Genomic DNA, 57,671 nt, shown 5'->3' with positions numbered 1-57,671 from the left:
AACCAATGACGTTGGCATAAATCATCGCTTCTTTGATAACACCAGACGCAGTGCTGCCATCAATAGACAGTGCGCCAACCAGTACTGTAGGCATATTGTTCATGATCGATGACAGGAACGCGGTCAGGAATCCCGTGCCAAACGTAGCAGCCCAAAGACCGTTGTCTGCCAGGAAACTCAATACGCCAGAAAGGTATTCTGTTAACCCAGCGTTACGCAGCCCATAAACAACCAGATACATTCCCAGTGAGAAAATAACGATCTGCCACGGCGCACCGCGCAACACTTTGCCGGTGTTAATGGCATGACCTCTTTTAGCCACTGCAAACAGGATTACCGCTCCCACTGCTGCAATAGCACTCACCGGAATACCCATCGGCTCAAGCACAAAAAAACCGATCAGCAGCAGGAGTAATACAATCCAGCCGGTTCTGAATGTCGCCTGGTCTTTGATAGCGAGTGCGGGTTCTTTCAGTCGGGCCAGATCATAGGTTGGTGGGATATCTTTGCGAAAGAACAGATGTAGCATCACCAACGTAGCAATAATGGCGGCAATATCCACAGGTACCATCACCGAGGCATATTCCGTGAACCCCAGATGAAAGAAGTCAGCCGAAACGATATTGACCAGATTCGATACAATCAGCGGCAAGCTGGCAGTATCGGCAATAAAACCAGCGGCCATCACAAATGCTAGTGTGGCGCGTTTACTGAACCCGAGCGCCAGCAGCATGGCGATAACTATGGGGGTAAGAATCAGCGCGGCACCATCATTAGCAAACAAAGCCGCCACGGCAGCACCCAGCAGAACAATGTAGGTGAACAGCAAGCGCCCTCGCCCATTGCCCCAACGGGAAACATGCAATGCCGCCCATTCAAAAAAGCCGGACTCATCCAACAACAGGCTAATGATAATGACCGCAATAAAGGTTGCGGTGGCGTTCCAAACAATATTCCATACCACGGGAATATCGGCAATGTGCACGACGCCAGAAACCAGTGCCAATATGGCACCCAGCGTGGCGCTCCAGCCAATCCCTAACCCCTTCGGCTGCCAGATAACCAACACAATGGTCAGGATAAAAATTGCTCCGGCCAGTAACATAAAACCTCCTGACAAAGCAGCAACGCCGCCCTGTATAATTAAAAACTAACTGACGAGTTGCCCGAGTGTGTCGATGCCGGGGGGCTATGCCGCCAAAACCGAACCAGTGCTATTCCAAACCAGCAGCTCGATATCTGAATACCTGTACAACAACACATAGCCGGCATCCTACCGTTAAGATCTTCACTCCCACAACTTACATTCGAAAAATCATATATGTTAAGGCAAATTTTTTAGATGCAAACAGCCTTACCGCTACCAGAACAGTTGGCTGATATCAGTTTACGGGCAATGGCCTGAACGTCATCCTGTTGGCTTAACCAGGCCTGCTCGATAACCTGAGCCGCCCATGAAGGAATATGCGGGGATAAGCGGTAGTGAACCCATTTCCCCTGCTTACGGTCCAGCAAAAGCCCACTTTCCCGTAGCATTGCCAGATGACGCGAGATCTTAGGCTGTGACTCATCCAACGCGGTGCAGAGATCACACACGCACAGCTCCCCCATCTCCTTGAGCAGCAACACAATGCCCAGACGAGTTTCATCGGACAGATTTTTGAAGAGTTGCAGGGAAGTTAATGTCATTATGTTCTCCGTAATCACGACTTAGTAGCTTACACAGCTTACTGGTGGATTGTAATATATCTGAAAAAACATATTTAATGACAATCGGAGTTTCAAATCCAGATACTGGCATTATCCCTTGAATATTCTAGAAATATTATCCCGTACTATTAACTATATGCTCAGATTAATAATTAGTTTTCTCTCACATATTTTCAAGAAAGTGTTCGCATAAGCCCCTCGACCCTTGCCAAACTAGCCAGATAAACCAGCAAATGGAGAGGGAATTCTCATGGGTGTGCCTCAAACTAAATCAGAACTTATTTTAGCAATTGACCAAAACTACAATAAATTATCGGGTTACCTCGAATTAATTCCGCCAGAGTTAGCATCAGATAAATCAATGGAAGGGCATGCAAAAGACACTGTTATGAGTGTTTGCAATCTTGTCGCCTACTTACTCGGCTGGAATAAATTAGTTATTAAATGGATAAGCTTTGATGAAGAGGGAAAACCGATTGATTTCCCGGAAACAGGTTATAAGTGGAACCAGCTTGGTCTGCTAGCCCAAAAGTTTTATCGTGACTATAGCGATTTGGATTTACGCTCGCTACGAAACCAATTACAGGGCGCAAAAAACGAAATCGTGGAATCTATCAATAAGAGATCTGACGATGACCTGTATGGGAGCGCATGGTATGGCAAATGGACAATGGGGAGAATGATTTCCTTCAATACATCTTCACCCTACTCCAATGCCTGCAGCAGGTTAAGAAAATGGGCAAAGGAAAATAACCTGAAGCTATAAGTAAAGCTGTCGGAAATTTTTGGACGTGAAAAAGTGGCGCTCCTAAATCCGCTAGCGCCCCTCTCAGGCATAACGTTCAAAAAACTGCGAAGACGACAATCCTTACAGAGGCGACTGGCAATTACCATATCACCCCTTAGTGTTCCTTATGCTCTACAGAGAATCAGCTCTTTTCACTGAGTCTTGCGAGCCTGGATTGCATTGTTCTTTTGTTCCTGGGAGATAAAAATTGCCTTTCCCATCGGGATCCGTTCCTCCCGGACATCCTGCGCGACCCGGTGAATTATCTGAACTACCTCCATCCGAACCGTTCCCGCCGTCAGCACCAGATTTACCAGCTTGGCCCATATACCCACCATTTCCGCCATCCCCGCCTTTACCTCCAGCGCTACCATTTGCGGCACTGACAGAAAAAGCAAACAGCGCGAAAATACAGACAAAAAAGTATTTACCCATATATGCATCTCCTTTATTGAATATATGCAGCCGCCAGGGAACATAACAACCAACCGATCAAATAGTATTTAAACAATTATCAATTTCACTATATTTTTAATACCTCAATTATACCCCCAGATATTTTTATTCGGATTAGCTTAACTGAAAGATAATGTTTTATCCGGCATCAGAAAACTGTTCCTCTGATGCATTGACTATCAAAAATCTGGAATAAACCCCTCTTTCCGCAAAGCATGTATGACACCACGCATCAGGTCTGATTTCGAAAAAGCGGCGGTATAAATTCGCGAGCCCACTTCAATCGGTTGTAAAAGGCCACGATCAACTAACTTACCAATCTGATAGGTAATTTGAGCCGACTTCAACCCCAGTAAAACCTCTTTTAAATCATTGGCTTTTGCCGTCCCCTGGCTAGTGGTTCGCTTAAGAATTTTAGATTCCGTCTCATTAATTATCCCCCGCACCTTGCAATACTCGAGCGCTGGATAAAGAATTTTTGAGTTTAAAAAGTGAAGATTAGAGAGCTTATCGACTTTCTTTAGCTCCGTCGATATACCAGTAAGAACATATAGGCACCATTTCTCTAGCCCCTCAACAGCCCCCGTATCCGCTTCGGCCAGCATCGAGTAATAGCGCTCACGGTCATTACAAAAAACCGCCTTTGGGTTTAGTACCCGCCCACTGGTATTCACATTAAAACCGTACTTTATCAGCAAAGAATAAGTCAGCAGGCGCACTGTTCTGCCATTGCCATTACCAAATGGATGAATCCAACCAAAACGGTGATGCGCGAGAGCCACTTTCATCAGATCATATTTTGGCGCGTCTGCGCGATTCATAAGCCCGACCAATTCCTGCATATAAGCCGGAACATGGATGAATTCAGGCGGCAAATGAGTTGATTGAGCAATACTCACTCCGTGACTACGATAAGCACCCGGCGTTTTATCCCCTTCCCGTTCAAGCCCGTTTACCGTCATGGCATGCAGTTCTCGGACAAAATACTCCGTGATATCTTCACCAGCATGCAGATGCTCATCAATAAAGTTCATGGCATGTTCGATGTTGCCAATCTCTTTCAATTGATCCGTGGAGTCCTCAGCCCCTTCAACTTTACTTTCAACGTAATCGGCTAACGTTGTATGGTTACCTTCGATTCTTGCTGAACCCAAGCTTTCCAGCATATGAAAAATACTTTTTAGCTGGGCAAATAACAGAGGATACACGGCGGTTTCAAGGCGCAGGTGTCTCAGTAACTCAAGCTCGGTCAACGTATCAACCAATGGTTAGATTATCTCAAATATTTAAATATCATTATCTTAAAAATAAATTAAAAAATACTTTATAGACATTAAGTTAACATATTATTGTTTGTATATTATCTCAAAAGTAACTTTATGATTATCTCAAAAAACCGTAGCGATACATCCTGCTGAATATCATAGCAATACCCGACTATAAGTAGATTTCAAATGACAAACATATATAGGAATAACTAGATTAGCCTGAGAAGTGCGAATTTACTGGGTTTGATGGACTTCAGGAGATACTGCGAGACGTTAAGTTGGAGCGGGTGAAGGGAATCGAACCCTCGTATAGAGCTTGGGAAGCTCTCGTTCTACCATTGAACTACACCCGCTTCGGTATGCGGTTTGCATTATAACCGGTTCTTTGACGTGGGCAAGCGAAGATATAGTCTAAGCGCCGGTATTTTAAGCGATTAGATTAAACCAAGTATAACTATCGCTGTTTTGTTTGATAAAAAGGGCGCCGAAGCGCCCTAATAGATTTACCGTTAACCGGCGTAACTTATTTTACCGGGCGCATCGCTGGGAACAAGATAACATCGCGGATAGTGTGGCTGTTGGTAAACAACATCACCATACGGTCGATACCGATACCCAGACCCGCGGTCGGCGGCAAGCCATGCTCCAGTGCAGTAACATAGTCTTCGTCGTAGAACATCGCTTCATCATCACCAGCTTCTTTGGCGCTAACCTGATCAGCAAAGCGCTGTGCCTGATCTTCAGCATCATTCAGCTCGGAGAAACCATTACCAATTTCACGGCCACCGATGAAGAATTCGAAGCGGTCAGTGATAAACGGATTATCATCATTACGACGAGCCAACGGTGAAACTTCTGCTGGGTATTCAGTGATGAAGGTTGGTTGAATCAGATGACTCTCTGCGGTCTCTTCGAAAATTTCGCATTGAACGCGGCCTAAGCCCCAGCTTTTCTCAACTTTAATCCCCAATGACTCGGCGATAGCTACTGCTTTATCCATATCGTCCAAGTCAGCCACATTGGTTTCTGGGCGATATTTGCAAATAGCTTCTTTCATGGTCAATTTGGCAAAAGGCTTACCAAAATCGAAGGTCTGGTCACCATACTGCACCACACTGCTACCCAGCACGGTTTCAGTCAGTGTCCGGAATAACTCTTCGGTCAACACAATCAGATCTTTGTAATCCGCATAAGCCATATAGAGTTCCATCATGGTGAACTCTGGGTTATGACGCGGCGAAACGCCTTCATTACGGAAGTTACGGTTGATTTCGAACACTCGTTCAAAACCACCGACTACCAGGCGCTTCAGATACAACTCTGGGGCGATACGCAAGTACATATCGATATCCAGCGCATTGTGATGAGTCACGAATGGGCGCGCTGAAGCACCACCAGGAATCACTTGCATCATAGGAGTTTCGACTTCCATGAAGCCTTTTTCCACCATGAAGCGGCGAATACCTGACATCACTTGCGAACGAACTTTGAATGTATTGCGTGATTCGTCGTTAGCGATTAGATCCAGATAACGTTGACGATAGCGGGTTTCCTGATCAGCCAGGCCGTGGAATTTATCCGGCAACGGACGCAATGCTTTAGTCAGCAAACGCAGTTCGCTACAGTGGATAGACAGCTCGCCAGTTTTGGTTTTAAACAGCTTACCGCGCGCGCCCAGGATATCGCCGAGATCCCACTTTTTAAATTCTTCGTTATAAACGCCTTCCGGCAGGTCATCGCGGGAAACGTATAGCTGGATACGGCCACCGACATCTTGCAGCGTCACAAATGATGCTTTCCCCATAATACGGCGAGTCATCATACGGCCAGCAACGGTCACTTCGATATCCAGCGCTTCTAATTCTTCATTTGTTTTTTCGCCGTACTCGGCATGTAGCTGGTCTGAGAGGTGCTCACGACGGAAATCATTAGGGAAAGCAATCCCTTTTTCCCGCAGTGCTGCCAGTTTTTCCCGACGAGCTTGTAACTCACTATTGAGTTCTTGCGCTTGCTCAGCGACTTGTGGTTTTTGCTCTGACATCTCAGTTCCTTATAGCCCGGCTTTCAAACTTGCTTCAATGAATTTGTCCAGATCACCATCCAGTACCGCTTGCGTATTGCGTGTTTCTACACCGGTACGCAAATCTTTGATACGGGAGTCATCCAGTACATAAGAACGGATCTGGCTACCCCAGCCGATATCGGACTTGTTATCTTCCAGCATCTGTTTATCAGCATTTTTCTTTTGCATCTCAAACTCATACAGCTTTGCTTTCAGCTGTTTCATGGCTTGATCTTTGTTCTTATGCTGAGAACGGTCATTCTGGCATTGAGTCACGATATTGGTTGGAATATGGGTAATACGTACCGCAGATTCTGTTTTGTTGACGTGCTGACCACCCGCACCAGATGCGCGGTAAACGTCAATACGCAAGTCCGCCGGGTTGATTTCGATATCAATATCGTCGTCAACTTCTGGATAGACAAAGGCAGAACTGAATGAAGTATGACGGCGACCACCAGAGTCAAACGGGCTTTTACGTACCAGGCGATGTACGCCAGTTTCAGTACGTAACCAACCAAACGCATAATCGCCGATGATCTTAATAGTGGCTGATTTTAAGCCTGCAACATCACCATCAGACTCTTCGATGATTTCAGTTTTGAAACCTTTGGCTTCAGCCCAACGCAGGTACATGCGCAGCAGCATGCTGGCCCAGTCCTGAGCTTCTGTACCACCGGAACCAGCTTGCAGATCCAGATAACAGTTGGCGCTATCATATTCACCAGAGAACATTCTGCGGAATTCGAGTTGACCTAGCTTGCCATCAAGGATATCTAACTCAGCAACCGCTTCGTTAAATGTCTCTTCGTCGTCAGCTTCAATAGCCAGCTCCAGCAAGCCAGTCACGTCATCCATACCTTGATCCAGTTGATCAATGGTGGAGACAATCTCTTCCAGCGAGGAACGTTCTTTCCCTAGAGCCTGAGCGCGCTCAGGTTCATTCCAGACGTCGGGCTGTTCCAGCTCAGCGTTTACTTCTTCTAGTCGTTCTTTCTTGGCATCATAGTCAAAGATACCCCCTGAGAACGGCTGTCCGATCAGACAGGTCCTGAATTCGGTTTTTTACCGGGTTTATTTCAAACATGGTTTAAAGTCTTACGTTAAGTCGTAGATGACGGAATGTCATTATACCCGTCATACTCCAAGCTGCATGTGTGTTGGCTGTCTTCGTTCACCCGAATCATTGACTGCCTATTGACCTTAAAATAAATAGACTCGTCGGGATTTACTCAATTGCCGCCTTCCTGCAACTTGAATTATTTAGGGCACAGAATTGGTAATTCTAACGGATCTATACGACGGTTTATAGCTTGTTGACTATATTTGTAGCTATCCCCTTCCTATTTGCTGCTGCAGCTGTGTTAGCGGCTCTCACTCACCCGAATCACTGACTAATGTCAGCTCATCGGGATTCATTTGTTAGCTGCCTTGCTGCAACACCAACTACTTTGGGTATAGAATAATATCGTGGTTTACTAATACGGCCACAGGTGTTGAATCAGCAACTGGACACTGCGGTTACCGCGATACTCATTAATATCAAGTTTATAAGCCAGCTTAACTTCACGCACACTGCTATCCGGCCATAAAGTCGTATCAATATTAAACGCGATACCATCCAATAAAGGCCCGCCATTCAAAGGCTCAATCATAAGTTTCAGGTGGCGTTCACCCACCAGCCGTTGTTGCAAGATACGGAATTTCCCGTCAAATGTGGGTTCAGGGAAGGATTGCCCCCACGGGCCGCCATCTCGCAGCAACTCTGCTGTTTCCAGTGATAATTCGTTGCCATTCAGTTCACCGTCTGACCAGATAACGCCCTCCAACTGCGAGGCGTCCATCCATTCACCGACTAAATCTGCAAAGCGCTGACGGAATTGATCGAATTTATCCTGTTCCAGCGATAACCCCGCCGCCATAGCATGACCGCCAAATTTCAGCATTAACCCTGGGTTTAAGGTATCCAGGCGCTCAAGAGCATCGCGCATATGCAGGCCTGCCACACTACGCCCCGAGCCTTTCAGTAAACCATCACCCGCTGGGGCAAAAGCAATAACCGGCCGATGAAAACGCTCTTTAATGCGTGAGGCCAGAATCCCGACCACCCCTTGGTGCCACTCTGGGTGAAACATCGCGATACCGTAAGGTAATTCAGTACTGGTGCGCTCTAACTGGTCACATAGTTGCAAGGCTTCAACCTGCATACCCTGCTCTATCTCACGGCGCGTTTGATTAAGCGCATCAAGATCGATTGCCAGTGCTCTGGCCTGAGCAATATCGTCACTGAGCAACAACGCCACCCCGATGGACATATCATCCAGACGCCCGGCGGCATTAAGCCGTGGGCCAAGGGAGAAACCCAGATCGTTGGCTGCCAATTGGCGCGCATCGCGATTGGCGACCTCCAGTAATGCACGAATACCTGGTCGGCATTTCCCGGCCCGAATACGGCTTAGCCCCTGATGCACCAAAATGCGGTTATTGGCATCCAATGGCACCACATCGGCAACCGTTCCCAGCGCCACCAAATCCAGTAACTCAGCCAGGTTAGGTATCGCTAAAGCTCGTTGTTCAAACCAGCCACTGTCTCTAAGACGTGCACGTAATGCCAACATCAGATAAAAGGTGACGCCCACTCCGGCCAAGGATTTGGAAAGGAAATTACATCCTGCCAAATTGGGATTGATGATAGCTTCTGCTGCTGGCAAGGTTTCACCCGGCAGGTGATGGTCGGTAACCAACACCTGGATACCCAGAGCATGAGCCAAATCCACTCCCGCATGAGAGGAAATACCGTTATCGACAGTAACGATCAGTTCTGCACCACGGGCAGCAACTTGCTCGACAACTTCGGGACTCAGCCCATAGCCATCTTCAAAACGATTTGGCACCAGATAATCAATATTACTGCCACCCATGCTACGCAGAGCGAGCACTGCCAACGCGGTACTGGTTGCGCCATCAGCATCAAAATCACCGACAATCACAATACGACGCCTGTCAGCCAATGCTTGTTGCAACAGAGTAACACCGGCTTCAATACCATCGAGTTGCTGCCAGGCAAGCAGGCCTTTTACACCGCGCTCCAGCTCCTCGGCACTTTTTACGCCACGGCTGGCATAAAGGCGGCGCAGCAATGGGTGTAACTGGGCGGGCAAATGGCTATCATCCACCGCCTCACGACGGCGAAGTTGAGTTTTCAATGTCACGGATGATTAACCCGCCGCTTTTGAGGAAGCCTGGTGCTTATTCAGCATCTGTAACATTTCTTTTGGCTCCAGATAACCTGGAACGATAGTGCCATTTTGCAACACGATGGCTGGAGTGCCCTGAATACCAAACTGCACACCTAACTTATAGTGCTCAGAAATATCGGTTTTACAGGTTGCAGGTGATATATCGACACCTTTCATCGCATCATCGAATGCTTTGTTGCGATCAGCCATACACCAGATTGAGCGCATGTCTTTTTCTGCCTGAGAGCTCAACCCCTGACGTGGGAAAGCCAGATAACGCACGGTAATTCCCAGCGCGTTATAATCACTCATTTGTTCGTGCAATTTATGACAATAGCCGCAGGTGATATCAGTAAACACAGTAACAACGTGTTTTTCTTGCGGTGCCTTATACACAATCATTTCTTTGCTCAATGCTTCCAACTTTTTCACCAGCATCTGGTTGGTCACATTCACCGGTTGGCTACCGCTCACATCGTACAACGGCCCTTGCAACAAGTGTTTACCATCGGCGGAAATATAAAGCACACCGCTGTCAGTCATCACGGTACTCAAGCCGGGGATAGGTGATGGTTGGATGTCAGCTTTCTGAATATCCAACTTTTTCAGTGTCTGTTGGATAGCGGCATCATCAGCATGAGCCAGCCCCGTGAATGCAGCGATAACCATCGGCAGCAGTAATAAACTTTTTTTCATTTATAAATCCTATCTTTTTCCACTCGGCATGGTTTTCATAAAAAACAATTATGCGCGCGGATGATGCTGTTGATGTAGCAACTTCAAACGCTCAGTCGCTACATGGGTATAAATCTGGGTCGTCGACAGATCACTGTGGCCCAGTAACATTTGTACCACACGCAGGTCCGCACCGTGATTTAACAGATGCGTGGCAAAAGCATGCCGCAATACGTGGGGCGAAAGCCGTTCACTATCAATACCGGCAAGGATCGCATAGTGTTTGATTCGATGCCAGAAAGTCTGTCTCGTCATTTGCTGGCTGCGGTTGCTCGGGAATAACACATCCAGCGACTGGCCGTTGATGAGCCACGGGCGGCCATGCTCCATGTAATTCTCAATCCAGTACACCGCCTCTTCACCCAATGGCACCAGGCGCTCTTTATTTCCTTTACCGATAACTCGCACTACTCCTTGGCGCAAACTCACATCGCTGATGGTCAACCCAACCAGCTCCGACACCCGCAGACCAGTGGCATAGAGGACTTCCAGCATCGCTTTGTCGCGCAATTCTAGCGGGATATCGACATTGGGGGAGTTAAGTAATGCGTCAACCTGCGCCTCGCTTAAATCTTTTGGTAAGCGCTGCGGTAATTTGGGTGATGACAGCAGCGCTGTCGGGTCATCTTCGCGTAATTTTTCGCGGTATAAATATTGGAACAATCGGCGCATCGCACTGAGCAGCCGGGCTGAACTGGTGGCTTTATAACCGCCCTCAATGCGCTCGGCAAGGAAAGACTGCAAGTCCTGCGAACCGGCGCGCAATAAATCACTGCCGTGATGCTCTAACCATCCGCTCAGCGCATGTAAATCCAAACGATATGATGCCAGTGTATTCTCTGCCAGATTCCGCTCCAGCCACAGGGCATCAAGAAACTGTTCAATCAGCGGGTTATTTTGCTGTTGCATGACTGTTTCTCTCTTTGATTGGATGGGCAGCCATTATGCCTGATGACAGGACAAATCTGGTACACTCGATGCTATTCCTTATTAGTAATGCTATGGCTATACATCATGAAGATTGGTCTCTTTTACGGCTCCAGCACCTGCTATACCGAAATGGTGGCAGAAAAAATACGCGACATCCTCGGCGAAGATCTGGTTGATTTACATAACTTAAAAGATGTCAGCCCTCGCCTGATGGAAGAATATTCCATTCTGATTCTGGGAATCCCTACCTGGGATTTCGGCGAATTACAGGAAGATTGGGAAGCCGTTTGGCCACAATTAACACAGCTTAATCTCAAGGGAAAGATTGTCGCTATGTATGGTATGGGCGATCAATTCGGTTATAGCGAATGGTTCCTTGATGCTCTTGGCATGCTGCATGACCATATTGCGCCGCTGGGGGTGAAATTTATTGGTTTTTGGCCAACAGATGGGTTTGAGTTTACCAGCCCGAAACCGCTCAGTGCTGACGGTAAACACTTTGTGGGGTTGGCGTTAGATGAGGTTAATCAATACGATTTGAGTGAAGAGCGCATCGAACAGTGGTGTGATCAAATTCTGCTTGAGATGGATGCCCTGCTTTAATCGAATAAACGGGCACCCACAGTGCCCGTTTGCTATACCCGTTAACTATACCCGTTTCTACTTATGCAATTTTATTTCCATAACCGGAAAGAGTCTTGGGCACCGCCTCCAGCTGTAGCAGCGTCGCTCGATATCTCTTCGGCTTTCCGTTCGCTATCCGTTGATTCTGCGCTTTTCTGCCCGGTCAAACGTTGTGGGGAAGCCACTTGATACCAGTCTAACCGCCGGGTCAGTAACATAACCGTCGCGAGAATAATAAACAGTAAACCCGCACCTAATAACAGAGCATTGTCTTCTGATTGCAATAGTCCAAACAACACGCCGTACAGCAGTAATAGTCCACTTGCAAATAATGCTCCACGCAACCACCCGCCTAGCACTGCACTTAAATAGATGGCAATCAACATACTGCAACTCAAACTGGCGATAATATAAGCCAGCGTGAACCCTAAATGTTCAGAGAACGCCAGTAACATAAGGTAGAACAAAACCAATGCTGCGCCCACCAGCAGATACTGAATAGGGTGTACACGCAATGACGTCAGGCTCTCGAACAGGAAGAAGCTGAAAAAGGTTAAGCCAATAAATAGAATGGCATATTTAATGGCTCGCTCGGTTAGCTGATAGTGGTCGACTGGCTCAATCAAGCTGGTAGTGAACGCAGGCAGTTGGTCAAAATCAAAACGCACATTATCACCGGCAAAGTTGATATTCATGCTATTCGCCAGCCAGTTACTGCTCCAATGTGCACGGAAGCCTTTTTCATCTACTTTGCGTTGTAATGGCAAAAACTCACCGACAAAATTAGGATGCGGCCAGTTGCTCTGTAACGTCAGTTCACTGCTGCGCCCGACGGGCACCACTGAAAGGCTGTTGGTGCCTGCCAGTGTCAGTTTAAAATTAACATCAAATTTGCCCTGGCGAACCTGCTCGATAGTCAGCGGTGCATGCACACCTTGCGCCGTGCGCCCCAGGAATGCCCCCGGTTCGAAATTAATTTTTGCATTGCCCAGACTTAACGGCGAAATCTGCTGAATCCCTCGCGAATCACTCAGTGCCAACACTAATGACGGCATGCCGATGGTGACACCTTCCCGATCTAAATCATCTAGCGAGGAAGATTCAAATTGACCGTGGAAATAGAGTTCCCCCTGATAGACCTGAGCCTGATAAATACCCAATTGGCGAACTTCAACATCCGGCGTACCAGTGACTGTCATTACCTCCGGCAATAAATAGCGATGGCGGCTCACCCGTTGCCCTTGCTTCTTACCATCGACTTCAGTTTCAATCCATTCGCTGTAAGGCACGACAATCAGCGGGCCAAGGATCTTTTGCGCGCGGCTGGTGCTGTCACTGACTTTGTCGACCACACTTTGGCGATAGCCACTGCGTTCATTGATAACATTCAGCAGCATTTCTTTCGGAATCATCATCAAAAGAATGAGTCCCAATAGCGCGGCTATTTTCCAAAACAGTACGGATTTGAACATGACGTGCTCTCCTTTAAGGTCAGGAGAGCAGCTTAAGCTCGTGAAGTGAAAGGAAAATGAGGTTATGTGAAGTGAAAGTGAAGTCAGCGACTCAAGTGATAGCTAGCGGTAAGGTCAAACGAGCGCACACCCCGTGCGGCTGGCGGTTTTCAAGGGAAACATTCCCTTGATGAATAGCGGCAACTTCGCGCACAAAATTCAGCCCCAATCCGGTACTTTTTGGGCTATTGGCCCGCGCTAGCGAATAAAAACGGTCAAAAATCTTCTCTTGGGCATAATCCGGAATGCCACTGCCGGTATCTTCAACGGTAATCAAATATTCATCCGTTTGCCGGGTGCCCCTTACTGTCACTTCGCCACCTGAGGGAGTGAAATCCAGTGCATTATCAATCAGATTGGTTAACGCCTGACTCAGCAATAACCCGTCACCGGTTAATGTCGCGCTATCAGCACAGATTAACCGCAAGTTAATACCTCGGCTGACTGCCTGAGCTTCTTTGGCTCCCATCGCTTGCTTGATGATACTGCTTATTTCTATTGGGGACAGTTGCACGTCAACCCGACTTTCTAGTCGTGCCTGTATCAGCATCTTATCCACCAATTGCTGGATACGCGCACTTTGCTGCTCAATATTCATCAGAAAACGCTGAGCCGTAGCCGGCGGTGGAGATTCGCGTAATAGCTCGGCCGCGCCAGTAATCGCTGCCAGCGGGCTTTTCAACTCATGAGTCAGCGTGTGGACATATTGCTCAATATAAGCTTTGCCATCTAATTTAAGCCGCATGCTTTCCAGCGCTCGCGCCAAATCATTCAGTTCGCTGCTGCCCATCACGGGTAGCGCAACATTCTGCCCCTCGGCAACCCGTTCTGCATAATCGACCAGCTTGCCAATAGCCCGGTTGATCCACCAGACAAACCCCAAGCCAATTAGCAGAGCAATCCCCAGTAATACGCCCCCCGCCAGCAAGATTTTACGCTCACTACGTTTGATTACCGGAGCCATAGAAATATTGGGTTTGCCCACACTGAGCACCCCAATAATCTTATTCTCGACCATAACCGGAGCGGCCACATACATCACCGAACTTTGTTCGTCGGCAGGATCGGTGCGAGTGCTGCGTGCGCCATAATGACCACGTAGTGTCAGCCAGACATCATTCCAACGCGAATAGTCTTGCCCGACGGCTTTACCGGATGAATCAAAGATCACCCGTCCCTCAGCGTCAGTCAGATAAACCCGGTATTCATTGCGATCCTTACGGATACCTTCAATATTTGCGCCGATTGGCCGCAGATTGAGTGAAGCAAAAGCTTGTGCCAACTGACCACCGGCGACTTTATTTTGCAACATATCCTGGCGGGCGAATTGCGCCAGCAAGGTGGCGGTATCGACCAATGTTCCTTCCGTCGCGCGCCGCACCCCGGGCTTAACTTCTTGCACGAAAATACGAATGACAAAATAACCGGCGATGGCGACTATCAGAAAATAGCCCAGCAACAAACGCACACCTATTTTCATCGGAAATGGCTCATGTTCGATACGTCAGGCTGTAACCCAGCCCACGATGGGTGCGGATTGGCGACTCTTCATCGTAAGTCATACGCAGCTTTGAGCGCAGAGTTTTGATATGGGTATCGACGGTGCGATCCTGGCTCTCTTCTGCTTGCGCCCAGACAATATCCATCAATTGCTGGCGTGAAAAGACACGATCAGGTGCCAGTAATAAGGTTTTCAGTAGCAGATATTCATAGCGGGTGAGCCATAAAACCTGTTGATGATAAGTGACTCTCGCCCCCGCTTCGTCCAGAGTGAAATTGCCGAACTGATGCAAGGTGGCAGAAGTAGCCAAGGATTGAGATTTTTGCAGCCGCCGTAACACGGTGCGGACTCTGGCGCTCACCTCACGCGGTGAGAATGGTTTAGCGATATAGTCGTCAGCGCCGATTTCCAAGCCGACAATCCGATCCAGCTCTTCGCTACGCGCGGTTAAAAAAACCACAGGAAGTTCCGGTACTTGGGCCAATATACGGCGGCACAGGTCAAAACCGTTAATATCAGGTAAGCCCACGTCAACTATTGCCAGTGCTGGCGGGCCATTGGCCAAAGCAGCTAGAGCGGGTTCCCCCCGGTCAAACCACCGGAGGGTAAAACCTTCACTTTCCAAGGTATAAATTAAGGTGTCAGCGATACTCGGCTCATCTTCCACCAGCCAGATTAAGGGCTTCATTAATTAATACCTTCATCGGAGCCAAATGAATGGCGCAACAGGAGACACAATTGCCGCCATTCCTCTTCAGACATGCTATCAGCCGCTAACCATAAACGCTTACGGGTTGAGCGACTACTTGTCCGTTGTAAACTCAATAATACGCCATAACGGGTGATCCACGGCTGCTTAATGACGACCCACTCATGCCGTTTCCATAGCACTATATTGCCGGGTTTCAGCCTGATCTCACCTTGGCAAGACGTAATATTTTTCTGGCTGCGGATACACTCAAACACCACTAACGTCAGTAACACCAACCACAGCGCGGTATAGCCCTGAGGCCAAGGCGCAACCAGCGTCAGTGTGACCAGGACGCCATGAGCTAATAGAGAGAAGAGTTGAGTGTGCCAGGATATCCGCAGGTCACATCGCCACTGGGCCACGGGCTTTATTTCGTGTTTGAATCAGTTTGACCATTTGACGCAGCTCACTATCCTGCGGTTCCCCGTGATTCATCAACCAGTTAAATAAATCTGGATCATCACACTCAAGCAAACGGATAAAAACCTGTTTCTCGTTATCGCTCAAGCCATCATATTCATGTTCAAAAAACGGCATGATAGAGATATCCAGTTCACGCATACCCCGACGGCACGCCCAGTGAATACGGGCTTTATTATCGATTTCCATGTCCTGATTGACTCCTCAAAAAAAGGATACTGATAGGCTAAGGACGGGATTATGCTGTTTTTTCAATCATATTCAGCACTCCGCCATAGAATCTGTGGCTATTGTACCTCAGATATCGTCGAATTCAGATATTGAATAATAATGGTCATTCCGTGGAATTACTGCTTGCAAAGCTACCCGGCTATTTTACCATTGGAGCATCGGTTCACTGTGCCGCGCTGATAGGTACCACTTATCCGCAGGTGCTATTTATTTTAGGTAAACCATGGCTAATAACACTCCATTTGCTGCACAACCACTGGTCGCCTCTTCTGAGCTGCCACTAACATTAATCTCTCTTGATGACTGGGCGCTGGTGACGTTAACGGGCGCAGACCGCGTAAAATATCTGCAAGGGCAAGTCACGGCAGATATTGATGCACTGCCCGCAGATCAGCATGTGCTGTGTGCCCACTGTGACGCCAAAGGGAAAATGTGGAGCAACCTGCGATTATTTTATCGTGGCGAAGGATTAGCCTTTATCGAACGCCGTAGTGTGCTTGATAACCAGTTGAGCGAGCTAAAGAAATATGCGGTGTTCTCCAAAGTGGTGATTACCGCACAACCTGATGCCGTTTTAATCGGCGTGACGGGCGCGCAGGCAAAAGCTGCGTTGGCGGAGGTTTTCGCCGAGTTACCTAATGTCGGGCACCCGGTAGTACAGCAAGGTGATAGCACACTGTTGCATTTCTCTCTGCCTGCCGAGCGCTTCCTGCTGGTGACCGATACCGAGCAAGCGCAACAGTTAGTGGAAAAACTGGCTGATCGCGCGCAGTTTAATAACAGCAAACAGTGGCTGGCGCTGGATATCGAAGCAGGTTTTCCTATCATTGATACCGATAGCAGCGCGCAATTTATTCCGCAAGCAACAAACATTCAGGCGTTGAATGGCATCAGTTTCAGCAAGGGGTGTTATACCGGGCAGGAAATGGTCGCCAGAGCAAAATACCGTGGTGCCAACAAGCGCGCACTCTACTGGTTGGCAGGTCACGCCAACCGAGTGCCAGCAGCCGGCGAAGATTTAGAGTGGCAATTAGGTGAAAACTGGCGTCGTACCGGTAGCGTATTGGCAGCCGTTGCGCTCAATGATGGCACGGTGTGGGTTCAAGCGGTGATGAATAATGACTTGGCGGCAGACAGTGTGCTGCGCGTACGTGATGATGAGCAAAGTGTGCTTACGATTCAACCGCTGCCCTATTCATTGGCCGAAGATAAGTAATACACGCTGAGGCCGGTTATCCGGCCTCCTAATCAGACATACAAATAGATCGCCATAAAGTGGCAAACACTGCCACCCAACACAAAGCCGTGCCAAATGGCGTGGCCGAAGCGAATGCGCTTAGAGGCATAGAAAATCACGCCCAACGTGTATAACAAGCCGCCAATCGCCAATAATGCTAACCCGCCAATCTCAAGCTTCACCGCCAGTTGATAAATCACAATCAATGAGAGCCAGCCCATCGTCAGGTAAGTCACCAACGACAACACTTCAAAGCGATGTGCAAAGGCTAATTTGAAAATGACGCCCACCAGTGCCAACCCCCATATCACCGCCATCAAGCCACGGGCTAACGGGGAGTCCAACCCCACCAATAGAAATGGTGTATATGTCCCAGCGATTAAGATGTAAATGGCACAATGGTCAAACTTCTGTAGCCAGAGTTTCGCCTTGCGATGTGGGATGGCGTGATACAACGTCGAGGCTAAAAACAGCAGAATAATACTGCCGCCATACAAACTATAACTGGTTAACGCCTTGGTATCGGCTCCATTATCTAACGCCTGCACCAATAGCAAAACCAAACCAATAATGCCAAACACCACGCCAATACCATGACTGATGCTATTGGCTATTTCTTCTGCCCACGGATAAGACGGTGTTGTCGCTACTGTGGGAGTGACCGAGGTCGTAGGTACAGCTGATTTATTCTTCAATACTAATTATCCTGAAAATGAATCGTTATCTCATCCGATGAGCGCAATAGTTATTCTAAAATTGTACAAAAAGAGTGCGCACAGATTAACTGAGAATAATTCCAGTGTACACGTGTACGCTTAAATATTCTGTCAGTACATGTAACCCGCCGTGTCTGTGGCTCAAATTAGGGTGACAAATCCACTGGGAGCAGCAACACTGCTGCTATGCCAAACGAAGGGTAATAGAGGGTTATTATGTCATTAGCAGTCTTAGATTTTGGCCCACTGACAGAGACTATTCAGTTTCTGATGGAAATCGATAAGCTAAAAGATATTCAGCGGCGCACCAAAGTAATTGCCAGCTTACGTCAGGAAAATTCAGCCGAGCACAGTTGGCATTTTGCCGTAGCGGCAATGAGTCTGGCTCCCTATGCTGGCCCAGACGTCGATATCAATCGCGTGATAAAAATGGCGCTGCTGCACGATATTGTCGAAATCGATGCCGGTGATGTCATTGTTTATGATTTGGCGGCCAGAGCCGCTATTCATGAGCAAGAGGTCGCTGCCGCCAGGCGCTTATTTGGCCTACTGCCACCCGCATTAGGCGCACAATTTACTGCGCTGTGGAATGAGTATGAAGCGGAAGAAACTGCCGAGGCGCGTTTTGCGACGGTGCTGGATCGCATCCTGCCCATGCTGATTAACCTGCATACCGAGGGACAAAGTTGGATAGAAAATGGTATTCAGCTACAACAGGTACTGGAGCGTAACCAATTGGTTGCCGAATGCTATCCTGAGATTTGGCAGCATTTGCTGCCACAGTTGCAGGCGGCACAGCAAAAAGGTTGGCTGAAGTAACTGAATACTCGCTTATTTCCCGCCGGCTAAATCCAATACACTGCCAGTGACATAAGAGGCATGGTCTGACAGCAACCAGACGATTGCCTCTGCCACTTCTTGTGGATGCCCGCCGCGTTTCATTGGCAGTAAGCTTTTTACCCGATCAACTCGCCCCGGCTCACCGCCGCTGGCATGTATATCGGTATAGATTAAACCCGGACGAACGCCATTCACTCGGATGCCCTCTGCCGCCACTTCCAATGATAAACCGGTGGTGAGTGTATCAATTGCCCCTTTGGAGGCGGCATAATCGAGATATTCACCGGGAGCGCCTAGACGGGCTGCGGCAGAAGAGACATTAACAATCGCACCGCCATTACCACCGTGGCGCAATGCCATGCGCTTGACAGCTTCGCGGCTACATAAAAAGTAACCCGTCACATTGGTGCTCAATACCCGATTAATGCGTTCAGCAGTTAACCCTTCGATACCCGATTGGGTAAACAAAATGCCGGCATTATTGACCAGTGCAGTGATCGGTCCGAGCTGGGCTTCAAGTTTTTCAAATAGTGCAACTACTTGTAGCTCATCAGCAATATCGGCTTGTAACGCCACCGCTAACCCACCGTCAGCAGCGATTTCTGCAACCACCTGTCGGGCAGCTTGTTCATCATTGATATAATTTACCGCAACCCGATAACCGTGCTTTGCTAATAGCAATGCCGTGGCACGGCCAATGCCACGACTGCCCCCTGTCACTAACGCGACTTTTTTATGCATCCCTCGGCCCCCTGCTCAACCATGAATTTTTTGCCAAATTAACACCCCAACCAGCACCGAATTATTCATTTGTAGCGGCGGTGTACGCAGTGTCAAACGGTCTTCCTCAAATTGATAATAGCGAACCTGCTGACTTCCTACCCAATTGGGAAATAAACTGCCTTCAACAATATGTGTGACGGTCGCAAGCTGTTCATCAATTTCATATCGGCCAAAATAGGTCAATGCACTGAGAAAGGCATTTTTTATTTCAGTATCACTGCCTTGCAACCAATCTTCAGAGGCAAACTTTGTTCTGCCGCTACTGTACAGTTGGGCAGCCATTGTGCCTTGTTTTTCATAATTAATCCGACCAGACATCCCCTGCCCCATCGGATAATGAATGCTGTTATCGGGTAAAACAAAGTGCTGCGATACCAGTGACCAACTACCGATAAATTGAGTACTTACCATAAATAACCACGCTCACTATTTGTATAACGAAAAATAAGCGTAGTCATTGATAAGAGTAGATACCAATTATCGCCATGATATAAACAGCAAAAGGGCCGCTTGCGCGACCCTCAGACTGCTGACAAACCCGATAACTCGATCTTGCAAGGTGAGGACAGGTAGAAGAGTAAAACGTCCGCGCCAGGGATGGCGCGGCTCGAGCCCCCAGGGATGGGTTTACGGCGTCTTTACGATCTGCCTGTTTTCACCACTACAGGCACTTTGTCATTAACTTCAGGGCCGCTTGCGGGCCCCTTTGTCATTTACTGCAAGAATTATTCGTAGTCGCTTATTGGTACGCATGAGCAGAACAAATTACGGTCACCGTACACATCATCCAGACGTTTCACGCTCGGCCAGTATTTATTCTCCATCACACCTGCCACCGGGAATACCGCCAGCTCACGGCTGTACGGATGCTGCCACTCACCGACCAGCTCAGCTTGAGTATGCGGCGCATTCACCAACGGGTTGTCTTCCAGTGGCCATTCACCACGAGCCACTTTCTCGATTTCCGCGCGAATAGCCAGCATGGCGTCGATAAAGCGGTCTAACTCAACTTTACTTTCTGATTCAGTCGGTTCTACCATCAGCGTGCCCGCCACCGGGAAGGACATGGTTGGCGCATGGAAGCCGAAGTCGATTAAGCGCTTGGCGATATCCATCTCGCTGATACCTGTTGCTTCTTTCAGTGGGCGAATATCTAAAATACATTCGTGCGCCACACGGCCATCATGGCCGGTATACAGCACCGGATAGGCCTCTTTCAGGCGAGTTGCAATGTAGTTGGCATTCAGAATCGCGACCTGACTGGCTTGTTTCAGCCCATCAGCCCCCATCATACGGATGTACATCCAGCTGATAGGCAAGATTGACGCGCTACCAAATGGGGCCGCCGAAACCGCGCCCTGTTGGGTCGTCATACCATCAATTTGCACCACACTGTGGCCCGGAACAAACGGTGCTAAATGTGCTTTAACACCAATCGGCCCCATACCTGGGCCACCACCGCCGTGTGGAATACAGAAGGTTTTATGTAAGTTCAGGTGAGAAACATCCGCGCCAATATAGCCCGGTGTGGTTATTCCAACCTGCGCATTCATGTTTGCGCCATCGAGGTAAACCTGACCACCAAACTGATGCACAATCTGACAAACTTCACGGATGGTTTCTTCGTACACGCCGTGAGTCGACGGGTAAGTCACCATAATACAAGAGAGTTCATCACCAGCTTCACCCGCCTTCTGGCGCAAGTCGTGCAAATCGATATTCCCTTGCTTATCACAAGCCACCACCACTACTGACATACCGGCCATTTGTGCCGATGCCGGGTTGGTGCCGTGAGCCGAGCTTGGGATCAAACAGATATGGCGGCTCGCCTGATTGCGGCTTTCATGGTAACGGCGAATCGCCAGTAACCCTGCATATTCGCCTTGCGCGCCAGAGTTTGGCTGCATACAAACCGCATCATAACCGGTCAATTGCACCAACCATTGTGACAGTTGACCAATCATTTGCTGATAACCGGCAGCTTGTTCCGGCGGGCAGAAGGGGTGCAATTCAGCGAACTCCGGCCAGGTTATCGGGATCATCTCGGCAGCGGCATTCAGCTTCATGGTACAAGAACCCAGCGGGATCATCGCCTGATTCAGTGCCAAATCTTTGCGTTCCAAACGATGCATATAACGCATCATTTCGGTTTCGCTGTGGTAACGATTAAATACCGGGTGAGTCAGAATGGGGTCCTGGCGCAACATGCCCGTTTGAATCGACTGGCTATTCTGGCTGACTTTGGCATCAAGCTGGTCAATATCGAGACCGTGGTTATCACCGACTAACAAGGTGAAGAGAATTTGAAGATCTTCACGCGAGGTAGTTTCATCCAGCGTGATACCTACTGCGCCATGAATATCAGTTCGCAGATTAATACCAAAACTCAATGCGCGGGCCAATACAGCAGCTTTGTCTTTCACTTCGACAGTCAATGTATCGAACCAATGTGCGAAACGCAGTGTCAGACCAGCTTGTTGCAAGCCCGCAGCCAGAATATCAGTCATGCGGTGAATGCGGCCAGCGATACGCTGCAAGCCTTGTGGGCCATGATAAACCGCATATAAGCTGGCGATATTGGCCAGTAAAACCTGAGAAGTACAGATATTGGAGTTGGCTTTCTCGCGGCGGATATGTTGCTCGCGAGTTTGCATCGCCATACGCAATGCGGTGTTACCAGCAGCATCGCGAGAAACCCCGATAATCCGACCCGGCATTGAGCGTTTAAACTCGTCGCGGCAAGCAAAGAATGCCGCATGTGGGCCACCGTAACCCATGGCTACCCCAAAACGCTGAGCAGAGCCAAATACCACATCAGCACCCTGCTTACCCGGTGCGGTTAGCAGTACTAACGCCATAATATCAGCGGCAACGCTGGTAATGATTTTGCGTTTTTTCAGCTCAGACAGCAGTGCTGAGTAGTCATGCAGTTCGCCCGTGGTGCCGACTTGTTGCAGCAACACACCGAACACGCCTTCTAACTCCAGCACTTTTTCTGCACGGTCAACAATCACTTCAAAACCAAAGGTTTCTGCGCGGGTCAGAACGACATCCAGCGTTTGTGGATGGACATCATCGGCGACAAAGAAACGATTGGCGTCTTTGAGTTTACTGGCACGTTTCGCCAACGCCATGGATTCTGCGGCTGCGGTGGCTTCATCCAATAAAGAAGCAGAAGCCAGATCCAGGCCAGTCAAGTCTTGGGTCAATTGCTGGAAATTCAGTAATGCCTCAAGGCGACCCTGTGAAACTTCTGGCTGATACGGAGTATAAGCCGTGTACCAACCGGGGTTTTCCAGCATATTACGTAGAATAACCGGCGGCGTCAGAACCGGGCTGTAGCCCATGCCGATATAGGATTTATAGCGCTGATTCTGGCTGGCGATCCCTTTAAGTTCTGCCAACGCCTGATGTTCTGTGGCGGCTTCCCCCACCGGAGGCGGGCTTGGCAATTGGATATCTGCCGGAACAATCTGCTGGATCAATGTACTTAACGAGTTGGCGCCAACAGCGGCCAACATCTGTTGCTGTTGTTCAGCAGAGGAGCCGATATGGCGCTGAATAAAAGCATCGTTATGTTCAAGCTGGCTGAGATTCTGAGTCATGTGCTACAAATTCCTGAATAGGGCATGGGACGGGGTTGTTGACAAAGTGCGTGCTACGGAGAGAACAGGCAGATCGTAAAGACGCCGTCAATCCATCCCTGGAGGCTCGAGCCGCGCCATCCCTGGCGCGGACGCTTTACTCTTCTGCCTGCCCTCACCGCCAAAGATCAAGTCATCGGGGTTTGTCAGCAGTTTGGCTCCCAAAAACGGGACCACGTTCATCTACTCGTCGATAGTCGCCTGATAGGCCTCGGCATCTAACAAACCATCTAACTCACTTTCATCAGAAGCTTTGATGCTAAATAGCCAGCCATCGGTATAAGGCGCGCTGTTCACCAGCTCTGGGGAGCTTTCTAGTTCAGCATTCACAGCGATGATTTCACCACTGATTGGCGCATAAATGTCAGAAGCAGCTTTAACGGATTCGGCAACAGCGCAATCGCTGCCAGCGGAAACTTCACTGCCCACTTCAGGCAAATCAACAAACACCATGTCACCCAGTAGCTCTTGCGCATGCTCGGTGATCCCGACGCTGTACACGCCATCACCATCGGCACGAACCCACTCATGAGATGACGCATATTTCAAATCTGCTGGTACATTGCTCATTGCTGCTCCTTAAAAAGGGTAGAGCCAAAAAGGTGTGGCTCGTAGAATTCGGAATACTCTAAATAATTACAGCGCGACCGGTTTACCCGCCCGCACAAAGCCCGGTTTTGTGACCCGCACCGGCATTTCACGGTTGCGGATTTGCACTACTGCATTTTCACCTATCCCCGCAGGGACACGGGCCAGCGCAATACTAAAACCCAGTGTAGGAGAGAATGAACCGCTGGTTATCACGCCAACATGCTGATTGCCCGAATCATCAGAAAAATGCACCGGCAACTCATTACGTAATACACCTTTTTCGGTCATGATCAAGCCTACCAATTGCTCAGTTCCGTTAGCACGTTGCTGCTCAAGTGCTTCGCGGCCGATAAACTGGCGGTCTTCTGGCAACCAGGCCACTGTCCAGCCCATATTGGCGGCAAGCGGCGAAACGCCTTCGTCCATTTCCTGGCCGTAGAGATTCATACCGGCTTCCAGGCGCAAAGTGTCACGTGCACCAAGGCCAGCAGGTTTCACACCGGCAGCCAACAACTGTTGCCAAAATTCGACAACCCGTTCTTTAGGTAGCGCAATTTCGTAACCTGCCTCGCCGGTATAGCCAGTGGTGGCGATAAACAAATCATCAGCCTGAATACCAAAGAACGGCTTCATTCCTGCGATCGCTTGTTGCTGCTCAGGAGTGAGTAAGGTCGCGACTTTCTGTTGTGCTGTTGGGCCTTGCACTGCTACCAGCGCCAAATCATCACGTACAGTGACATCAACCTGATACGGCTCAGCATGCTGAATGATCCAGTTCAGATCTTTTTCGCGGGTAGCGGAGTTAACCACTAAACGGAAATAGTCTTCGCGTAGGAAATAGACAATCAAATCATCGATAACACCGCCGGAGGCATTCAGCATTGCGGTGTAAAGGGCTTTGCCCGGTTGGGTCAGTTTGGCAACATCATTAGCTAATAGATAACGCAGGAATTCACGGGTACGAGCGCCGTGCAAGTCGACAATAGTCATGTGCGAGACATCAAACATACCCGCATCCTGACGCACGATATGGTGCTCGTCGATTTGGGAACCATAATGCAATGGCATCATCCAGCCATGAAAATCTACCATGCGCGCACCGCACGCCACGTGTTGGTCATACAGCGGGGTCTGCTTAGCCATCTACTCTCCCTCAATATACCCTTCGCACTTGAAGCCGTAGGGGCGTTGGCTACGTTCATTCACCCGAATCAGTTACCGGTGTAAGCTCATCGGGAATTCATTCGCTTGCCGCCTACCTACAACTCCAATTGCTTTGGATATAACATGTCATGAGTGTTTTATACCGGCTTCATCCCCCAATAAAAATAGGCATGAACACCGCTACGCAAACGATACCTTTTGCCCAACGTTATCACTGAATTCATCAGGTAACCATAAGCTAAAATAGGCGATAACCAGAGTTAGGACGACAAAAGGCAGGGGTATTGTGCAGAGTTTTCCACTGTAAAAATGCGCCCAGAGGCACATAATTAACAATTAAACCGTAAAAATAGCGATGTTATATAACGAAACAACCAAAACCCTGTCAGAATCGACTTATCAGGTTTTGGCTGTGCATAAAAAAAACTAATGCGAAAAGTGGGCTGAAATTAGATTATTTCAACTGAGGCGGGTTTTATACCTTGGATTATTCATCGAGCCAATCGGGCAAATCATTTAACCCCATCGCCTGACGCACTAACTGTGGTTTGATACCCGGCAAGTTATCAGCCAGCGTTAACCCAATATCACGCAGCAGTTTTTTAGCGGGATTATTTCCGGCAAATAAATCACGAAACCCCTGCATACTGGCGAGCATCACCGCAGCACTGTGTTTACGGCGACGTTCATAGCGGCGTAAATAAAGGTGTTGGCCAATATCTTTGCCCTGACGCTGCAAGCGCCGAAGTTCTGAAACCAATTCAGCAGCATCCATAAAGCCTAAATTCACCCCCTGCCCGGCCAATGGATGCACAGTATGGGCAGCATCACCGACCAAAGCCAACCGGTGAGCGGCAAAACTGCGCGCATATCGCCCGGTCAGTGGGAAGGTTTGGCGCTCGCTTTCAAGTTGGCATTGCCCCAGTCGCATATCAAATGCCATTCCCAACTCGCGGTTAAACTGCTCTGCGGGCAGTGCGGTTAACTCAGCGGCACGCTCAGGTGAGACTGACCAAACAATCGAGCTAAGATGCGGGTCGCTAAATGGCAGGAATGCTAAAATGCCGTCGCCATGAAACACCTGTCTGGCCGTGGCCTGATGGCCTTCTTCAGTGCGAATAGTGGCTACCAGCGCGTGATGGGCGTAATCCCAAAATGTCAGTGGGATATCAGCATGTTGGCGTAACCAAGAGTTGGCCCCATCAGCCCCGACCACCAGTTTGGTACTCAGCATCCGGTCATCCGTTAAGGTAATGAACGCTTCACTTTCGCCCCAAGCCACCTGTTTGATACTGGCGGGGGCCAGCAAGGTGACATCAGCCAATTGGCTTGCTCGTTGCCAGAGTGCCTGCTGAATGACCTGATTTTCAATAATATGTCCAAGATGGCTGAAACCATACTCATCGGCGTGGAAAGCAATTTTGCCAAAACTGTCTTGGTCCCACACTTCCATGCCACTATAAGGGCTGGCGCGTAGAGCCAAGATATTTTCCCACACACCCATTTTTTGCAGTAAGCGCTCACTGGCTGCATTGATCGCCGAGACCCGAAGCGCCAACTCACCGGTCACTGGCGCAGGTAGCGGCTCTTGTTCTGGCTGGTGTTCCAGAATGGCGATGCGCAGACCGCTGCCTTGCAACCCGCAAGCCAGTGCCAGGCCGACCATTCCGCCACCAGCGATTACCACGTCATATGATTGCATACCGAGATATATCCCATGAAAATATAAACTTTATTTACCCGATAGATTTCTCGATGCAGGAAGCAACGTGAAAGATGGCGGGCAAAACTAGCGACCGACCCATCCCAGCGTACGCCGCGCGAAAGTATCACGGATTGCAGGTATCTGTTCCATCGACATCAAAGCAAGGTTGCGGCCAACCACCAACGGCCCATAACGGTTGGCAAACAGGCGGATTAACCCATCAGTGATGCCAATGGTTGCCTGTTGATCCGGTTCCCGCCGCAGTTGATATTGACTGAGTACCTTATAATCACCGGGATCATTCCCCGCCCGCGCGATAGTTTCTGCTAATGACATCACATCACGCAGACCGAGATTAAACCCCTGACCGGCAATCGGATGCAATGTTTGGGCGGCATTACCGACTAATGCCAGACGATGGCTAACATGGCGCGTGGCAGTGAGCAATTGCAGTGGGTAACTGTGGCGTTTGCCAGCATGGAGCATTTTCCCCAAACGCCAGCCAAAAGCGCGCTGTAACTCCGCCAAAAAACGGGCATCATCCCAGCTATCAACCTGCGCTCTATCTTCTTTGGCATGACACCACACCAACGAACTGCGCCCCTGAGACATCGGCAGCAGCGCCAACGGCCCATGATGGGTAAAGCGTTCAAAAGCACGCCCATTGGGTAGCTCAGAAGTCGTGACATTAGCGATCACCGCAATCTGTTGATAATCCTGCTGCTGCCACTGAATGTTACAGGCCTGAGCCAATGCGGAATGAGAGCCATCCGCCGCCACCAACAGTTTAGCGTGAAGCTGTTGGCCGTTATCCAATGTCACCGTGGCAGATTCAGCCGTGCGAACCACATCAACCATTTTGGCCGGGCAATGTAGGGTCACTCCCGGTGCTTTCTGCAATAAGGCAAATAGCCGCTTACCCGCATCAAACAACTCGATGACCTGACCCAATGCCGGAACCCGATAATCTTGCGCCCGAAGGTTCACAAAACCGGAATGACCACTATCACTGACGTGAACATGTTCTATGGCGGTGGCACAATCGGCCAGAGCCGACCAGAGGCCAATACTATCCAATTGCTGACAGGTGCCGTGCGCCAAAGCAATGGCTCGGGCATCGAAACCCGGATGCTGCCTGCTATCAGGACGCTGCGCTTCAACCAGCGCCACCGGCATCTTTCCATGCGTAAGGGATGAAATAGCCAGCGCCAATGTTGCACCGGCCATACCGCCACCGACAATTATCACGCTCATCAGTTATCTCGCTGCTGCCATAAGGGCTTCAATCTCATCGGGATCTTTTACCACACTGGCGGTCAGATTTTCATTACCCTCGGTGGTAATCACGATGTCATCTTCAATGCGAATACCAATACCACGATATTGCGGCGGAACATCGGCATCTGGCGCAATATATAAGCCCGGCTCAATAGTCAGCACCATACCCGGTTCAAGAATGCGACCACGCTCACTGTTGGTATAATCACCAACATCATGCACATCCAACCCCAGCCAGTGGCTCAGGCCGTGCATAAAGAATGGCTTGTGTGCCTGTTCAGCAATGAGCTGCTCGATATCTCCTTTCAGGATACCCAAATCAACCAAGCCGGTGATCATAATCCGCACGACCTGCTCCGTGACTTCGCGGATACTGGTGCCTGGCCGGAATAGCTCCAGTGCTTTGTTGATGGAGGCCAACACAATGTCATAAATCTCGCGTTGCGCTGGGGTGAATTTGCCATTAACCGGGAAAGTACGCGTAATATCACCGGCATAGCCCTGATATTCACAACCCGCATCAATCAGCACCAATTCACCATCCCGCAGTTCACACTCATTTTCGGTGTAATGCAGAATGCAGCCGTTCTCACCAGCGCCGACGATGGTGTTATAGGCCGGATAACGCGCACCATGACGGGTAAACTCATGCAGAATTTCCCCCTCCAGTTGGTACTCGAACATTCCTGGGCGGCATTTCTCCATCGCGCGGGTATGGGCTAATGCGCTGATTTCACCGGCTCGACGCAGCACAGCAATTTCTTCCTCTGACTTAAACAGACGCATCTCATGCAGCCATGGTCGCCAATCAGTCAACGTTGCGGGTGCGCGTAGATTTTTACGAAAACCGTTACGTAACTTTTCCAGCGCAGCAAAAACAATTTTATCTGCATAATCATATTGCCCCTGCGCGTGATAAATCACATCAAGGCGATTAAGCAGCAAATAGAGTTGCTCGTCGATTTCATCGAAAGGTAATGCGCGATCAACACCCAACTTCTCAGGTGCGGCCTCTTGCCCTAAACGGCGGCCAAACCAGATTTCAGCGGTTAAATCCCGCACCCGGTTAAACAGCACGCTGTGGTTGTGAGTCTCATCGCTTTTCACCAGAATCAGCACCGCTTGCGGCTCATTAAAGCCCGTCAGATAGCTAAAATCGCTATTCTGCCGATAGGGATATTCGGAATCCGCGCTGCGCGTGGCCTCTGGTGCGGCAAAAATAATAGCAGCACTGCCCGGAGCCATCTTCGCCAATAGCGCTTGACGGCGGTTCTGGTATTCTTGCTGAGTCATTACACTCTCCTGAAATATCCGATTTTTATCATTTAACGCATAACACTGATTCGTCTAGTGTAATGTCGGCTTGCGTATTTCTGGTGCAGTCGGTTTTTCTTGGGTAAATTCGATATGACACAAGATAGCCGCGACACGGACATACTCAATGACTTCTTCCAGCGATTGAGCCAATTCCTCCTGATCTTCATCTTCGTCATACCCTAACTGAGCGATATTCCGTAAATCATCAATGGCCTCACCCACTTCGTCTTTTACTTGCGCCAACTTCGGTTGCAGCATTCCAAGCCCTAACAGGAAATGGTTTACCCAGCCGGATAATGCATCAGCACGGTCAAAAACAGTCACTTCTTCCCCTTCGGGAATCAGCAACTGGAACATAAACCCTTCGTTTTCCAGCGCTTCTTGTGTTGCTTCATGTAACTGTTGTAACGGCAAACCCAGGGCTTGTGAGAAGGCAACACCCTCATTGGTCAGGTCATGTACCATTGCGCGCCAGCCATCGTCTTTGCTGCCTCCGCAGAGCATGCCGCTGATCAGGCCATGCATTTCAGCAGGGGTTAATGCCACTGCTTGCTGGTTCAATGCCAGGGCCAGTGATTGGTAAGTTGGTAATGTATTCTCTATAGACATGCGTATTGGTCATCGTTGGCAGGATAAGTTCGTGTTATGCTACCACCAAGAAAGGTCGCTATACCAGAAAACGCAATGCACTATATCCTATAGATTTCAAGATGCAGGAAGGCAGCAATTGGGAGAGTCCCGCTGAGTTGACGCCAGTCAATGATTCGGGCAAGCGAGAGCAGCCAACACATATGCAACTTGAAGTATGACGGGTATAAAGGGGTTGTATCTTGGTATTGAGATATATATAGTGACGCCCGCTTTGCAGCTACGAGCATTTTGCCTCTGGTTTTCAGGGCTGGCGCGAAATTAGTCAGGAAGGTGGCATGTCTGCACAACCAGTAGATATTCAAATTTTTGGTCGCTCGTTAAGAGTTAATTGTCCGCCAGAACAACAAGACGCGTTGAACATGGCCGCAGAAGATCTTAACCAACGGTTGCAAGATCTGAAAGTTCGCACTAGAGTCACCAATACTGAGCAGTTAGTTTTCATCGCGGCATTGAACGTATGTCACGAATTAGCTCAGGAAAGGTTGAAAACCCGTGACTATGCATCCAATATGGAGCAACGTATTCGGATGTTACAACAGACCATTGAACAGGCATTGCTTGAACAAGGTCGCATCTCTGAACGTCAGGATGCACAGTTTGAATAAATCTCTGTTGAATGATAGATTCAGCAGTGAGTAAAGAATTTCTCTGAGGTGTTCGTCAGCGGGTCAGTCCCCTGAGCCGATATTTAATACCAACAGAATGTAGTGCCTCCGTAACCGGTGCGCATGCTCGGTCCGCCGAGAAGCCTTAAGGTTGCGACGCTGCGTTCACCTTGAACCATGGGTTCAAGGGTTACAGCCTGCGGCGGCATCTCGGAGATCCCTTTCTTATCGTGTAACGCGTATTTACGGTTATCACATTCGTTCTGATACAGGCAGTTTCCCTCTCACTAACCTCAGCTGCATATCTTTTATACCCTAAATAATTCGAGTTTCAGGAAGGCGGCAAGAGAGTGAGTCCCGATGAGCTTACATAAATAAGTGATTCGGGTGATTGAACGTAGCCAACGCACATGCAACTTGAAGTATGACGGGTATAACATGCCTCTAAATCCGCAATATGCCCTTGAGCGGCAAAAAATTCGCAGTGAAATCCGTGAGCGTCGGCGTCTTTTGACTCCTAAGCAACAACAACAATCCGCCAATCTCGCCGCCAGACAAATCGCTTCCCACGACAAAATTCAGCAAGCCAATACTATTGCACTATTTCTCTCTTTCGATGGCGAGTTAGATACCGCTCCTGTTATCGAATTACTGTGGCAGCAGAAAAAACAGATTTATCTGCCGGTACTTCATCCTTTCTGTCCCGGCCATTTGTTGTTCCTCCACTATCGTCCAGATAGCCAGCTCATTCGTAATCGCCTGAACATTCTGGAGCCTCAATTAGATGTGCGTGATGTCTTGCCATTAAAACGACTGGATGTCGTGATAACTCCGCTGGTAGCGTTTGATCAAGATGGACAACGTTTAGGTATGGGGGGAGGATTCTATGACCGTACGCTACAAAACTGGCAGCAGGGTGGCCCCTATCCTATTGGTTTAGCTCATGATTGCCAGCAAGTAGAGCACTTACCGAGTGAACATTGGGATGTGCCGTTACCAGAGATTGTGACACCGACAAAGGTATGGCGGTGGTGAGATAACCTGTGCAACGATATAAAAAATAACAAAAAACCCGGCATCAGCAGATACCGGGTTGTCGGTTACTATTCGCGCTACCAATATAATAAATATCAGTACAATAGGCGCGAGCGAATAGTTCCCGGAATCGCTTTCATTGCCTGCAAGGCTTTTTCTGCATTTTCCGCATCATCAGTCTCAACGTCGATAACGACATAACCAATATCAGCGCTGGTTTGCAAGTACTGCGCGGCAATGTTGACGTTCTGCTCAGCAAAGATTTTGTTAATGCTGGTCAGGATGCCTGGGCGGTTCTCATGGATATGCAGTAGACGGCGAGTGTTATCACCATGCGCTGGCAGAGAAACTTCCGGGAAGTTAACCGCAGACAGCGTTGAGCCGTTGTCGGAATACTTCGCCAGTTTACCGGCAACTTCATCACCGATATTTTCCTGCGCTTCCTGAGTTGAACCACCAATGTGCGGCGTCAATAGCACATTATCAAACTCGCACAATGGTGAATTGAACGGGTCTTTATTGGTGGCTGGTTCTTCAGGGAAAACGTCGATTGCTGCCCCTGCCAGATGATTGCTAGCCAGCGCATCACAGAGTGCAGGGATATCAACCACCGTCCCGCGTGAGGCATTGATCAACATCGCGCCCGGTTTCATCAGAGCCAACTGCTCAGGGCCAATCATATTTTTGGTGGAGTGGTTTTCTGGCACATGCAAGCTAATCACATCACTCATATTCAGCAAGTCAGACAGATGACGTACCTGCTGCGCATTCCCCAACGACAGTTTATTTTCAATATCGTAGAAGAACACTTTCATGCCGACACTTTCAGCCAAAATACCTAACTGAGTCCCGATATGACCATAGCCGATTATACCCAGTTTTTTACCACGGGCTTCATAGGAACCGACTGCCAGTTTGTTCCACTCGCCACGGTGCGCTTTGGCATTGGCGGATGGAATACCGCGGAACATCAGCAGTAACTCGCCCAGTACCATTTCGGCTACCGAACGGGTATTGGAGAAAGGTGCATTGAATACCGGCACACCACGTTTAGTCGCCGCTTTTAAATCAACCTGATTGGTACCGATACAGAAACAACCGACTGCAACCAACTTTTCTGCTGCAGCAAAAACTTCTTCGGACAGATGCGTGCGCGATCGAATCCCGATGAAGTGGGCATCACGAATAGATTCTTTCAGTGATTCGGTGTCTAAGGCACCTTTATGATATTCAATATTGCTATAACCGGCTGCACGCAGATTATCAACCGTGCTCTGGTGCACCCCTTCCACTAACAGAAACTTAATTCTGTCTTTCTCCAGTGATACTTTTGCCATGTCCCCGACCCTATTTTCAGACTTCAGATGTGGCTGCCGATATCGAATGAATCCGGTCAGCACCCAGTCAACATAACAAATATTTCGCTGGCAGCAATACAAACGATTGCCTTGCTGTCAGCATAACAAACAGTGCAAATGTTAATTTATGGAATAAAAAACTGGCAGGAAGTGAGTTAATGGCAGGTTAAGAAAATGAAATGAGTAAATGTGATATATATCACCAAATTTAACCATTTTAAGAAAAGATATTTAAAGGCAAAAATTATCAGGATGAAGCAACCAAACCTCATCCTGAATACATCTTAGCTGATCACTTAAGTTCTACGGTTTTAACACCATCGGCAGTGCCAATTAGTGCAACATCAGCACCTCGGTTGGCAAATAACCCCACAGTGACAACACCGGCAATATTATTAATTTTATTTTCAAGCGCAATGGCATCCAAAATAGTCAGATTATGGACATCCAAAATAACATTGCCGTTATCAGTCAAAACATTCTGGCGATACTCAGGTAACCCGCCTAATTTCACCAGTTCACGCGCCACATAAGAACGCGCCATCGGGATAACTTCGACCGGCAGCGGGAATTTACCCAGCACATCAACCTGCTTGGAAGCATCGGCAATACAGATAAATTTACGAGCAATGGCCGCAATGATTTTCTCGCGGGTCAGAGCCGCACCGCCGCCTTTGATCATCTGCATTTGGCTGTTAATTTCATCAGCACCATCGACATAAATATCCAGCTCGTCGACTTCGTTGCAATCAAATACCTGAATGCCATAACTTTTCAGTTTAGCGGTAGAGGCATCAGAGCTGGAAACGGCCCCTTCGATCTGGCCTTTAATGGAAGCGAGAGCATCGATAAAATGTGCCGCAGTTGAGCCAGTACCGACCCCAACGATAGTGCCAGGTTTGACATATTCTAATGCTGCCCAGCCCACTGCTTTTTTAAGTTCATCCTGAGTCATGGTAAGTTCACGCCTTGATGTGAAAGAAAACCTGACGTCATTATAGAGCATATAAGTGATAAAACGTCGCAATAAAGCCAACTCGTGTGATGGTTAATTTTAGCTGGATCACAGTTATGCCGGTTTATTTGTGGCGAGCCCCACGGCATTCCAACATAGATAAATGATCAAAATGTGGCATAGTGCGGTATTAACTTAATATTTGGAGAGATGACTCCGATGAAACGCCCAGACTACCGTACGCTACAAGCGCTGGACGCGGTGATCCGTGAACGCGGTTTTGAACGCGCTGCACAAAAACTTTGCATCACCCAATCGGCGGTATCTCAACGCATTAAGCAGTTGGAGAATCTGTTCGGTCAACCACTGTTGGTGCGCACTGTGCCCCCCCGTCCAACTGAGCAAGGGCAGAAACTGCTCGCCTTGCTGCATCAGGTCGAATTGCTGGAAGAAGAGTGGCTCGGCAATGATAACGGCGGCGATACACCGCTGCTGCTGTCATTGGCGGTCAACGCCGACAGCCTGGCAACCTGGCTCCTGCCAGCCTTAAAACCGGTGTTGGCAGACTCCCCTATCCGGCTGAATTTACAAGTCGAAGATGAAACCCGAACTCAAGAACGGTTACGTCGTGGCGAAGTGGTAGGTGCGGTCAGTATCCAACCTCAGCCGCTGCCAAGCTGCCTGGTCGATCAGCTCGGCGCACTGGATTACCTGTTTGTTGCTTCAAAACCCTTTGCAGAACGTTATTTCCCCAATGGCGTGACCCGCTCGGCATTGCTGAAAGCACCTGCGGTGGCCTTTGACCATTTGGATGATATGCATCAGGCGTTTTTACAGCAGAATTTCGATTTGTCGCCGGGCAGTGTGCCCTGCCATATCGTTAACTCATCAGAAGCGTTTGTACAATTGGCAAGACAAGGTACTACCTGCTGTATGATCCCGCATCTGCAAATTGAAAAAGAGTTGGCATCCGGTGAATTAATTAATCTGACGCCGGGATTATTGCAACGGCGAATGCTGTTCTGGCATCGATTCGCGCCAGAAAGCCGGACGATGAGAAAGGTAACTGACGCCCTGTTATCTTACGGGCGTCAGGTATTACGGCAAGACTAGCTTATTTGGCGGCAGTAGCTGGCGTGTTAGAGCTGGTTTTTAGCTCAAATACCACATCAACCTGATCATCGAAATGAATAGTCTGCTGTTCGTAAGTTTGGGCGGCATCAGTGGCTGGTGCAGCTTCAGCACTCTTGAACATACGCGCTACTGGCATTGGCTGGTAGTTAGCAACATGGTAACGAATGCTGTATACCGGCCCTAATTTCACCTTAAATCCATCAGCCAATGCACCCGCCTGACTAATGGCATTTTCAATGGCCTTTTTCCGCGCTTGCTCACGGTAAGTGTCCGGATTGGCAACCCCCAGTTCCACGGCACGAATCTCATTCAGGCCTGATTTTAACGCGCCATCCAGCAACTCATTTAACTTATCCAGTTGGCGCAGTGTCACCTGAACCTGACGTACCGCGCGGTAGCCCTTCAATACGGCTTCACCGGTTTTTTGATAATCGTATTCAGGTTGAGTACGAATATTGGCAGCATTGATATCTTTTTTCTCAATGCCACTCTTACGCAGAAAATCAAAATATTGTGCGACGCGGGTATCTGCCTGTTTTTTGGCGTCTGCGGCGTCTTTGGCAGATACACTCACTTCAATGGCAATAGTAGCGATATCCGGTGTTGCATCAACACTGGCGGTGCCGGAGGTAACAACATGCGGCCCTTCTGGCACTTCGGCGGCTTGAACTTGTAGCGCCAAAGGTAACGTCCCTAATCCCATCATTGCGGCCAAAGCCAATGTCTTCAACTTCACGGAAGCCTCCTAAGATAATCATAATAAAACTAAGACAACCGTAGCATATCTTACTGAATTAGGGATTCGGATTAATGCTAAAAACTTACAGGTTCAATCCCTGTCGCGCTAACTGAAAAGCGATAAACCACATCACTCCCCCCACCAGCAAATTGATTACCCGCTGTGAGCCAGGCCGATTAAGCCACGGCGATAGCCACGCAGCCAGCAATGCCAGAGCAAAAAACCAGGCCACTGAAGCGCTCACGGCACCAAAAGCAAACCAGGGCCGAACATCCGGTAATAACTGGCCTCCCAAGCTACCCAGCACCACAAAAGTATCCAGATAGACATGCGGGTTAAGCCAGGTCACCGCTAATAATGTCACGACAATGCGCCAGCGCCCTTGTGCACCAGCGGCAACCGCAGCAGATGAGCTATCTCCACGCCATGCGGCCATCAGCGCCCCCCAGCCATACCATAACAAAAATGCCACGCCGCCCCAGGTGACCAGTGCCAGCAGCAAGGGAGAGCGGTTCAGTAAGGCGCTACCGCCAAAAATACCGGCGCAAATTAAGATGATGTCACTAAGGGCACACAATGATGCACTCATCAAATGATGCTGCCGTTTAATTCCCTGATTCATCACAAAAGCATTTTGCGGCCCAAGGGGAAGGATCATGGCTGCACTCAGGGCAAAACCTTGCAAAAATACGGCTAACATACTGTTACCTTTAAATAATACTCAAAACTGATTGAGATAATTGGAGAGGAATTAGCAGCATAGTACGGGGATAAAACCATCAGAGGAAATTGATATTTCTTATCTACTATAAGAAAAACTAATAATTAATAAACTGAAGCTCGTGCGGGAGAAAAATAAATGAAAAAGAGAAAAAACGGGCTAAAAATAGCCCGTATTGACCACTGGCAAAGTCAACTTAAGGGGAATCGTGCCGTTGGGGTCTCTCTTTGTTTCAAATACAAGCGACGGAGTCGCCGGAGCGCCCCTAGGTGCGGTAACCCCGTCACTCACTAGCTATCAGCAGCTAAGCTGTCGGAGCAGATTCTGCTTTATCAACCTGATGCAAATGCACATCCATCTGTGGATATGGAATGCCGATTTTGTGAGCATCCAATGCACGTTTGAAGTTTTCCATCAGATCCCAATACACTTCCATGGCATCGCCATTAGTGGTCCAGACTCGCACGGTAAAGTTTAATGACGAAGCCGCCATCTCATTCAGACGCACGGTAACCCCTTTGTCATGCATAATGCGTGAATCGGCTGCAATGATGTCACCCAGCACTTTCTTCACCACATCAATATCAGCATCGTAGGAAACACCGATAACCATATCTGTACGGCGGTTCGGTTCACGGCTGGTATTGATTATATTGTTGGCGATAATTTTACCGTTCGGTACAACAATGATTTTGTCGTCAACCGTCCGTAGCGTGGTTGAGAAAATTTGCACTTGCACCACGGTACCGGCTACGCCACCCAGATCGACGTACTCACCCGCTTTAAACGGACGGAAGGCCACCAGCAACACACCAGCAGCAAAGTTGGACAGTGAGCCTTGCAGCGCCAAACCAACGGCTAAACCGGCAGCACCGATGACCGCAATCACTGACGCGGTTTGCACCCCAAGACGCCCCAGAACCGCCACGATAGTGAAAGCCAGAATGCTGTAACGCACCATTGCCGCCAAAAAATCCGCAACAGTGATATCAATTCCGCGCAATTTCATCACTCGGCCAAGCATGCCAGAAACCACTTTGGCAATGATCGAACCCACAATCAGAATCAATAAGGCTGCGATAAGATTGACTGCATACTGAATCAGTAATTCCTGATTATTCACCAACCAGGTACTCGCTTCATTGATTCCATCAACTACGTTTAATTCTTCCATTTAAACCACCCTACAAAAAAGTCCCCGCTGGGGAGATTACGCAAAAATTACTGCCATTGTTAACCAATATGACAGCCATGCCTGTTTAGGGTAACCAACAATAGGTCGTGTTGCCAATTTTGATAGCAGGTGAACGAACGCAAATAGATAGCTCACTATCACTTCGCCATTGCCTCTATGCAGCCAGCGCAACAAACGAAAAAAGGCCCCGCAGGGCCTTTTCAATCAGTCAAAATGAGACTGAATTACAGTACGTCGATTGCGTTCAGTTCTTTGAATGCCAGTTCCAGACGGGCAATCATTGAAGTCTGTGCAGCACGCAGCCATACGCGTGGATCGTAGTATTTCTTGTTCGGCTTGTCAGCACCTTCTGGGTTACCCAATTGGCCTTGCAGATAGCCTTCGTTCTTTTTGTAGTAGTTCAGAATACCTTCCCATGTAGCCCATTGGGTATCGGTGTCGATATTCATTTTCACTACGCCGTAGCTAACTGCTTCTTTAATTTCAGCAGCAGTTGAACCTGAACCACCGTGGAACACGAAGTTTAGGCTGTTGTGCGGCAGATTGTGTTTCTTAGAAACATAATCCTGAGAATCACGCAGAATAGTTGGGGTCAGTTTCACGTTACCTGGTTTGTAAACACCGTGCACGTTACCGAAAGAGGCCGCGATAGTGAAACGCGGGCTGATTGCGTTCAGTTTTTCGTACGCGTAATCAACATCTTGTGGCTGAGTGTACAGAGAAGAAGCATCCATGTGGCTGTTGTCCACGCCATCTTCTTCACCACCGGTGCAACCCAGTTCGATTTCCAGCGTCATACCCAGTTTTGACATACGAGTCAGGTACTTGCTACAAATTTCGATGTTTTCTTCCAGGGACTCTTCAGACAGGTCGATCATGTGAGAAGAGAACAGTGGTTTGCCGGTTGCAGCGAAGTGTTTTTCGCCCGCATCCAACAAGCCGTCTAACCACGGCAGCAATTTCTTGGCGCAATGGTCGGTATGCAGAATGACTGGAACACCGTAGTGTTCAGCCATCTGATGTACATGGTGCGCACCAGAGATAGCGCCCAAGATTGCCGCACCTTGTGGCACGTCAGTCTTCACGCCTTTACCAGCGATAAATGCTGCACCACCGTTAGAGAACTGAACAATAACTGGCGCACCCACTTTGGCTGCTGTTTCCAGCACTGCGTTGATAGAGTCGGTGCCGACACAGTTAACCGCTGGCAGAGCAAATTTGTTTTCTTTTGCTACTGCGAACACTTTCTGAACGTCATCACCTGTGATGACACCTGGTTTTACGAAATCAAAAATTTTAGACATGTACGTTGTCCTGTTTCGTCGACTGAAGATAGCAGCTATCCGAGAGGATAGGCCCTAAATGTAAATCGGTTTTCGCCAGCCTAAAGCCCACGAGCTTCATTAGCTAAAAAGCGAAACATTGGCTAAAAGCGAAACGGGCGGCTCTCGCCCCCCGTTATCTAAATTACTGCTTAGCGCGCTCTTCCAGCATCACAACTGCTGGTAGTTTTTTCCCTTCTACGAACTCAAGGAAAGCACCACCACCGGTGGAGATGTAGGAGATTTGGTCAGCAATACCGAACAGATCGATTGCTGCCAGAGTGTCACCACCGCCCGCGATTGAGAATGCTTCGCTCTCTGCGATGGCGCGAGCCACTATCTCGGTCCCTTTACGGAAGTTAGGGAACTCGAATACACCAACTGGGCCATTCCACAGAATGGTTTTGGCGTTTTTCAGGATCTCAGCCAGACGCTCCGCAGATTCGTCGCCCAAGTCCAGAATTTGTTCGTCATCTTTGATTTGGTTAGCTGGTTTCAGCGTTGCCGTCGCAGTTTCAGAGAACTCGGTCGCAACACGCACATCAGTAGGTACTGGGATATCACAAGTTTCCAGCAGACGTTTTGCTTCTGGAATCAGGTCTGCTTCATACAGAGATTTACCGACGTTATTGCCTTGAGCGGCAACGAAGGTATTGGCGATACCGCCACCAACAATCAGTTGGTCTGCAATTTTAGACAGAGCACCCAATACAGTCAGTTTGGTTGAAACTTTAGAACCACCTACGATGGCAACCATTGGACGCGCTGGGTTACCCAGTGCTTTGCCCAAAGCTTCCAGTTCTGCTGACAACAGCGGGCCAGCACACGCGATAGGGGCAAATTTACCCACGCCGTGAGTAGAAGCTTGTGCGCGGTGAGCAGTACCAAAAGCATCCATCACATAGACATCACACAGTGCTGCATATTTTTTGGACAGAGTTTCGTCGTCTTTCTTTTCGCCTTTGTTAAAGCGAACGTTTTCCAGAACAACCAACTCGCCAGCTGCAATTTCAACGCCGTCCAGATAGTCTTTCGCTAAACGTACCGGAGCAGACAATTTGTCTTTCAGGTAATTAACCACTGGCAGCAAGGAGAACTCTTCGTTGTACTCGCCTTCGGTCGGACGCCCCAGGTGAGAGGTAACCATTACTTTAGCGCCTTGCTTCAATGCCGTTTCAATGGTCGGCAGAGATGCACGGATACGCGCATCAGAAGTCACTTTGCCATCTTTTACCGGAACATTGAGGTCCGCACGGATCAGCACGCGTTTGCCAGCCAGATCCAGATCGGTCATCTTAATTACAGACATGGTGAATCCTCTTGTTGATTCTCTTTAAAGTTGCATAAGCTGCATATCAACGTTGATAAAACCGCAATAAAACACGGAAAAACAATACGTTATCATGCCATACTAGAAACCACTTCTGGCCATCGCCAATGTCGTATCCAACATTCTATTGGCGAAACCCCATTCGTTATCGCACCATACCAACGTCTTAATCAGGTGCTGTCCGCTAACCCGCGTCTGGGTGCAATCGACAATCGCACTGTGCGGATCATGGTTAAAATCGGTCGACACCAATGGTAATTCCGTATAGTCAACTATACCACGAAATGAACCTCTTGCTGCCTTTTGCAAAAGCTGGTTAACCTCGGCCACACCAACCGGGCTTGTAACGCTGACGCTTAAATCGATAGCAGTTACATTGATCGTTGGCACCCGTACCGAGATAGCTTCAAACCTGTCACAAAACTTCGGAAAAATACGGGTAATCCCTGCCGCCAGTTTGGTATCAACCGGGATAATAGACTGGCTTGCTGCTCGGGTACGGCGTAAATCCTGATGATAAGCATCAATAACAGGCTGGTCATTCATTGATGAATGAATGGTGGTGACAGTGCCGGATTCGATGCCAAAGGCCACATCCAACAACTGAATAATAGGAATAATACAGTTCGTAGTACAGGAGGCGTTGGAAACAATTCGGTGATCCGCCTGTAAATCCTGATGGTTAACACCATAAACCACTGTAGCGTCCAAATCATGTCCACCGGGATGGGCAAACAGCACCTTTTTGGCACCGGAGGTCAAATGCGCCTCGCCATCGGCACGGCTACCATAAACACCGCTACAATCCAGAACTACATCAATTCCTAACTCACCCCAGGGTAACTGCTCTATTTCTGGCTGATGTATCAGCCGGATAATGTCGTCCCCGACGTATAATTTGTCACATTCCTGACGAACATCCCAGGCAAACCGGCCATGGCTGGAGTCATATTTCAGCAGATGGGCCATCCCTTCTGCATTAGCTAACTCATTAATTGCAACGACTGAAATCTCGGCCCGACGACCTGATTCATACAATGCGCGTAAAACGCTACGACCAATACGGCCAAAGCCATTTATCGCTATGCGGATTGTCATGTTACTCCCTGTTTCTGGTTATTATCATGCAACCCCATAGCGTACTTCAGCGCACCCTTAGATGTTAATCGTCTTATCACAATTCAGCCAGAATACTCCCGGCTTTTTCCTCAGCGAAATCGGCTGAAATGGAAAATGAATCATGACTGAAACGCTTCAGCCAGAATAAACCAAACTAATCATAAAAGGAATATCTGCCTGATAAAGGGCACAATTCATCCATCAATTGGCGAAAAAAAAGACCGCCGAAGCGGTCTTTTAACAGGTGCATTACCGAGATTCTCATCACCATTTACAGTGATTCATCGCATTGGTAACGTCATGCTATTTGAGCAAAAACTATTTCAACAACGCCTGAGCTTTGGCCACCACGTTTTCTACGGTGAAACCAAACTCTTTGAACAGCAATTCAGCTGGAGCAGACTCACCAAAGCTGTGCATCCCAACCACTGCGCCATTCAGACCGACGTATTTGTACCAGTAATCAGCGATACCCGCTTCAACTGCAACGCGCGCGCTAACCGCAGATGGCAATACAGATTCACGGTAAGCCGCATCTTGTTTGTCGAATGCATCGGTCGATGGCATAGACACAACGCGCACTTTACGGCCAGCAGCAGTCAGTTGGTCAGCTGCAGCAACCGCCAATTCAACTTCAGAACCGGTGGCAATAAAGATCAGTTCAGGCTGACCGGCACAATCTTTCAGCACATATGCGCCTTTAGAGATATTGGCTAACTGCTCAGCAGTACGTGGCTGTTGTGCCAGGTTCTGACGAGAGAAGATAAGTGCGCTTGGGCCGTCTTTACGTTCCAGCGCATATTGCCACGCTACCGCAGACTCAACCTGGTCACATGGGCGCCAGGTGCTCATATTGGGTGTCACACGCAAGCTTGCCATCTGCTCAACTGGCTGATGGGTTGGGCCATCTTCGCCCAGACCGATAGAGTCATGGGTGTAAACAAAGATGCTACGGATTTTCATCAGCGCAGCCATGCGTACTGCGTTACGGGCATATTCCACAAACATCAGGAAGGTTGCACCGTAAGGGATGAAACCACCGTGCAGAGCAATACCATTCATGATGGCTGACATACCAAATTCACGCACACCGTAGTGAATGTAGTTGCCCGCTTGGTCATCGCTCAGAGATTTAGAGCCAGACCAGATAGTCAGGTTACTTGGTGCCAGGTCGGCGGAGCCACCGAGGAATTCAGGCAACACTTTACCGAAAGCTTCCAGCGCATTTTGTGATGCTTTACGGCTAGCAATTTTGGCAGGATTGGCTTGTAACTCTTCGATAAATTTCTTGGATTCAGTCGCCCAGTTTGCTGGCAACTCACCGCTGACACGGCGTTTGAATTCAGCAGCCAGTTCCGGATACGCTTTAGCGTAAGCGGCAAACTTCTCATTCCAGGCAGCTTCTTTTGCCTTACCCGCTTCTTTAGCATCCCACGCGGCATAGATATCCTGTGGAATTTCGAATGCTGCGTATTTCCAACCCAATGCTTCACGGGTAGCGGCAACTTCGTCAGCGCCTAATGGTGCGCCATGTGAATCATGGGTGCCGGCTTTCTTCGGTGAACCAAAGCCGATAATGGTTTTGCACATCAGCAGTGATGGTTTATCGGTAACTTTGTGGGCTTCTTCGATGGCCGCTTTGATGGAATCAGCGTTATGACCATCAACACCACGAACCACATGCCAACCGTAAGCTTCGAAACGAGCAGCGGTGTCATCAGTGAACCAGCCTTCAACATGGCCGTCGATAGAGATACCGTTGTCGTCATAGAATGCAGTCAGTTTACCCAGCTTCATGGTACCAGCCAGTGAGCAAACTTCATGAGAGATGCCTTCCATCATGCAGCCATCACCCATAAAGGCATAAGTGTGGTGATTGACGATATCATGGCCTGGGCGGTTAAACTGCGCGCCCAGAGTGCGTTCTGCAATCGCAAAACCCACTGCGTTGGCAATGCCCTGACCCAATGGGCCAGTGGTGGTTTCTACGCCAGCGGTATAGCCATATTCAGGGTGACCTGGCGTTTTAGAGTGTAACTGACGGAAGTTTTTCAGTTCTTCCATTGGCAGATCATAACCCGTGAGATGCAGCAGGCTATAGATCAACATGGAGCCGTGACCATTCGACAAGACGAAACGGTCGCGATCAGCCCAGTGTGGATTAGTTGGATTATGGTTCAGGTAATCACGCCACAGTACTTCGGCAATATCTGCCATGCCCATAGGGGCGCCGGGGTGGCCGGAATTCGCTTTTTGCACTGCGTCCATGCTTAATGCGCGGATCGCGTTGGCAAGCTCTTTACGAGAGGACATGTTTTACTCCAGGTCGGATTAAAAAAAGCGTTCAAGGTTACCATTTTCTCAGACTCAGCATTGAAACGGCAATCACTAAAACCAAATGAGCTATAACTTCCATATTTATAACTAATGGAATCTGCTGATTTTCAGAATAAAGCTATAGTACTCACGCTGACAGAGCATTAATCTCCACTACCCATTGTCAGTCATAGTGCGCAAGAGTAGTGGAAGTCGCGCTGACGCAATAGCTATTAATGCAATTGCTGTAATGTAGCAATAAATACCACATAACCACAGGAAGAAAGTGTTATGAAAATTCGTACATCAATGATTGCACTGAGCCTTACAGCATTACTTAGCGGCTGCCAAAATATGAATACCGATGGCTTGATGCAGTCCGGTGCTCAGGCCTTTCAGGCAGCAACCCTGAGTGATGCTGATGTCAAAAACCTCAGTGAGAAATCATGTGCGGAAATGGATCAAAAAGCCCAAATCGCCTCCGTTGATAGCGATTATGGCAAACGTCTGGCTAAAATCTCGGCCGCATTGGGTGATAACATCAATGGTACCCCAGCAAACTATAAGGTTTACGTCACTAAAGATGTGAATGCCTGGGCGATGGCAAATGGCTGTATCCGTGTTTACAGCGGCCTGATGGATATGATGATCGACAATGAAGTGGAAGGCGTACTCGGCCATGAAATGGGCCATGTGGCATTAGGGCATACCCGCAAAGCCATGCAAGTGGCCTACGGTACCACAGCGCTGCGCACTGCGGCTGCCTCCGCTGGTGGTATTGCCGGGCAACTGTCGCAGTCTCAGTTGGCCGATATTGGCGAGAAACTGGTGAGTGCCCAATTCTCACAAAAACAAGAAAGTGAAGCGGATGATTACTCATTCGATCTGCTGAAAAAACGAGGTATCAATCCAAACGGTTTAGTCACCAGCTTCGAAAAGTTAGCGACCATGGAGGCAGGCCGTACTAGCAGCATGTTTGACGATCACCCATCCTCACAGGCCCGCGCCGACCATATCCGCCAGCGTATTGCCGCCGAGAAATAAGAGTTACCACTAATACCTCATCTTATAAATACCCACGCCCACAACAGGGGCGTGAGTTCTATAACTTATATATGAAAACAGCTACTCGTTATCCTCAGCCAGATTAATCTCGATCTGATCACCATTGATCCGTACGGGATAGGTGTTCAGATCGCGATCCCCCGGTTCGCGTAAGCATTGCCCGGTTCGAATATCAAACAGTGCGCCATGCAATGGGCACTCGATGGTTTCACCATCCATAAAACCCTGACTTAACAATGCATTGGCGTGGGGACAAATATCTTCCATTGCGAAATATTCCCCCTCCACCAGATAGATACCTATCCTTTTACCCTCAGCCTGAGCGGAGAAAGGAAAGTCCGGCTTGACGTAATTGACCTTACAAACAGTTAACCACCCCATTGAATCGCCTCCACCAACACAGCACAGATAAAATCACTTCTATCAGTGTGGTTGAGATTGAGCCAATCGCCAGTAGGTATAGAAACAAAAAGGGCAAACCTGAGTTTGCCCTTTTTGTGATGTTAATCAGCAGCTAATACTTATTCATCTTCAAGATAAGTATAACCATACAGACCGGCTTCAAACTCTTCCATAAACTGAGCTTGTAACTCAGTGTCCAGATCCGTTTCTTTCACTTGATCGGAGAACTGTTTTAGCAATTTCTCAGGGTTCAACTGAACGTATTCCAGCATATCTGCGACGGTATCACCTTCGTCGGTCTGTTCAAACTCAACCGTACCATCAGGGAAGACAAACACATCGACTGCCGCGGTATCGCCGAACAAGTTGTGCATATTGCCCAGGATTTCCTGATAGGCTCCGACCATAAAGAAGCCCAGTAGCGGTGGGTTTTCTGCATCATACGGTGGCATTGGCATGGTGGTTGCCACACCATCGCCATCGATATAATGATCGATAGTCCCGTCGGAATCACAGGTGATATCCAATAACACCGCACGGCGCTCAGGTGGCTTATCTAACCCTTCCAATGGCAACACCGGGAAGAGTTGATCGATACCCCACGCATCCGGCATTGACTGGAACAACGAGAAATTGACATACAGCTTGTCAGCCATACGTTCTTGCAGCTCATCAATGATGGGTCGGTGCGCACGGTTGCTCGGATCCAACTGCTTTTGGATCTCGTTGCAAATACTCAAATACAGTTCTTCAGCCCATGCCCGTTGCGTCAGTTCCAACATGCCATGAGCATACTGGGTATGAACATCGTGCAAGTCCATCTGGCTATCGTGCAGCCATTCGCGCAGAGAGCGACGATTTTCTGGCTCTTGCATTTCCAACCAAGTGTCCCACAAGCTTTCCAGTGCGCGTGGCGCATCGGCTGCTGGCGGTTGCGGCTCATTAAACTCATTACGTTCCACACCGATAACATTGGAAACCAGCACGGTATGATGTGCGGTAACTGCGCGGCCCGACTCAGTAATCACGGTTGGGTGTGGCAAACCATGTTCATTACAAGCATCACCAATCCCCCAGATAACGTTATTGGCATATTCATTCAAGCCATAGTTAACTGAGCAATCCGATTGGGAACGGGTCCCTTCGTAATCCACACCTAAACCGCCGCCGACATCGAAACACTGGATATTGACGCCCAGTTTGTGGAGTTCCACATAGAAACGGGCAGATTCACGCACGCCAGTGGAGATATCACGGATGTTGGACAGTTGAGAGCCTAAATGGAAATGCAGCAGTTGCAGGCTTTCCAGACTATTGGCTTCACGTAGCATATCAACCAACTGCAACACCTGAGTCGCGGACAAACCGAATTTGGATTTCTCACCGCCGCTTGCCTGCCATTTGCCGGAGCCTTGTGAAGCCAGACGCGCGCGGACACCCAAACGCGGGACGACGTTCAGGCGCTCGGCCTCTTCCAGTACCATTTTGATTTCTGACATCTTTTCGATGACCAGATAAACCTTATGGCCCAGTTTTTCGCCGATCAATGCCAAGCGGATATATTCACGGTCTTTATAGCCATTACAAACGATGACTGAGCGAGTCATACCGGCATGTGCCAGAACCGCCATCATTTCGGCTTTAGAACCGGCTTCCAGCCCTAACGGCTCACCAGAATTAACCAGTGACTCAATAACCCGGCGATGCTGATTGACTTTAATTGGGTAAACCAAAAAGTAATCGCCTTCATAACCAAACGACTCACGTGCACGTTTAAATGCGCCATTAATTGAGCGCAGGCGATGCTGTAAAATTTGCGGGAAACAGAATAACGCAGGCAGACGTTGCCCCTGCTCAAGCTGCATCTTTTTGACCAATTCAGCTAGATCGACACGTGCCTCACGGACATCCGGATCAGGACAAACACTGATATGACCGAGCTCATTGACGTCATAATAGTTGCCACCCCAGTAGGCGACGTTATACGTGCTCAGCATCTTGCTGGCATTACGATCATTCATGGCAACCTCCTGCATGGAGCGTAAAGAAACATGTGCGCCCGCAGCTGACGGACGGTCAATCAAGTTATCATCAGACATAATTCGCCTCTATTGCGATACTGACGATAAAGTCAGCCACTATCGCAGCTACAACCAACAAGGACAACCCGCGTGAATGCCAAATTGGCAGAATATTGCGCTGGAAAGCGCGATCCATGAGCGGTTTATCTCAGCTATTCATTACCCAAAACAGGGTAAAACACGGTTAAATGTAAAATACGTTTGACTGTAAATACGTATTGAGATTTTGTGAATCGGATTAGCCGCAAAGTCCTCAAGCTAGCCAGACTCAGTGCGTTAGGCGGTAATTAACCGGCCCGCGAATCCTGCGTCGCACCCATGTGGGTGTAACATCGCCTTGATGGTGTACAAGAAAGGAAGGTTGCAAGGGGGGATTGAACGTCAGAACGACGCAGCTGTTGATGTGCAGCAACCAGTAGACAACGGATCATTAATCCAACCACCTCCACGCATGCCGTTCGTGATGAACGGACAAGACTCAATATAATAGACATAGGTAACAGTACGATGACGCTGCCATTTTAGTGATCATCATGACCATGCGCTCATAAGATTGAGTGCACATCATTAAGTGCTAAACACTAAAAATCCCACAATGCGCTAATGTCATCTTCTGTCATCTTCATCATTGCGTATCAAATAAGCTGCGCGCGCAGTTTATACCTATAACGCGAGCAAAATGCAAAATGAAAATGGCCTGCAAGTGTATCAAGCGGTAAATAAATCAACTGGCAACCAAAGTAAGAAATATCTTGATGCAAAAAGGGCTGGCATTAATAGCAAAAGCTGACCTAAAATAGACGTCCAGATGTTAATACATCCATCCATTTTAATTGCTAGAATGTCTGTGTCGCTATAATAATTATGACGGACTTCTAAAGGGATAGACTGCTAAAGGCTTTGCCTAAAGGGGCGTTGTAAAGCGCAATGCAACAAAAAGCCCATTCAAACAGCGGCTTTGGTTGCTTGACTTCAATGCTATGCAGTGACATTTCACTTGTATTCAAGGTAAAGAAAACAAATGGCTAAACACCTATTTACGTCGGAATCGGTTTCCGAAGGACATCCTGACAAAGTTGCCGATCAGATTTCCGATGCTGTACTTGACGCAATTCTTGAACAAGATCCAAAAGCACGTGTTGCCTGCGAGACCTATGTCAAAACGGGTATGGTATTGGTTGGTGGTGAAGTCACCACTAACGCGTGGGTAGATATCGAAGAGATCACCCGTCGTACTGTGCGCGAAATCGGCTATGTTAATTCTGAGATGGGTTTTGACGCTAACTCTTGTGCCGTTTTGAGCGCAATTGGTAAACAGTCTCCTGATATCAACCAGGGTGTTGACCGTGCAGATCCACTAGAGCAAGGTGCAGGTGACCAAGGTTTAATGTTCGGTTACGCCACCAACGAAACCAGCGTTTTGATGCCAGCGCCCATTACTTATGCTCACCGTTTGGTTGAGCGCCAGGCTGCTGTCCGTAAAAATGGCACTTTGCCGTGGCTACGCCCAGATGCAAAAAGCCAGATTACTTTCCAATATGATGGTGGCAAAATTGTCGGTATTGATGCGGTAGTTCTGTCAACTCAGCATTCAGATGAAATTAGCCTGATAGATTTACAAGAAGCGGTGATGGAAGAGATCATCAAGCCGGTTCTGCCAGCCGAGTGGCTCACGGCGACGACTAAATATCACATCAACCCAACCGGCCGTTTTGTTATCGGTGGCCCAATGGGGGACTGTGGTCTGACCGGTCGTAAAATTATCGTTGATACCTACGGCGGCATGGCACGTCATGGTGGCGGCGCATTCTCGGGTAAAGATCCATCTAAAGTGGACCGTTCTGCTGCCTATGCTGCTCGCTATGTGGCAAAAAATATCGTTGCAGCTGGTCTGGCTGATCGTTGCGAAATTCAGGTTTCTTACGCTATCGGTGTTGCAGAGCCAACTTCCATCATGGTGGAAACATTTGGTACCGGCAAGATAGCGGAAGATAGATTGGTCGCTCTGGTGCGTGAGTTCTTCGAACTACGCCCTTATGGCCTGATTCAGATGCTGGATCTGTTGCATCCGATCTATCGCAAAACCGCCGCTTATGGTCACTTTGGTCGTGAAGAATTCCCTTGGGAAAAAACCGACAAAGCTGCCTTATTGCGTGATGCTGCTGGCCTGAAATAACGTTTAGACGGTAAGATCTCAATAACAAAAACCCCGCCAGCCGGGGTTTTTTTATGCTTGATTTTTATGACTGCCGATAACGCTCAATCAAGCTGAATATTGCCATTCCTGCCACCATCGCGGCGGCAAAGATAATACCTTTGTACATCCCCGCGCCCAGTAGTACCAATGCCGGCCCTGGGCATATCCCCGCCAGCCCCCAGCCAATACCAAATAACATACTGCCACCTATTAAACGGCGATCAATATGGGTGGATGTTGGTAATTGGAGAGGATATCCAAGCAAACTGGTTTTACGCTTTTTAGCCCAACCAAAACCGAGTGTTGCTACCACCACTGCAGCGGCCATCACCAGCGCCAGTGATGGGTCCCACAAGCCTCCAATATCGAGAAAACCAAGTACCTTAGCGGGATTCGCCATACCTGCGACTATCAGCCCCAGGCCAAAAACCAGCCCGGCAAGCAATGAGAAAAGCAAATTCATATTTCCTTCCTGGCGTCTAAGCGAATAGATGGCGAACAATCCACACAGTTGCAAAACCGGTAAGCATAAAGCTCAGTGTCGCCAGCAATGAACGCGGTGAGAAACGCGCTAAGCCACAGACACCATGCCCACTGGTGCAACCTGCCCCATAACGAGTTCCGATCCCGACCAATAATCCAGCCACGATCAGAACCGGCAAATCAGCATCAATCTGGATCAACGGCAGATCGGTAAAAAGTGAATAAATGCCAGGGGCCATAATCAAACCGAGGAGGAAAGCAACGCGCCAGGAAATATCCCCCGCCTTTGGCGGCAATAATCCGCCTAAAATGCCGCTAATACCGGCAATACGGCCATTACAAAACCATAAAATTGTCACAGCAATACCCAATAACACGCCACCAGCCAGTGCACTGAAGGGAGTGAAATTAGCCCAATCGATAGTCATGCGCCCTCCTTCTCTTGTGGGCAATAAAGCTGATACAGCACTTCAAGCAGTGCCAATACTTTACTATCAGCGATCGAATAAAATATGCGTTTCCCTTCTCGGCGGGTGTTCACCAGCCCATCACTACGCAGTACAGCAAGTTGTTGCGAGAGCGTCGGTTGGTGAATACCCAGAGCCTCTTCCAGTTCGCCGACCGCCTTTTCTCCCTGACTCAGTTGGCACAGCAACAACAACCGATCTTCATTTGATAATATTTTCAGCACATCACAAGCCTGCCCTGCCGCATATCTCATCAGATCCATACTGATGGTTTTATCGTTATTCATATGCATCTCTAATGCTTATATTTCATTATATATTTTTATATTATATATATTAGCATAATGATCAATCGAAAATTGTCCGACCTACTGGCTTGCATCTGGTTATCTGCCGTTTTATTCTTCCGCGATATGAGTTCATTAAGAATCCCCATCGCGCTACAGCAAGCAGTTATGCGCTGTTTGCGCCATAAATTGCAGCTGGCAAATCAGCATCTTGGCACCGACTATCCGGAGCCGAAAATCAACTATCATCAACGTGGTACCAGCGCGGGCAGCGCCTATCTGCAATCCTTCGAAATTCGTCTCAATCCAGTATTATTACTGGAAAATCAACAGCTTTTTATTGATGAAGTGGTGCCTCACGAATTGGCCCATTTACTGGTTTATCGCCAATTTGGTCGCGTTCCTCCGCATGGTAAAGAGTGGCGTTGGATGATGGAGCATGTCTTGCAAGTCCCAGCCAGCCGTACACATCAGTTTGAAGTCACCTCTGTGCGCAGTAAGACTTTTAATTATCAGTGCAAATGCCAGCAACACGCCTTAACTATTCGCCGCCACAATAAAGTTCAGCGCGGTGAGAGCGAATACCGCTGTCGCGAATGCGGTGAAAAACTGCAATTTGTCACGACAAAAAGCTGTTAGAAATTAACGTTAGTTGTTATAAAACAGCAGGTTAATTTGCCATTCATAAATATTATCTATAACCTGCCTGTTTTTCATTATCAGGCTGTTTTGAGATATGTTACGCAAACTTCTATTCCTGCTGGTTTTGTCCTCTCCCCTACTCCCACTCTCCGGTTACAGCCAAAGCATTAATAACTTTTCTCAGGCTAAAGCCGTTGCTGCGAAAATTAATCAGGATGCCCCCGGCAGCTTTTATTGTGGTTGCAAAATTGACTGGCAAGGTAAAAAAGGGGTTCCGGATCTGAGAAGTTGCGGCTATCAACCGCGTAAAAATGCTCAACGTGCCGCGCGGATTGAATGGGAGCATGTCGTCCCAGCCTGGCAATTTGGCCACCAGCGTCAGTGCTGGCAGCAAGGCGGGCGCAAAAATTGCACCAAAGATCCGGTCTATCGCCAAATAGAAACTGACCTGCATAATCTGCAACCCGCTATTGGCGAGGTGAATGGTGACCGCAATAACTTCATGTATTCCCAGTGGAATGGCGGCAACGGTCAATATGGTCAATGCGAGATGAAAGTCGACTTCAAAAATAAGTTGGCTGAACCCCCTACGCGCTCACGTGGTGCAATTGCCCGTACCTACTTTTATATGCGCGACCAATATCAACTTCGGCTTTCCAGCCAACAAAGCAAACTGTTCGAGGTGTGGAATCGTCAATATCCGGTGACAAACTGGGAATGTCTACGTGATGAACGGGTGGCAAAAGCACAAGGGAATCATAACCCTTATGTACAACGCGCTTGCCAGCAGCAAAAAGGCTAATCTAGTATACTGGTCAAAGTTTTCGTTTCAGGGCTCAAACAACTCATGCGCATACCTCGCATTTATCACCCGCAGCCTTTGCAGGCAAATACCGAATTGGCGCTCAGTGATGAAGCAGCCAATCATGTCGGCCGCGTGCTGCGAATGACTGAAGGCCAAAGTCTGCAATTATTTGATGGCAGTAATCAGGTTTTCGCAGCTGAAATTATCCGTGTGGATAAAAAAAACCTGATTGTTCGGTTGGCCGAAGGGCAGTTGGAAGACCGTGAATCCCCCTTAAATCTACATTTAGGCCAAGTCATTTCCCGTGGGGAAAAGATGGAGTTTACGGTTCAGAAATCCATTGAACTGGGTGTCGATGTGATTACTCCGCTGTTTTCCGAGCGCTGCGGCGTTAAGCTGGATGGCGAACGTCTGGCAAAGAAAATTCAGCAGTGGCAGAAGATTGCTATTGCGGCCTGTGAGCAATGCGGGCGCAATAAGATCCCGGAGATCCGCGAAGCAATGCAGCTATCTGAATGGTGTGCAGAGCAAGATGACAGCCTTAAGTTGAATCTGCATCCGCGTGCCAGCAACAGCATTAACACCCTCCCCTCGTCACTCAACAAAGTACGTCTGTTGATTGGCCCGGAGGGCGGCCTCTCTGCTGATGAAATTGCCATGACCTCACGCCTTGGATTTACTGATATCCTGCTAGGGCCGCGAGTGCTGCGTACCGAAACTACCGCTCTTACCGCAATCACTGCTTTGCAGGTGCGGTTTGGCGATCTGGGATAAAATTCGTTCCCGTTAGGAGAGAAGAATGATCAAGCTCGGCATCGTAATGGACCCAATCTCGTCCATCAATATCAAGAAAGACTCCAGCTTCGCTATGCTGTTAGAAGCACAGCGCCGTGGTTGGGAACTGCATTATATGGAGATGGGTGATCTTTACCTGCGTGGTGGTGATGGCCGTGCCCGTACCCGCCTGCTGAGTGTGAAACAGGATAAAGACGACTGGTTCAGTTTTGGTACAGAGCAAGACATCCCGCTGCATGATCTTGATGTCATTCTGATGCGTAAAGATCCGCCGTTTGATACTGAGTTCATCTACGCCACCTATATTCTGGAACGTGCGGAAGATAAAGGCACGCTGGTGGTGAATAAGCCACAGAGCCTACGCGACTGTAACGAAAAGCTGTTTACTGCGTGGTTCCCTGAATTAACGCCAGATACACTGGTCAGTCGTAGCAAAGACCACATCCGCAAGTTCCATCAGGAACATGGCGATATCATTCTAAAACCTCTGGATGGTATGGGCGGCACATCAATATTCCGCGTGAAACAGGATGACCCCAACCTGTCGGTTATTATTGAAACGCTAACCGAGTTGGGCAGCCGATTCTGCATGGCGCAAAACTTCCTGCCCGCGATTAAAGAAGGCGATAAACGCGTATTGGTGGTAGACGGCGAACCGGTACCTTACTGCCTGGCACGTATTCCGGCGCAAGGTGAAACTCGCGGTAACTTGGCAGCCGGTGGCCGTGGCGAAGCCCGCCCACTGAGTGAAAGTGATTGGAAAATTGCCCGTGCTGTTGCACCGGTACTGAAGCAAAAAGGCTTGGTTTTTGTCGGTCTGGATATCATCGGCGATCGCCTGACTGAAATTAACGTGACTAGCCCGACCTGCATACGCGAAATTGAAGCCGCTTTCCCGGATGTATCAATTACCGGCATGCTGATGGATGCAATCGAAGTGCGGTTAGCAAACAAATAACCAAAAAATAACTTGAGCGCCGCTTACTGCGGCCTCATAGAAGTAAGGCCCAGGGATGGACCGAGTCATGAACACAGCTAAAAACCCTGCGGCTTCAAGGGCGAAGGGGAGCCGTGACTTTATTCGCATTTATCCGCATACTGACAAGAGTTTATCCCTTAACTCAGCTAATCCTCTATATAACATAATGAATTTACAGCATCATTTTCTTATAGCTATGCCTTCACTTCAGGACCCCCACTTTATGCGCTCGGTTATCTATATCTGTGAGCATAATAAAGAGGGTGCCATGGGTTTGGTGATTAACAAGCCGATGGAACAGTTCACTGTAGAAACTGTACTGGAAAAACTAAAAATCAATCCAACACCACGAGATCCCTCGATTCGGCTGGATAAAGCGGTATTGGCGGGTGGCCCGCTGGCAGAAGATCGTGGTTTTATCCTGCATTCGCCACAGGAAGGTTTTGGCTCCAGCATTCCTATTTCACCAGATACCATGATAACGACCTCTAAAGATGTACTGGAGACGTTAGGAACACCAGAACAGCCGAAAAACTTGTTGGTTGCCCTGGGGTATGCGGGTTGGCAGCAGGGGCAGTTAGAACAAGAACTGCTGGATAACGCCTGGCTGACCATTGAAGCAGATACGCATATCCTGTTTAACACCCCGATTGCTGAGCGCTGGCAAGCTGCGGCCAATAGGCTGGGTATCAATATCTTTAATATCGCTCCGCAAGCAGGACACGCCTGATGGCTAATCGCACGATTGTCGCCTTTGATTTTGGTACTAAAAGTATCGGCGTCGCTATTGGTCAGGAAGTCACTGGTACCGCCCGAGCGCTAACCTCTTTTAAAGCTCAGGACGGCACGCCGGACTGGCAGAAAGTTGAAAAATTGCTGAAAGAGTGGCAACCAGATTTAGTCGTTGTTGGGCTGCCACTGAATATGGATGGCACCGAGCAGCCGCTAACGGCGCGCGCGCGCAGGTTTGCCAACCGCCTGCATGGCCGTTTTGGTGTACAAATTGCCTTACAGGATGAACGCCTCAGTACTGTCGAGGCTCGCGCTAATTTGTTTGACAGTGGCGGCTATCGCGCGCTGGACAAAGGCAGTGTCGACGCCGTCTCTGCGGTCATCATTCTGGAAAGTTGGTTTGATCAGCAAGCGGGCTAAGTCCGCTGCGTTTGGCTTTCTGCAAACAAATTCCTACGTTCTGTTTCCACAATCCTACCCAGCATTCCCTAAGTGGCATGGCACCCATGCCCGCACAATTGTATACTGGATGGATGCCAATCAGCGGCTCAAAATATTGCACACCCTTCACGGGTGTTTTTTACATTTATTGAGGTTTTCTCATGACAAAAGTAACTGTTGCTGCGACTCAAATGGCCTGTTCCTGGGACCTGCCTAAGAACATTGAAAATGCCGAGAAACTGGTACGTCAGGCTCATGCCAAGGGTGCACAAATCATCCTGATTCAGGAGCTGTTTGCTGCACCTTATTTCTGCATTGATCAAAGCCCTGAGCACTATGCACTGGCCCAAGAGCTGGACAATAGCCCACTTATCCAACATTTTTCCAAGCTGGCAGCTGAGCTGGAAGTGGTATTGCCATTGAGTTTCTTTGAGAAAGCCAATAATGCCTATTACAACTCACTGGTCATGATTGATGCTGATGGCTCCGTGCTGGATGTGTACCGTAAAACTCACATTCCTAATGGCCCGGCTTACCAGGAAAAACAATTCTTTATCCCAGGCGATACCGGCTTTAAAGTCTGGCAGACCCGCTATGCCAAAGTCGGCGTTGGTATCTGTTGGGATCAGTGGTTCCCAGAAACTGCCCGTAGTCTGGCATTACTGGGGGCAGAAATCATTTTCTACCCAACCGCTATTGGATCTGAGCCTGCTTATCCTGACATCGATAGCCAGCCGCACTGGACTCGTGTTCAGCAAGGCCATGCAGCCGCGAATCTGGTACCAGTGATTGCTTCTAACCGTATTGGTACTGAGAAAAGCAAATATATCGATGGGTTGGAAATGACCTTCTACGGCTCTTCATTTATTGCAGACCAAACCGGCGCTCTGCTGGCTCAGGCCAACAAAACCGACGAGGCTGTGTTGGTTCACCAGTTCGATTTGCAGGAAATCGCTGCTCAGCGCGAGTCATGGGGCTTATTCCGCGATCGCCGTCCAGAAATGTATCAGGTACTTGCCACTTCTGACGGCAAAACCCGGAGATAATGTATGTCTGTTAAAAGCCCCGTGTTACAAAGCACTGTGTCACAAGCCCTGCCGGGTACTCCGCAGCAGGATGGTTTCTTTATGCCAGCCGAATGGGCAAAGCAAGATGCCGTCTGGATGTTATGGCCATATCGCCAAGATAACTGGCGCGGTAAGGGGATTCCCGCTCAGCAGACTTTTGCCAAAGTAGCGGAAGCAATCAGCCGTACAACCCCAGTATTTATGGGGGTTCCCGCCGAGTTTATGGCGCAGGCCAAAGCAACCCTACCGGCCAGTGTCACACTGGTAGAAATGGCAAGCGATGATGCCTGGATGCGTGATACTGGCCCGACTATGGTCATCAATGGTGCTGGCGAACGCCGCGCGGTTGACTGGCAGTTCAATGCCTGGGGCGGCCTTAACGGCGGTTTGTATGCTAATTGGCAACAAGATGAAAAAATTGCCGTTCAAGTGAGTGACTTCTTGAATAATGCCCATTACAGCGCACCATTAGTGCTGGAAGGTGGCTCTATTCATACCGATGGTGAAGGCACTTTACTGACTACCGCAGAGTGTTTGTTGAATCCTAACCGCAACCCGCACCTTAATCAGGTACAGATTGAACAGTTGCTGCGTGAATACCTTGGTGTCACACATTTCATCTGGTTACAAGACGGCGTTTATAACGATGAGACCGATGGCCACATCGACAATATGTGCTGTTTTGTCCGCCCTGGTGAAGTCGCTCTGCATTGGACTGACGATCAGCAGGATCCGCAATACGCGCGTTCTGTTGCCGCCTTTGAAGTTTTATCCAATGCAGTTGATGCCAAAGGCCGTAAGCTAAAAATCTGGAAGCTGCCGGCACCAGGCCCACTGTATAACACCGAAGCTGAGACTTTCGATGTGCTGTCTAGCGATGCCGTGCCACGCACCGCCGGTGAGCGGTTAGCCGGGTCTTACGTCAACTTCCTGATCAGCAATCAACAGATTATTTATCCGCTGTTGGATAGCCGCACTGATGGGCTGGCGCATGATCTGTTGCAGCAGATATTCCCTGGCTATGCGATTGTTGGTGTCCCTGCTCGCGAGATCCTCTTAGGAGGCGGTAATATTCATTGTATTACCCAGCAGATCCCAGCCGCCTAGTTTACCCTTCCTACTTGGAGCCGCAGCGGTGTTAGCGGCTCTCATTCACCCGAATCACTTACCGTTGTAAGCTCATCGGGATGCATTCGTTTGCTGCCTTGCTGCAACACCAATTACTTTGGGTAACATCTTTTTTAATAA

The 57,671-nt window shown here is 48.7% G+C and carries 55 protein-coding genes, 1 tRNA gene and 1 other RNA gene (1 of these 57 running past the window's edge); 18 read left to right on the top strand and 39 right to left on the bottom strand.

Annotated features, from left to right (window positions below):
* Both QSV56_RS17360 and arsR read right to left on the bottom strand, forming a co-directional pair.
* Nucleotides 1-1,105 carry the 5' portion of an arsenic transporter gene (locus QSV56_RS17360; RefSeq protein ID WP_019082426.1) on the bottom strand. Its footprint begins 185 nt before the window's first position, so 1,105 of the gene's 1,290 nt are visible here — the first part of the coding sequence; its start codon is at nucleotides 1,103-1,105; the stop codon falls past the left edge of the window.
* 233 nt (nucleotides 1,106-1,338) lie between these two features.
* Nucleotides 1,339-1,692 carry an As(III)-sensing metalloregulatory transcriptional repressor ArsR gene (gene arsR, locus QSV56_RS17355; RefSeq protein WP_269451000.1) on the bottom strand — a complete coding sequence of 118 codons (354 nt, stop codon included), beginning with the start codon at nucleotides 1,690-1,692 and terminating at the stop codon, nucleotides 1,339-1,341.
* 268 nt (nucleotides 1,693-1,960) lie between these two features.
* On the opposite strand from arsR, the gene QSV56_RS17350 reads away from it, so the two are divergent.
* Nucleotides 1,961-2,476 (top strand): ClbS/DfsB family four-helix bundle protein, encoded by a 516-nt coding sequence (locus QSV56_RS17350; RefSeq protein ID WP_019078974.1) that lies wholly within the window; start codon nucleotides 1,961-1,963, stop codon nucleotides 2,474-2,476.
* 153 nt (nucleotides 2,477-2,629) lie between these two features.
* Here the strand turns inward: QSV56_RS17350 and QSV56_RS17345 are convergent, their stop codons facing one another.
* The 8 genes from QSV56_RS17345 to xerD form a co-directional block, all read right to left on the bottom strand.
* Entirely contained in the window at nucleotides 2,630-2,932 is a 303-nt protein-coding gene (locus tag QSV56_RS17345) for a hypothetical protein (protein ID WP_071843353.1), read from the bottom strand.
* A 200-nt stretch (nucleotides 2,933-3,132) separates the two neighbouring features.
* Entirely contained in the window at nucleotides 3,133-4,218 is a 1,086-nt protein-coding gene (locus tag QSV56_RS17340; protein WP_046050306.1) for a Fic family protein, read from the bottom strand.
* A gap of 282 nt (nucleotides 4,219-4,500) precedes the next feature.
* Nucleotides 4,501-4,574, bottom strand: a tRNA-Gly gene (locus QSV56_RS17335).
* 170 nt (nucleotides 4,575-4,744) lie between these two features.
* Nucleotides 4,745-6,262: a lysine--tRNA ligase gene (gene lysS / locus QSV56_RS17330; RefSeq protein WP_019078980.1), complete on the bottom strand. Its 1,518-nt coding sequence runs from the start codon at nucleotides 6,260-6,262 to the stop codon at nucleotides 4,745-4,747.
* A 9-nt stretch (nucleotides 6,263-6,271) separates the two neighbouring features.
* Nucleotides 6,272-7,370 (bottom strand): peptide chain release factor 2 gene (gene prfB, locus QSV56_RS17325; protein ID WP_098057343.1). Its coding sequence is split into 2 segments (ribosomal slippage): nucleotides 6,272-7,294 and nucleotides 7,296-7,370, totalling 1,098 coding nucleotides; the frame shifts between segments, so codons are not numbered across the junction.
* 391 nt (nucleotides 7,371-7,761) lie between these two features.
* A complete protein-coding gene (gene recJ / locus QSV56_RS17320; RefSeq protein ID WP_046050302.1) occupies nucleotides 7,762-9,495 on the bottom strand; it encodes a single-stranded-DNA-specific exonuclease RecJ in 1,734 nt (577 codons plus the stop codon).
* Between the two features lie 6 nt (nucleotides 9,496-9,501).
* The gene (gene dsbC, locus QSV56_RS17315; RefSeq protein ID WP_019078982.1) at nucleotides 9,502-10,218 is read right to left on the bottom strand and encodes a bifunctional protein-disulfide isomerase/oxidoreductase DsbC; all 717 of its coding nucleotides are present in this window, start codon (nucleotides 10,216-10,218) and stop codon (nucleotides 9,502-9,504) included.
* 48 nt (nucleotides 10,219-10,266) lie between these two features.
* Nucleotides 10,267-11,166, bottom strand: coding sequence for a site-specific tyrosine recombinase XerD (gene xerD, locus QSV56_RS17310; RefSeq protein WP_019078983.1), 900 nt, complete (start codon nucleotides 11,164-11,166; stop codon nucleotides 10,267-10,269).
* A 105-nt stretch (nucleotides 11,167-11,271) separates the two neighbouring features.
* Here xerD and fldB point away from each other — a divergent pair, with 105 nt between their 5' ends.
* The gene (fldB, locus tag QSV56_RS17305; protein WP_019078984.1) at nucleotides 11,272-11,790 is read left to right on the top strand and encodes a flavodoxin FldB; all 519 of its coding nucleotides are present in this window, start codon (nucleotides 11,272-11,274) and stop codon (nucleotides 11,788-11,790) included.
* A 71-nt stretch (nucleotides 11,791-11,861) separates the two neighbouring features.
* Here the strand turns inward: fldB and creD are convergent, their stop codons facing one another.
* The 5 genes from creD to sdhE form a co-directional block, all read right to left on the bottom strand.
* Nucleotides 11,862-13,283 (bottom strand): cell envelope integrity protein CreD, encoded by a 1,422-nt coding sequence (gene creD / locus QSV56_RS17300; RefSeq protein WP_301213000.1) that lies wholly within the window; start codon nucleotides 13,281-13,283, stop codon nucleotides 11,862-11,864.
* A gap of 91 nt (nucleotides 13,284-13,374) precedes the next feature.
* Nucleotides 13,375-14,802 carry a two-component system sensor histidine kinase CreC gene (gene creC / locus QSV56_RS17295; protein WP_263700325.1) on the bottom strand — a complete coding sequence of 476 codons (1,428 nt, stop codon included), beginning with the start codon at nucleotides 14,800-14,802 and terminating at the stop codon, nucleotides 13,375-13,377.
* Nucleotides 14,803-14,812: 10 nt separating this feature from the next.
* Entirely contained in the window at nucleotides 14,813-15,511 is a 699-nt protein-coding gene (gene creB, locus QSV56_RS17290) for a two-component system response regulator CreB (RefSeq protein ID WP_011817024.1), read from the bottom strand.
* A complete protein-coding gene (locus QSV56_RS17285) occupies nucleotides 15,511-15,936 on the bottom strand; it encodes a protein YgfX (RefSeq protein WP_019078987.1) in 426 nt (141 codons plus the stop codon). The genes creB and QSV56_RS17285 overlap by 1 nt, the downstream gene beginning before the upstream one ends.
* Complete coding sequence (gene sdhE / locus QSV56_RS17280) at nucleotides 15,917-16,183, bottom strand: FAD assembly factor SdhE (RefSeq protein WP_004390965.1); 267 nt, start codon at nucleotides 16,181-16,183, stop codon at nucleotides 15,917-15,919. The genes QSV56_RS17285 and sdhE overlap by 20 nt, the downstream gene beginning before the upstream one ends.
* Nucleotides 16,184-16,448: 265 nt before the next feature.
* Here sdhE and ygfZ point away from each other — a divergent pair, with 265 nt between their 5' ends.
* Nucleotides 16,449-17,441 (top strand): tRNA-modifying protein YgfZ, encoded by a 993-nt coding sequence (gene ygfZ, locus QSV56_RS17275; protein ID WP_046694579.1) that lies wholly within the window; start codon nucleotides 16,449-16,451, stop codon nucleotides 17,439-17,441.
* Between the two features lie 32 nt (nucleotides 17,442-17,473).
* Here the strand turns inward: ygfZ and QSV56_RS17270 are convergent, their stop codons facing one another.
* Entirely contained in the window at nucleotides 17,474-18,157 is a 684-nt protein-coding gene (locus tag QSV56_RS17270) for a hemolysin III family protein (protein ID WP_019082407.1), read from the bottom strand.
* Between the two features lie 237 nt (nucleotides 18,158-18,394).
* Between QSV56_RS17270 and QSV56_RS17265 the strand changes: the two genes are divergently transcribed.
* Nucleotides 18,395-18,997, top strand: coding sequence for an HD family hydrolase (locus QSV56_RS17265; protein WP_011817027.1), 603 nt, complete (start codon nucleotides 18,395-18,397; stop codon nucleotides 18,995-18,997).
* A gap of 12 nt (nucleotides 18,998-19,009) precedes the next feature.
* On the opposite strand, the gene QSV56_RS17260 is transcribed toward QSV56_RS17265, so the two are convergent.
* The 9 genes from QSV56_RS17260 to QSV56_RS17220 form a co-directional block, all read right to left on the bottom strand.
* Nucleotides 19,010-19,759, bottom strand: coding sequence for an SDR family oxidoreductase (locus QSV56_RS17260; RefSeq protein WP_019078990.1), 750 nt, complete (start codon nucleotides 19,757-19,759; stop codon nucleotides 19,010-19,012).
* A 15-nt stretch (nucleotides 19,760-19,774) separates the two neighbouring features.
* Entirely contained in the window at nucleotides 19,775-20,212 is a 438-nt protein-coding gene (locus QSV56_RS17255) for a lipocalin-like domain-containing protein (protein WP_019082405.1), read from the bottom strand.
* Between the two features lie 314 nt (nucleotides 20,213-20,526).
* Nucleotides 20,527-23,406, bottom strand: coding sequence for an aminomethyl-transferring glycine dehydrogenase (gene gcvP / locus QSV56_RS17250; RefSeq protein ID WP_061111342.1), 2,880 nt, complete (start codon nucleotides 23,404-23,406; stop codon nucleotides 20,527-20,529).
* A gap of 222 nt (nucleotides 23,407-23,628) precedes the next feature.
* Nucleotides 23,629-24,015: a glycine cleavage system protein GcvH gene (gene gcvH / locus QSV56_RS17245; protein WP_019082402.1), complete on the bottom strand. Its 387-nt coding sequence runs from the start codon at nucleotides 24,013-24,015 to the stop codon at nucleotides 23,629-23,631.
* Nucleotides 24,016-24,081: 66 nt separating this feature from the next.
* Nucleotides 24,082-25,179 carry a glycine cleavage system aminomethyltransferase GcvT gene (gene gcvT / locus QSV56_RS17240; protein ID WP_019078995.1) on the bottom strand — a complete coding sequence of 366 codons (1,098 nt, stop codon included), beginning with the start codon at nucleotides 25,177-25,179 and terminating at the stop codon, nucleotides 24,082-24,084.
* Nucleotides 25,180-25,687: 508 nt separating this feature from the next.
* A complete protein-coding gene (ubiI, locus tag QSV56_RS17235; protein WP_019078996.1) occupies nucleotides 25,688-26,902 on the bottom strand; it encodes an FAD-dependent 2-octaprenylphenol hydroxylase in 1,215 nt (404 codons plus the stop codon).
* An 87-nt stretch (nucleotides 26,903-26,989) separates the two neighbouring features.
* Nucleotides 26,990-28,159 carry a 2-octaprenyl-6-methoxyphenyl hydroxylase gene (gene ubiH / locus QSV56_RS17230; RefSeq protein WP_046050298.1) on the bottom strand — a complete coding sequence of 390 codons (1,170 nt, stop codon included), beginning with the start codon at nucleotides 28,157-28,159 and terminating at the stop codon, nucleotides 26,990-26,992.
* A 3-nt stretch (nucleotides 28,160-28,162) separates the two neighbouring features.
* Nucleotides 28,163-29,476, bottom strand: coding sequence for a Xaa-Pro aminopeptidase (gene pepP, locus QSV56_RS17225; protein WP_050160154.1), 1,314 nt, complete (start codon nucleotides 29,474-29,476; stop codon nucleotides 28,163-28,165).
* 54 nt (nucleotides 29,477-29,530) lie between these two features.
* Entirely contained in the window at nucleotides 29,531-30,109 is a 579-nt protein-coding gene (locus QSV56_RS17220; RefSeq protein ID WP_019078999.1) for a YecA family protein, read from the bottom strand.
* Nucleotides 30,110-30,426: 317 nt separating this feature from the next.
* Between QSV56_RS17220 and zapA the strand changes: the two genes are divergently transcribed.
* From zapA to QSV56_RS17205, 3 genes are all read left to right on the top strand, one after another.
* A complete protein-coding gene (zapA, locus tag QSV56_RS17215) occupies nucleotides 30,427-30,756 on the top strand; it encodes a cell division protein ZapA (RefSeq protein WP_004706812.1) in 330 nt (109 codons plus the stop codon).
* A gap of 37 nt (nucleotides 30,757-30,793) precedes the next feature.
* Nucleotides 30,794-30,977, top strand: a non-coding RNA gene (ssrS, locus tag QSV56_RS17210) — 6S RNA.
* Between the two features lie 217 nt (nucleotides 30,978-31,194).
* Nucleotides 31,195-31,791: a 5-formyltetrahydrofolate cyclo-ligase gene (locus QSV56_RS17205; RefSeq protein WP_019082400.1), complete on the top strand. Its 597-nt coding sequence runs from the start codon at nucleotides 31,195-31,197 to the stop codon at nucleotides 31,789-31,791.
* Between the two features lie 95 nt (nucleotides 31,792-31,886).
* Here QSV56_RS17205 and serA read toward each other — a convergent pair whose 3' ends face one another.
* Together serA and rpiA are read right to left on the bottom strand one after the other, a co-directional pair.
* Nucleotides 31,887-33,128, bottom strand: a complete 1,242-nt coding sequence (gene serA / locus QSV56_RS17200; RefSeq protein ID WP_005163339.1) for a phosphoglycerate dehydrogenase — start codon at nucleotides 33,126-33,128, stop codon at nucleotides 31,887-31,889.
* 313 nt (nucleotides 33,129-33,441) lie between these two features.
* Nucleotides 33,442-34,104 (bottom strand): ribose-5-phosphate isomerase RpiA, encoded by a 663-nt coding sequence (rpiA, locus tag QSV56_RS17195; RefSeq protein ID WP_005163342.1) that lies wholly within the window; start codon nucleotides 34,102-34,104, stop codon nucleotides 33,442-33,444.
* A gap of 219 nt (nucleotides 34,105-34,323) precedes the next feature.
* On the opposite strand from rpiA, the gene QSV56_RS17190 reads away from it, so the two are divergent.
* Nucleotides 34,324-35,217 (top strand): LysR family transcriptional regulator ArgP, encoded by an 894-nt coding sequence (locus QSV56_RS17190; protein WP_005163344.1) that lies wholly within the window; start codon nucleotides 34,324-34,326, stop codon nucleotides 35,215-35,217.
* A gap of 1 nt (nucleotide 35,218) precedes the next feature.
* Here the strand turns inward: QSV56_RS17190 and QSV56_RS17185 are convergent, their stop codons facing one another.
* The 7 genes from QSV56_RS17185 to tkt form a co-directional block, all read right to left on the bottom strand.
* Nucleotides 35,219-35,974: an oxidative stress defense protein gene (locus tag QSV56_RS17185; protein ID WP_019079001.1), complete on the bottom strand. Its 756-nt coding sequence runs from the start codon at nucleotides 35,972-35,974 to the stop codon at nucleotides 35,219-35,221.
* A gap of 85 nt (nucleotides 35,975-36,059) precedes the next feature.
* Nucleotides 36,060-36,677, bottom strand: coding sequence for an arginine exporter ArgO (argO, locus tag QSV56_RS17180; RefSeq protein ID WP_046694575.1), 618 nt, complete (start codon nucleotides 36,675-36,677; stop codon nucleotides 36,060-36,062).
* Nucleotides 36,678-37,002: 325 nt separating this feature from the next.
* Entirely contained in the window at nucleotides 37,003-37,872 is an 870-nt protein-coding gene (gene mscS, locus QSV56_RS17175) for a small-conductance mechanosensitive channel MscS (RefSeq protein ID WP_005173531.1), read from the bottom strand.
* Nucleotides 37,873-38,117: 245 nt separating this feature from the next.
* On the bottom strand, nucleotides 38,118-39,197 hold the full coding sequence (gene fbaA, locus QSV56_RS17170) for a class II fructose-bisphosphate aldolase (protein WP_005173534.1): 1,080 nt from the start codon (nucleotides 39,195-39,197) through the stop codon (nucleotides 38,118-38,120).
* A 163-nt stretch (nucleotides 39,198-39,360) separates the two neighbouring features.
* Nucleotides 39,361-40,524 carry a phosphoglycerate kinase gene (gene pgk, locus QSV56_RS17165; RefSeq protein ID WP_005157067.1) on the bottom strand — a complete coding sequence of 388 codons (1,164 nt, stop codon included), beginning with the start codon at nucleotides 40,522-40,524 and terminating at the stop codon, nucleotides 39,361-39,363.
* A 102-nt stretch (nucleotides 40,525-40,626) separates the two neighbouring features.
* Complete coding sequence (gene epd / locus QSV56_RS17160; protein WP_019079002.1) at nucleotides 40,627-41,643, bottom strand: erythrose-4-phosphate dehydrogenase; 1,017 nt, start codon at nucleotides 41,641-41,643, stop codon at nucleotides 40,627-40,629.
* A 339-nt stretch (nucleotides 41,644-41,982) separates the two neighbouring features.
* Nucleotides 41,983-43,977 carry a transketolase gene (tkt, locus tag QSV56_RS17155; RefSeq protein WP_005157073.1) on the bottom strand — a complete coding sequence of 665 codons (1,995 nt, stop codon included), beginning with the start codon at nucleotides 43,975-43,977 and terminating at the stop codon, nucleotides 41,983-41,985.
* Between the two features lie 294 nt (nucleotides 43,978-44,271).
* On the opposite strand from tkt, the gene QSV56_RS17150 reads away from it, so the two are divergent.
* Entirely contained in the window at nucleotides 44,272-45,024 is a 753-nt protein-coding gene (locus tag QSV56_RS17150) for a M48 family metallopeptidase (RefSeq protein WP_046050293.1), read from the top strand.
* A gap of 81 nt (nucleotides 45,025-45,105) precedes the next feature.
* On the opposite strand, the gene QSV56_RS17145 is transcribed toward QSV56_RS17150, so the two are convergent.
* Complete coding sequence (locus QSV56_RS17145; protein ID WP_019079005.1) at nucleotides 45,106-45,426, bottom strand: non-heme iron oxygenase ferredoxin subunit; 321 nt, start codon at nucleotides 45,424-45,426, stop codon at nucleotides 45,106-45,108.
* Between the two features lie 140 nt (nucleotides 45,427-45,566).
* A complete protein-coding gene (speA, locus tag QSV56_RS17140; protein WP_019082398.1) occupies nucleotides 45,567-47,546 on the bottom strand; it encodes a biosynthetic arginine decarboxylase in 1,980 nt (659 codons plus the stop codon).
* Nucleotides 47,547-48,549: 1,003 nt separating this feature from the next.
* On the opposite strand from speA, the gene metK reads away from it, so the two are divergent.
* Nucleotides 48,550-49,704: a methionine adenosyltransferase gene (metK, locus tag QSV56_RS17135; RefSeq protein ID WP_301212999.1), complete on the top strand. Its 1,155-nt coding sequence runs from the start codon at nucleotides 48,550-48,552 to the stop codon at nucleotides 49,702-49,704.
* A gap of 64 nt (nucleotides 49,705-49,768) precedes the next feature.
* On the opposite strand, the gene QSV56_RS17130 is transcribed toward metK, so the two are convergent.
* Genes QSV56_RS17130 through QSV56_RS17120 form a run of 3 tightly spaced genes read right to left on the bottom strand, consistent with a single transcriptional unit; the run spans nucleotide 49,769 to nucleotide 50,962 of the window.
* The gene (locus QSV56_RS17130) at nucleotides 49,769-50,188 is read right to left on the bottom strand and encodes a DUF6691 family protein (protein ID WP_019079008.1); all 420 of its coding nucleotides are present in this window, start codon (nucleotides 50,186-50,188) and stop codon (nucleotides 49,769-49,771) included.
* Nucleotides 50,189-50,204: 16 nt separating this feature from the next.
* Complete coding sequence (locus QSV56_RS17125; protein WP_046050292.1) at nucleotides 50,205-50,636, bottom strand: YeeE/YedE family protein; 432 nt, start codon at nucleotides 50,634-50,636, stop codon at nucleotides 50,205-50,207.
* The gene (locus QSV56_RS17120; protein WP_019079010.1) at nucleotides 50,633-50,962 is read right to left on the bottom strand and encodes a metalloregulator ArsR/SmtB family transcription factor; all 330 of its coding nucleotides are present in this window, start codon (nucleotides 50,960-50,962) and stop codon (nucleotides 50,633-50,635) included. The genes QSV56_RS17125 and QSV56_RS17120 overlap by 4 nt, the downstream gene beginning before the upstream one ends.
* A gap of 126 nt (nucleotides 50,963-51,088) precedes the next feature.
* On the opposite strand from QSV56_RS17120, the gene QSV56_RS17115 reads away from it, so the two are divergent.
* The 8 genes from QSV56_RS17115 (at nucleotide 51,089) to aguA (ending at nucleotide 57,530) form a co-directional block, all read left to right on the top strand.
* Nucleotides 51,089-51,601: a SprT family zinc-dependent metalloprotease gene (locus QSV56_RS17115; RefSeq protein ID WP_046051973.1), complete on the top strand. Its 513-nt coding sequence runs from the start codon at nucleotides 51,089-51,091 to the stop codon at nucleotides 51,599-51,601.
* Nucleotides 51,602-51,698: 97 nt separating this feature from the next.
* The gene (gene endA / locus QSV56_RS17110) at nucleotides 51,699-52,406 is read left to right on the top strand and encodes a deoxyribonuclease I (RefSeq protein WP_019082395.1); all 708 of its coding nucleotides are present in this window, start codon (nucleotides 51,699-51,701) and stop codon (nucleotides 52,404-52,406) included.
* Nucleotides 52,407-52,451: 45 nt separating this feature from the next.
* Nucleotides 52,452-53,183, top strand: a complete 732-nt coding sequence (gene rsmE, locus QSV56_RS17105) for a 16S rRNA (uracil(1498)-N(3))-methyltransferase (protein WP_019079013.1) — start codon at nucleotides 52,452-52,454, stop codon at nucleotides 53,181-53,183.
* Nucleotides 53,184-53,208: 25 nt separating this feature from the next.
* Nucleotides 53,209-54,162: a glutathione synthase gene (gene gshB, locus QSV56_RS17100; protein ID WP_019079014.1), complete on the top strand. Its 954-nt coding sequence runs from the start codon at nucleotides 53,209-53,211 to the stop codon at nucleotides 54,160-54,162.
* Nucleotides 54,163-54,349: 187 nt separating this feature from the next.
* A complete protein-coding gene (locus QSV56_RS17095; protein WP_046050291.1) occupies nucleotides 54,350-54,913 on the top strand; it encodes a YqgE/AlgH family protein in 564 nt (187 codons plus the stop codon).
* The gene (gene ruvX, locus QSV56_RS17090; protein WP_301212998.1) at nucleotides 54,913-55,335 is read left to right on the top strand and encodes a Holliday junction resolvase RuvX; all 423 of its coding nucleotides are present in this window, start codon (nucleotides 54,913-54,915) and stop codon (nucleotides 55,333-55,335) included. Before QSV56_RS17095 ends, ruvX begins: the two co-directional genes overlap by 1 nt.
* 182 nt (nucleotides 55,336-55,517) lie before the next feature.
* Nucleotides 55,518-56,402 carry an N-carbamoylputrescine amidase gene (gene aguB / locus QSV56_RS17085; protein WP_046050290.1) on the top strand — a complete coding sequence of 295 codons (885 nt, stop codon included), beginning with the start codon at nucleotides 55,518-55,520 and terminating at the stop codon, nucleotides 56,400-56,402.
* Nucleotides 56,403-56,405: 3 nt separating this feature from the next.
* The gene (gene aguA, locus QSV56_RS17080) at nucleotides 56,406-57,530 is read left to right on the top strand and encodes an agmatine deiminase (RefSeq protein WP_019079017.1); all 1,125 of its coding nucleotides are present in this window, start codon (nucleotides 56,406-56,408) and stop codon (nucleotides 57,528-57,530) included.
* Nucleotides 57,531-57,671: the final 141 nt, after the last annotated feature.

The organism is Yersinia sp. 22-579 (assembly GCF_030433455.1).
Classification (GTDB): Bacteria; Pseudomonadota; Gammaproteobacteria; order Enterobacterales; family Enterobacteriaceae; genus Yersinia; species Yersinia enterocolitica.
This window is presented reverse-complemented; position numbering and strand designations above follow the sequence as displayed.

What these genes read in the sequence shown, in the direction of transcription:
- mscS (WP_005173531.1), bottom strand. Translation starts at nt 37,872, where the DNA reads ATGGAAGAATTAAACGTAGTTGATGGAATCAATGAAGCGAGTACCTGG.
- gshB (WP_019079014.1), top strand. Translation starts at nt 53,209, where the DNA reads ATGATCAAGCTCGGCATCGTAATGGACCCAATCTCGTCCATCAATATC.
- pepP (WP_050160154.1), bottom strand. Translation starts at nt 29,476, where the DNA reads ATGACTCAGCAAGAATACCAGAACCGCCGTCAAGCGCTATTGGCGAAG.
- QSV56_RS17120 (WP_019079010.1), bottom strand. Translation starts at nt 50,962, where the DNA reads ATGAATAACGATAAAACCATCAGTATGGATCTGATGAGATATGCGGCA.
- QSV56_RS17125 (WP_046050292.1), bottom strand. Translation starts at nt 50,636, where the DNA reads ATGACTATCGATTGGGCTAATTTCACTCCCTTCAGTGCACTGGCTGGT.
- QSV56_RS17220 (WP_019078999.1), bottom strand. Translation starts at nt 30,109, where the DNA reads ATGTCTATAGAGAATACATTACCAACTTACCAATCACTGGCCCTGGCA.
- QSV56_RS17205 (WP_019082400.1), top strand. Translation starts at nt 31,195, where the DNA reads ATGCCTCTAAATCCGCAATATGCCCTTGAGCGGCAAAAAATTCGCAGT.
- tkt (WP_005157073.1), bottom strand. Translation starts at nt 43,977, where the DNA reads ATGTCCTCTCGTAAAGAGCTTGCCAACGCGATCCGCGCATTAAGCATG.
- aguB (WP_046050290.1), top strand. Translation starts at nt 55,518, where the DNA reads ATGACAAAAGTAACTGTTGCTGCGACTCAAATGGCCTGTTCCTGGGAC.
- gcvT (WP_019078995.1), bottom strand. Translation starts at nt 25,179, where the DNA reads ATGGCTAAGCAGACCCCGCTGTATGACCAACACGTGGCGTGCGGTGCG.
- epd (WP_019079002.1), bottom strand. Translation starts at nt 41,643, where the DNA reads ATGACAATCCGCATAGCGATAAATGGCTTTGGCCGTATTGGTCGTAGC.
- sdhE (WP_004390965.1), bottom strand. Translation starts at nt 16,183, where the DNA reads ATGGAAATCGATAATAAAGCCCGTATTCACTGGGCGTGCCGTCGGGGT.
- rsmE (WP_019079013.1), top strand. Translation starts at nt 52,452, where the DNA reads ATGCGCATACCTCGCATTTATCACCCGCAGCCTTTGCAGGCAAATACC.
- lysS (WP_019078980.1), bottom strand. Translation starts at nt 6,262, where the DNA reads ATGTCAGAGCAAAAACCACAAGTCGCTGAGCAAGCGCAAGAACTCAAT.
- QSV56_RS17145 (WP_019079005.1), bottom strand. Translation starts at nt 45,426, where the DNA reads ATGGGGTGGTTAACTGTTTGTAAGGTCAATTACGTCAAGCCGGACTTT.
- creB (WP_011817024.1), bottom strand. Translation starts at nt 15,511, where the DNA reads ATGAAGCCCTTAATCTGGCTGGTGGAAGATGAGCCGAGTATCGCTGAC.
- QSV56_RS17345 (WP_071843353.1), bottom strand. Translation starts at nt 2,932, where the DNA reads ATGGGTAAATACTTTTTTGTCTGTATTTTCGCGCTGTTTGCTTTTTCT.
- ubiH (WP_046050298.1), bottom strand. Translation starts at nt 28,159, where the DNA reads ATGAGCGTGATAATTGTCGGTGGCGGTATGGCCGGTGCAACATTGGCG.
- argO (WP_046694575.1), bottom strand. Translation starts at nt 36,677, where the DNA reads ATGTTAGCCGTATTTTTGCAAGGTTTTGCCCTGAGTGCAGCCATGATC.
- QSV56_RS17265 (WP_011817027.1), top strand. Translation starts at nt 18,395, where the DNA reads ATGTCATTAGCAGTCTTAGATTTTGGCCCACTGACAGAGACTATTCAG.
- ygfZ (WP_046694579.1), top strand. Translation starts at nt 16,449, where the DNA reads ATGGCTAATAACACTCCATTTGCTGCACAACCACTGGTCGCCTCTTCT.
- fbaA (WP_005173534.1), bottom strand. Translation starts at nt 39,197, where the DNA reads ATGTCTAAAATTTTTGATTTCGTAAAACCAGGTGTCATCACAGGTGAT.
- metK (WP_301212999.1), top strand. Translation starts at nt 48,550, where the DNA reads ATGGCTAAACACCTATTTACGTCGGAATCGGTTTCCGAAGGACATCCT.
- QSV56_RS17255 (WP_019082405.1), bottom strand. Translation starts at nt 20,212, where the DNA reads ATGGTAAGTACTCAATTTATCGGTAGTTGGTCACTGGTATCGCAGCAC.
- endA (WP_019082395.1), top strand. Translation starts at nt 51,699, where the DNA reads ATGTTACGCAAACTTCTATTCCTGCTGGTTTTGTCCTCTCCCCTACTC.
- fldB (WP_019078984.1), top strand. Translation starts at nt 11,272, where the DNA reads ATGAAGATTGGTCTCTTTTACGGCTCCAGCACCTGCTATACCGAAATG.
- gcvH (WP_019082402.1), bottom strand. Translation starts at nt 24,015, where the DNA reads ATGAGCAATGTACCAGCAGATTTGAAATATGCGTCATCTCATGAGTGG.
- zapA (WP_004706812.1), top strand. Translation starts at nt 30,427, where the DNA reads ATGTCTGCACAACCAGTAGATATTCAAATTTTTGGTCGCTCGTTAAGA.
- creD (WP_301213000.1), bottom strand. Translation starts at nt 13,283, where the DNA reads ATGTTCAAATCCGTACTGTTTTGGAAAATAGCCGCGCTATTGGGACTC.
- QSV56_RS17130 (WP_019079008.1), bottom strand. Translation starts at nt 50,188, where the DNA reads ATGAATTTGCTTTTCTCATTGCTTGCCGGGCTGGTTTTTGGCCTGGGG.
- QSV56_RS17115 (WP_046051973.1), top strand. Translation starts at nt 51,089, where the DNA reads ATGAGTTCATTAAGAATCCCCATCGCGCTACAGCAAGCAGTTATGCGC.
- ubiI (WP_019078996.1), bottom strand. Translation starts at nt 26,902, where the DNA reads ATGCAATCATATGACGTGGTAATCGCTGGTGGCGGAATGGTCGGCCTG.
- QSV56_RS17150 (WP_046050293.1), top strand. Translation starts at nt 44,272, where the DNA reads ATGAAAATTCGTACATCAATGATTGCACTGAGCCTTACAGCATTACTT.
- QSV56_RS17190 (WP_005163344.1), top strand. Translation starts at nt 34,324, where the DNA reads ATGAAACGCCCAGACTACCGTACGCTACAAGCGCTGGACGCGGTGATC.
- gcvP (WP_061111342.1), bottom strand. Translation starts at nt 23,406, where the DNA reads ATGACTCAGAATCTCAGCCAGCTTGAACATAACGATGCTTTTATTCAG.
- QSV56_RS17095 (WP_046050291.1), top strand. Translation starts at nt 54,350, where the DNA reads ATGAATTTACAGCATCATTTTCTTATAGCTATGCCTTCACTTCAGGAC.
- QSV56_RS17260 (WP_019078990.1), bottom strand. Translation starts at nt 19,759, where the DNA reads ATGCATAAAAAAGTCGCGTTAGTGACAGGGGGCAGTCGTGGCATTGGC.
- rpiA (WP_005163342.1), bottom strand. Translation starts at nt 34,104, where the DNA reads ATGACTCAGGATGAACTTAAAAAAGCAGTGGGCTGGGCAGCATTAGAA.
- aguA (WP_019079017.1), top strand. Translation starts at nt 56,406, where the DNA reads ATGTCTGTTAAAAGCCCCGTGTTACAAAGCACTGTGTCACAAGCCCTG.
- xerD (WP_019078983.1), bottom strand. Translation starts at nt 11,166, where the DNA reads ATGCAACAGCAAAATAACCCGCTGATTGAACAGTTTCTTGATGCCCTG.
- speA (WP_019082398.1), bottom strand. Translation starts at nt 47,546, where the DNA reads ATGTCTGATGATAACTTGATTGACCGTCCGTCAGCTGCGGGCGCACAT.
- QSV56_RS17350 (WP_019078974.1), top strand. Translation starts at nt 1,961, where the DNA reads ATGGGTGTGCCTCAAACTAAATCAGAACTTATTTTAGCAATTGACCAA.
- dsbC (WP_019078982.1), bottom strand. Translation starts at nt 10,218, where the DNA reads ATGAAAAAAAGTTTATTACTGCTGCCGATGGTTATCGCTGCATTCACG.
- ruvX (WP_301212998.1), top strand. Translation starts at nt 54,913, where the DNA reads ATGGCTAATCGCACGATTGTCGCCTTTGATTTTGGTACTAAAAGTATC.
- pgk (WP_005157067.1), bottom strand. Translation starts at nt 40,524, where the DNA reads ATGTCTGTAATTAAGATGACCGATCTGGATCTGGCTGGCAAACGCGTG.
- creC (WP_263700325.1), bottom strand. Translation starts at nt 14,802, where the DNA reads ATGAAAATAGGTGTGCGTTTGTTGCTGGGCTATTTTCTGATAGTCGCC.
- serA (WP_005163339.1), bottom strand. Translation starts at nt 33,128, where the DNA reads ATGGCAAAAGTATCACTGGAGAAAGACAGAATTAAGTTTCTGTTAGTG.